Below are 56,320 nucleotides of genomic sequence, written 5' to 3'. Positions count from 1 at the left end.
GGCGCGGTCGCCTGGACCTTGCGCAGGATCAGCCCGCCGGTCCGGTCGAGGGTCCCGCTGGCGGAGAGGTTCGACCAGTCGTCGAGGCCGAGGCCGAGGCTCTCCACCGTCAGATCGACATCGAGCATGACGGGCAGCCCGGCGCCGCCTCTCGGCAGGCCGCGGGCGACGAATGCCTGACCGCCGCCCGAGAGCAGGAAGCCGTCGAGATCGAGCCGGCGCGCCTCCAGAGCGAGGCCCGCCCGCCAGGTCCGCAGGTCGAGTCGTCCAGTGCCGGCAAGGCGCAGGGCCGGCCCGCTCGGGTCGATGTCGAGGCCGACCTCGGTGAACCGGACCAGCGGTCCGCGCGCAGTGAACTTGCCTCCGAGGGCGAAGGGCAAATAGGCACCGGCCGCCTGCACCGGTGGGCCGACGACGATCCGTGCCGACCCCTCGGCTTCGGCGACCATGGCGCGGAATCCGGACTGCACGTCGGTGACGCCATCGGCAGGCTTGAGGATGAGGCGGGCATCGGCCTCGAAGCGGGGCTGCGTGTCGCCGCCGCCCGAAATCTTCACCGCGACGCCGCCATCGGCCGCCGCTTCCCCCGTCGCAACCCGGAAAGGCACGCCGCGGCTCGTTCCTTCGGCCCGCCACGGGCCGGAGAGCCGGGGCGCCGACACCCGCAGGGCCTCGGCATAGAACTGGTCGGTGCGGCCGGTGATCGGCACCTGGGTGGTGAGGAGGAGCTGCTGGATGCGCAGATCCTCGATGGCCAGATCCCGCCCGCTCAAGGCGGTGGACAGGTCCGCCGGCACAAGAACGGCTTCGCCCTCCGTCACCGGAAGCTTGACTTCGGCCCGGCCGATTCGCGTCTCGGTGAAGCGGAATTCGCCGGTGAGCAGCGGCGCCAGCGCCACCTCGGCCTTCACGAAACGGAGATCCAGGACGGGCTTGGCCGGATCGGTCCCGAGATGCAGGCGGTCCAGGCGCAGGCGTGGCGAGGGGAGGAGCCTGATCGCGATGCGCCCCTCGCTGCGCACGGACAGCCCGAGCGAGCGCCCGATGGTCCGGTCGATGAACGGGCGGTGCCCCTCCCACGCCACGAAGGGCGGGACGGCGAGCGCCGCGACGAGGATCAGGATGACGGCGCCCGCCAGCGCGGTCAGGATGTCACGCACCGTTGATGTTCCGCCTTAGCCCAGGGGTCCGGGCCATAGCATACCGCTTAGCGTTGCGCGCCATAACGGCAGCGTATGTACGTCTTTAGCGCGAACGGGGGGCGATGCCGGGGCTCGTGGGCACCGGCCGGAACAACTCGTTGCGCTGAATCTGCATCTGCGTCTGGTTGTTCTGGAATTGCTGCTGCTGCTCGATTCCGCGAATCTGGCTCTGGTTCGACAGGCGCTCGTTCGTAGTGTTGAGCGCATTCGGGTTGGGCGACGACTGGGCCAGGGCCGGGCACGCAGCGGCAACGGCCAGGAGGGCGAGGGGCAGTACTAAACCGGCGCGCATGACGTATTCCTCGAAAAATTAGACGTTTCGTGTTCGTGTTGAAGACGACGCGTGAGACGAAAAGCCGGTTCCCTACTGCTGCTCCGCGTCGCGCCGACCCTCGACGTCGTTCGCGTTTTGGTCCAGGGATGCGCCATGAGCAATCACCCCGATGCGGCGGGGGCGTCGCGGCCGATCCCGGCCTCCGGCCAGAACGACGCCGCCCCGACCTCCATCGCCGCCCGCGCCATGGCCTCCCTGAGGCCGCAGCGCTCGCCCTATCTCGAGGGGCTCAACGCTGAGCAGCGCCGCGCCGTCGAGGCGACGGAAGGGCCCGTCCTCGTGCTGGCCGGCGCCGGCACCGGCAAGACGCGGGTGCTCACCACGCGCATCGCCCACCTGATCACGACGGGCAAGGCGCGTCCGTTCGACATCCTGTCGGTGACCTTCACCAACAAGGCCGCCCGCGAGATGAAGCACCGCATCGGCAGCCTGATCGGGCCGGCCGGTGAAGGCATGCCGTGGCTCGGAACCTTCCACGCCATCGGCACCAAGATCCTGCGCCGGCACGCCGAACTCGTCGGGCTGCGCTCGGATTTCACCATCCTCGGCATGGACGATCAGCTCCGGCTGATGAAGCAGGTCATCGTCGACCAGAACATCGACGAGAAGCGCTGGCCGGCCCGCGCCCTGTCGTCGGTGATCGACGGCTGGAAGAATCGCGGCCTCACCCCCGAACAGGTACCGCCGGGTGAGGCCGGTGCCTTCGCCTTCGGCAAGGGCGGCGCGCTCTACACCGCGTATCAGGCCCGCCTGCTGACGCTCAATGCCGCCGATTTCGGCGATCTGCTGCTGCTCTGCCTCAAGCTGTGGCGCGAGAACCCGGACGTCCTGGAGAATTACCAGAGCCGCTTCCGCTACATCCTGGTGGACGAGTACCAGGACACCAACGTCGCCCAGTACCTCTGGCTGCGGCTGCTGGCGCAGGGCCACCGCAACGTCGCCTGCGTCGGCGACGACGACCAGTCGATCTATGGCTGGCGCGGCGCCGAGGTCGACAACATCCTGCGCTTCGAACACGATTTCCCCGGTGCCGTGGTGGTGCGGCTGGAGCGCAACTACCGCTCCACCGGCCATATCCTTGCTGCCGCCTCCGGCTTGATCGCCAAGAACGAGGGGCGCCTCGGCAAGACCCTGCGCACCGAGGACGTGCTCGGCGAAAAGGTGACGGTCTCCGGCGCCTGGGATTCGGAAGAGGAGGCGCGCCAGCTCGCCGAATCGATCGAATCGCTCCAGGCCAAGCAGCATCCGCTCTCCGAGATCGCCGTGCTGGTGCGCATCTCGGCGCAGATGCGCGAGATCGAGGACCGCTTCGTCCAGCTCGGCCTGCCCTACCGGGTGATCGGCGGCCCGCGCTTCTATGAGCGGGCCGAGATCCGCGATGCGCTGGCCTACCTGCGCGTCACCGCCAACCCGTCCGACGACCTCGCCTTCGAGCGGATCTTCAACACCCCGAAGCGCGGGCTCGGCGACGCCACCCTGCAGATCCTGCACGGCTATTCCCGCGCGCAGGCGGTGCCCCTGCTTCAGGCCGCGCGCCTGCTCACCGAGACCGACGATCTGAAGCCGCGCGCCCGCTCCGGCGTGCGCGCCCTGGTGGAGAGCTTTTCGCGGTGGGCGCGGCTGGTCGGCACCAAGCCGCATTCGGAGGTGGCGCAGACCATCCTGGAGGAGTCCGGCTACACCGAGATGTGGCAGAAGGATAAGTCCGCCGATGCCGCCGGGCGCCTCGAGAACCTCAAGGAATTCGTGCGCTCCATGGAGGAGTTTCCCGATCTCGCCGCCTTCCTCGAACACGTCTCCCTGGTGATGGAGGCGAGCGAGCAGGAGGGGGCCGATCGCGTCTCGCTGATGACATTGCACGCGGCCAAGGGGCTGGAATTCGACACGGTGTTCCTGCCCGGCTGGGAAGACGGCCTGTTTCCCAACCAGCGCGCCCTCGACGAGAGCGGCCGCGCCGGGCTGGAGGAGGAGCGCCGCCTCGCCCATGTCGGCCTCACCCGTGCCCGCAAGCGTGCCAAGCTGTCGTTTGCCGTCAACCGGCGCATCCACGGCCTATGGTCGTCCACCGTGCCGAGCCGCTTCATCGACGAGTTGCCGGACAGCAGCGTCGACGTGCTCGATGCACCCGCCCACTTCTCGGCCGGCGCCTCGCGGTTCGACCGCAACCCGACGCCGTTCGGCTCGTCCTACGGAACGCCGGGCTGGCAGCGTGCCCAGGCGAACACAGCGGGCAACGCCGGCAATTTCGGCTCCAGTGGCGGGGGCAATTTCGGCCGAAGCCCGGCCGCGCGCGGCGGCGGGCCGCGCCAGATCGAGGGCGAACTCGTCGCCAAGTCCACCGGCACGCCCTCGGCGTTCTCGGAGGGCATGCGGGTGTTCCACACCAAGTTCGGGCCGGGCAGTGTCGCCGGGGTCGACGGCAACAAGCTCACCGTCGATTTCGACAAGGCCGGCCGCAAGATGGTTCTCGACAGCTTCATCCAGGAAGCCTGAGACGGTTTACCAAGGATCCGTTCGCAAAGCCGTCTCGCTGAGCTTGCGCGGCGCCTGGGCAAGACCGAAATCCGCGCTCCCGAAGGGGTCGCCGAACGGATCGGTGGGATTTCGATTGAACCGTCAATCGGCGGCTGCGCTGTTTTCGCAACAGTCGCGAAGACTTTCGCTGTGGCCGTTCTGGTGCGCTGCAGCGCAAACTTTTTACATCATTGGCAAGAATACTGGTCGTCACGCTTCTGTCGCCTCGAACGCGGCATGGTGCATGCAACGGTGATTCGGCGATCACGACCAGGGTGTGATGTCATCCACAGGCATCACCGTATACGTCGGAACCGTACGCTTGCAGTCGGATTGGCTGTAAGCGGAGACTTGCGTCGAGATCGGAGCAGGGTGAGGGCGTTCAAGAGGTGAGTTGAGTTCGGTACGTCACGTTCAACAGGTGCAGGTTCAGATTGAGTCCGGTTGGCAAGTCCAGGTGGAGTATTGATCGATGAAAAGACGGCGCACACGACTTGAACTGGTGGAAGATCGCCCGGTCCGGCTGCACAGGACCCGCTTCGACGAGGAGCGAAACTTAAGTCCGATCCAGCCCCTCACCGACCGACAAGCGCAGTACCTCGACGCTCTCGCCCTTCACAAACAGGTCATCGTCCTCGGACCTGCCGGCACCGGCAAGACCTACATCGCCGGCACCCGCGCCGCGGACCAGCTCCGCCAGCGTCGGATCGGCAAGGTGATCATCACCCGGCCCAACGTGCCGTCGGGCCGCTCGCTCGGCTTCTTCCCCGGTACGCTTGAAGAGAAGATCGCCCCCTGGGTCGCGCCGCTCACCGAGACCATGAAGGAGCGCATGGGCGAGGCTGCGTTCGATATCGCCATCAAGACCGGCGATATCGAGGTGGTGCCCTTCGAGGTCATGCGCGGGCGCACCTTCAAGAACTGCCTCGTGATCCTCGACGAAGCGCAGAACACCACCACCGCCGAGATCAAGATGTTTCTCACGCGCATCGGAGACGATTGCCAGGTGATCATCAACGGCGACGTCTCACAGACCGATCTGCGTGAGACGTCCGGCCTGCGCACCGTGATCCATCTCATCAAAAGCCGGATGATGCCGATCCCGGTGGTTGAATTTACTCTCGACGACATCGTGCGCTCAGGAATTTGTGCTGAATGGGTGCGGGCTTTCGAGGAAACGAATCTCTGACTTGGGTGTTATCAGCGGCGGGTCCCTGCGGAGCCCGCCGCTCACTCCGGTGCGCGACATGCGTTTCCCGGGCCGCAATGCCCGGAGGACGAACCGGGCGCCGCGCTCGGACAAGCAAGAACAGGAGTGTTCACGTGAGGAAACTGACTTTCGCCATCGCCGTGCTCGCCTCGCTCGGCGGCGCCAGCCTCGCCACCACTGCCAATGCCGCCCCCGGCGCGCCGATGGGCGTGACCGCGTCTGAGACCGTCAGCACCGTGCAGATGAACCGCATGGAACGCCGCATGATGCACCGCCGTATGGAGCGTCGCATGATGCACCGTCGTATGGAGCGTCGCATGATGCACCGGCACATGGAGCGCCGCTCGATGCATCGCCGGATGATGCGCAACATGTGATCGATCGGTTCCCGATCGAACTAGAAAGGGTCCCTCGCGGGGCCCTTTTTTGTTGCGCGCGCCGCTGATCTGTCCTGCGCGTGGCCCAGGCGGCGACGGCGCCCGGCGGGTGTATGTCCGGGTTCAGTGGCCTCGTTGCCGGTACCCCTCACCTCCGGTGGCGGCCGAGCGATACGCAGGCCCTCAGGATGCTCGACACACCATGACGTTGCAAACCTGGTGGCTCTTCTTCACCGCTGTCTTCCTGCTCAGCGCTACGCCGGGGCCGAACATGCTCCATGTCCTCGGGCGCAGCGTACGGTTCGGCCTGCGGCACAGCTTTGCCACCATGGCCGGCTGCCTTACGGCCGTCATCCTGGTGCTGATCGCATCCGCCGCCGGCTTGAGCGCGGCTCTGCTGGCTTCGCCGATGCTGTTCGACGGGCTGCGTTATGCCGGCGTCGCCTATCTGGTCTGTCTCGGCATCGGCGCCTGGCGCGGGGACGACGAGCCGATCCGTGTGGCGGGCGGTCCCGCTCCGGCCCGGCCGCCGTCGCCGGTGCGACTGTTCCGCGACGGATTCCTGATCGGTGCGAGCAACCCCAAGCTGCTTCTGTTTGCCGCCGCCTTCTTCCCGCACTTCATCGACCAGGCCGCACCGCAGGCGCAGCAGCTCGCGATCCTCGTCGTGACCTTCGCGGCGGCCGAGCTGTTCTGGTACGCGGTCTATGCGCTAAGCGGTGCGCGGCTCGCCGCTTCGCTTACCCGTCCGGGCCTGAAGCGCCTGTTCGATCGGGCCACCGGCGCGATCTTCATCGGCTTCGGGGCGGTGCTGCTCGGCACCCGTCCATAGGATCGACCCCGGCGCCTCCGATGATCCGTGCGGATCAGGCGGCTTGGGCCGAGGCGGCGATCACTCCTTCGCGGCGACCGGGACCCGCGACGCAGAGGCGGCCGGCTTGGTCGGCAAAGGCTTGACGGAGGCAGCCGCCGTCCTCGCAACGGGCTTCGCCGCCTTCTCGTCGGTCGCCGCAGCGGCCTTCGCCGGCTGCGGCGCCACGTGGCCCGGTCCCGCATGCGCGAGCTTGGCGACCACGGGCTTGCCGGCCGCTGACTTGCCCGCCTCCGTCTTGCCGAGTGTCGACTTGATCGAGATCGGATCGGCGGCTGCGGCGGCAGGAATCGTCGTCGCATCGGTGGCCGGCGTCACCGGAGCCGATGGGCCGCCATTGCTGAACATATTGGCGAACAGCTTCTTGTAGGCGGCGGGGTCGCCCTCGGCGTCCGCCACCATCACGCGGGCGGGTTTGGAAACGTCCTTCGCCGGCTCGGCCGATGCCGGCTCGCTCTTCGCCATCAGGGTGCGCGAAGCGGCCCCCTTCTTCGCCAGGGCGGCAGCGGCCTTGGTCGGGATCGGGGCGTCGGCGGCGGCAAGCATCACCGGCCGGCCCTTGGCATCGACCTCGATCTCCTGGGCGCCGGCGGCGATGCTCTCCGGGCGGCTGACGTCGCCGAGATGGTGGCGCGCGTATTCCTTGGGGTCGTAGGGCTGTTCCACCTCGTCCGACTTGACCAGGCTGGCGAAGGCGGTGGCGTTGCTCGGCGGCTGCGGACGAAACACTGGGTTCTGGCTGCCATCCTCGTAGACGACCCGCGTGGCGGGCGTGCCCTTGGCGATGAGCTCGGCGACGTCGCGGTTGTCGCGATCCCGCTTCTCGGCCACCAGCGGATCGACCCGCGGGGTGCAGGCGCCTGCCGCGGCGTCGTTGCCACCGAAGACGTAGTGGGTGCCGCACAGGCCGACCTTCGGCTCCTCGCGCAGGGCCTCGAAGTAATCCGAGCCCTCCTTGAGGTTCTTCCAGAACGGCGCGTTGGGATCGTTGCGGAACTTGGCGACGTTCGCGGCCGTCATCCGGAACGGATAGGACTGGAATTGCAGCGCGCGCTGGCCGCCCGAGAACGAGTCTCGGGCCAGTGCGTAGATCTCACCCATCGACTCGTCGGTCATCGCGAAGCAGCCCGAGGACGAGCAGGTGCCGTGGACCATGATGTAGTTGCCGGTGCGCCCGTTAGCCCGGTCGTAGGCGTTCGGATAGCCGGTATCGAACGAGAGATAATACGAGGAATTCGGGTTCATCTGCCCCGGCGTCACCGTGTAGAAGCCCTCGGGGGCCTGACGGTCGCCGGTCTTGGTTTTGGGGCCGAGCTGGCCCGACCAGCGGCAGATCGGGAAGGTCTTCAAGAGCGCGTATTGGCCGCTCGCGCCACGCTTCCACACCTCCATCTCCGCTTCCTTCTTGTAGGCGCGGATCAGGATCGGGTCGCTCTGGGACATGCCCTTCTGCGCCATCAACGCGAGGGTCTTGGGCGAAACCGGCGCCAGAGCGCGCAGCGGTACTCCGCCGCCCGTGGTCCCGTCCTGGCAGGCGCCGAGGGCGGTCATGAGCGCGATGATGGATGCTGCCACGAGGGGGCGCAAAGCCATGGGGAACCCCGTCTACCAAGCCGTCCCGTCCCGGCACCGGAACCCCGGACGGGCGAGACCCAACTCCATAGCGCCGTTAAACTTACCTGGGTGTTACCGGCAAGCCCGCGAAGCCAGAACCCGGTGGGCCTGTGAATCCCGGTTATTTCGGGGCCGACGCGGGATCAGGGGTGGAACCTTTTCGGCTGGGCCGTCGAAACCCCGGCCGAGAGGCAATACCGGCCCGTATCAGGTGCGGCTTTCGGCCGGCTCTCGCTAGTTAAGCAATTGATCTAAATAAGAAAATCTGAAAGTACGACATGACCGGAGCGGTCATAGACACGCTTGGGATGTCTATGCGCCATAATGACGCATAGTCCTCCGTTCACAGCCGGCGGCCGATCTCCATGAACTTCGCCGCACGCCGGTCGCGAATCTCGTCCGGTCCGAGTCCGTCGAATTCCGCGAGCACCGCCGCCAGTGCCTGTCCCGCTGCGGCCGTGGCCGCCGCACGCCCGCGATGCGCCCCCCCGGTGGCCTCGGGCACGATGGTGTCGATGATGCCGAGCCGCAGCAGGTCCTGCGCGGTGATCTTCATGGCGGTGGCGGCATCCGCCGCCCGGCCCTGGTCGCGCCAGAGGATCGAGGCCGCGCCCTCCGGCGAGATCACTCCGTAGATCGCGTGCTCCATCATCAGCACGCGGTTGGCAGTGGCCAGCGCGATGGCACCGCCAGAGCCGCCCTCGCCGATGACGATGGCGACGTTGGGCACGCCCAAACCGAGACACGCCTCGGTGGAGCGGGCGATGGCTTCCGCCTGCCCGCGCTCCTCGGCCTCGATGCCGGGGAAGGCTCCGGCGGTATCGATGAACGCCAGCACCGGCAGGCCGAAGCGGTCCGCCATCTCCATCAGGCGCACCGCCTTGCGGTACCCCTCGGGCTTGGCCATCCCGAAATTGTGCCGCAGGCGCGTTTCGGTGGTGGAGCCCTTCTCCTGGCCGATGACGCAGACGGGACGGCCCTCGAAGCGCCCGAAGCCGGCGACGATGGCCGCGTCCTCGCCGAAGGTGCGGTCGCCGGCGAGCGGCGTGAACTCGGTGATGAGGTCGGCGCAATAGTCGATGAAGTGCGGACGCTGAGGGTGGCGGGCCACCTGCGTCTTCTGCCACGGGGTCAGCGACGCGTAGATGTCCGACAGGGCGGCGGCGGCCTTGGCCTCGAGCCGTCCGACCTCGTCGCTGATGGAGACCGCGCCGTCGCGGGCACCGACCGCCTTCAACTCTTCCACCTTCGCCTCGAGTTCTGCGACCGGCTTCTCGAAGTCCAGGTAGGAGCGCATCACCGTCATCGGTCACCAGATCCCTGTTCGTCGCCGTGGCCGGCCGCGGCCGATGGTGAGCGGCCCGCACGCAGCGGTCGGCCGGGCGGTGTTGGCGAAGGCGGCACGCCTGTCAACCATGCGACGGGATCGGATTGCCGTGGTGACCGTGTGCTTGCATGATGGTCACCCCGCGTCATGACCGTGTCGTCGTGCTGGTCGACGTTGCAGCGTCGGCCCCGATCCCGGCACGGATCTCACCGAAGGGCTTCAGCCGTGAGCGCATTTCCGTCGGGCGAGTCCCAGGTCCTCGTGCTCCAGGGCGGCGGTGCCCTCGGCTCCTATCAGGCCGGGGTCTTCGAGGCGCTGGCCGCGGACGGGATCGCCCTCGACTGGGTCGCCGGCATCTCCATCGGGGCGATCAATGCCGCCCTCATCGCCGGGAATGCCCCCGAGCACCGGGTCGCACGCCTCAAGGGGTTCTGGGAGCAGGTCTCCTCGGCGATCACCGGCACACCGTGGATGCCCGGCGAGGCGGCGCGGGCCAGCTTCAACGAAGCCAGCGCCAACTGGATCGCGCTGTTCGGCGTGTCGGGCTTCTTCGCCCCGCGCATGCCCCCGGCCCTGTTCCAACCGCCGGGTGCTCCGGGGGCGCTGAGTCTCTACGACACCAGCCAGCTCAAGGGCACGCTGGAGCGATTCGTCGACTTCGACCGGATCAACGATCACGGTATGCGGCTCAGCGTCGGCGCGGTGAACGTGCGCACCGGCAACTTCGCCTATTTCGACAACCGGCGCGAGCGGATCGGGCCGGAGCACATCATGGCCTCCGGCGCGCTGCCGCCGGGATTTCCGCCGGTCGAGATCGACGGCGAGCAATACTGGGACGGCGGCATCGTCTCGAACACTCCCCTGCAATACGTCCTCGACGAGGAGCGCCAGCGCGATCTCGTGATCTTCCAGGTTGACCTGTTCGCGGCGCGCGGGGCGATGCCGCGCACCCTGATCGAAGCGTCCGAGCGGGAGAAGGACATCCGGTTTTCGAGCCGGACCCGGCTCAACACCGACATGAACCTCGAAATTCGCAAGGCCAAGACGGCGGTCCGCAACCTGCTCGACAAGCTGCCGCCGGATTTGGCGGACGACGCCGACGTCGCCTACCTGCGGCAGGTCAGCCACGCCAACTTCACGACGGTGATGCAACTCGTCTACCGCGCGAAGACCTATGAAGGGAACGCGAAGGATTACGAGTTTTCGCGTGCGACCATGCTCGAGCATTGGGCGGCCGGTCACAACGACGTACGCCGGTCGCTCCGCCAGCGCGCCTGGATCGAGCGCTGCCCGAACGAGAGCGGCGTCGCGGTCTTCGACCTGACGCGGGACGCGCGCGACTGAAAGCGTCCGCCCGAAATGTGGATGCCGGTTCTCGACCCGTGCCGCTGCAGGACCGGGATCCCACCACGCCTCACCAGACCGGGAGACAAACCATGACCCGCGACGAGATCCTCGGTGTTCCCTCGATGCCCGCCTTCAGCCCGAGCTATCCGCGCGGGCCCTACCGGTTCCTGCGGCGCGAATACCTGATCGTCACCTACGAGACCGACCCCGATGCCCTGCGCCGGGCCCTGCCGGAACCGCTGGAGCCGCATCCCGACAACCTGGTCTTCTACGAATGGATGAAGATGCCGGATTCCTCCGGCTTCGGTGACTATGAGGAGAGCGGCAGCGGGATCATGGCGAGCTACCAGGGCGAGCCGTGCAACTTCTCGGTCCAGATGTATCTCGACGACGAGCCCCCGATCACCGCCGGCCGCGAGATCTGGGGCTTTCCAAAGAAATGGGGCGTACCCCGTCTGAAACTGACTAAGGATACGCTCACCGGCACCCTGCATTACGATGAGGAACGGGTGGCAATGGGCACCATGACCTACAAGCACAAGAGCCTCGAGAACGACCTCGATGCGGTGAAGCGCGGTCTGGGCAAGCTCAACGTGAACCTTAAGCTGCTGCCGGACGTGGATGGCGGACCCAAGGTGGCCCAGTTGGTCGGCTACCGCCTGGAGGACATCACCGTCCACGGCGCCTGGGACGGCGAAGCCCGGCTCCATCTGATCCCGCACGTCAATTGCCGTGTCGCCGACCTGCCGGTGCGCCGCATCGTTGGCGGCCGGCACATGGTCGTCGACTTCACGCTGCCGTTCGGGCAGGTGCTGCACGATTATCTCGCCTGATCGCCTGGAGGGAGAACACCATGATCCTCACATCGAAGACCGCCATCGTCACCGGCTCCACCAGCGGGATCGGCCTCGCCTACGCGCGCGCCTTCGCCAAGGAGGGCGCCAACGTCGTCATCAACGGCTTCGGCAAGCCCGAGGACATCGAGAAAGAGCGCACCGGCATCGAGGCGGAGTTCGGCGTCAAGGCGGCCTACTCGCCGGCCGACCTGACCAAGCCCGCCGAGATCGAGGGGCTGATCCGGCTGGCCGAGGAGACCTTTGGCTCGGTGGACGTGCTGGTGAACAATGCCGGCGTCCAATACGTGGCGCCGATCGAGAATTTCCCGCCGGAGAAGTGGGAGCAGATCATTGCGCTCAACCTGTCCTCGGCGTTCTACACCATGCGCTATGCTATCCCCGGCATGAAGGCGCGCAAATGGGGGCGGATCATCAACACCGCCTCGGCGCACTCGCTGGTCGCCTCGCCGTTCAAGTCGGCCTATGTGTCGGCCAAGCACGGCATCGCCGGACTGACCAAGACCGCAGCACTCGAACTCGCCACCCACGGCGTCACCGTGAACTGCATCTCGCCCGGCTACGTCTGGACGCCGCTGGTGGAGAGCCAGATCCCCGACACCATGAAGGCGCGCGGTATGACCAAGGAGCAGGTGATGAACGACGTGCTGCTGGCGGCCCAGCCGACCAAGCAGTTCGTCACCGTCGAGCAGGTGGCGGCGCTCGCAGTGTTCCTGTGTTCCGACGGCGCGAGTCAGATCACCGGAGCCAACATCCCGATGGATGGCGGCTGGACGGCGCAGTAGCGCGGATTAACCTTGCGCCGGGAGCCCGGCGCAAGGTCCGGTCGGCTCAGCGACGGCTGTGCAGCAGCAGGGCGAGACCGTAGCCGACGGCTCCGGCGATGAGCAGCGCCACGAAGGGGTTCTCCTCGACGCGGGCTTCCACCGCCCGGGTGCCGTCGCGCAGATAGGCGCCGCCCCGGTCCGAGACACGCTCGTAGGCGTCGCCGGCATAGTCGCTCACGTTGTCGGCGACATCGCGCAGGCCGTCCTTGGCCTGGCCGTAAGCCTCCTGGGCGCGGCCCTGTGCCTCGCGGAGGCGGCCCTCGGCGGAATCGCGGTGAGACCCGGCGAGGTCACCGACGGCGCCCTGCACACGGCCCCCGAGATCCTTGGCGGCGCCGACGATGCGATCCGTATCGACCATGGTGTGTCTCCTCGTGCTTTTCGACGCGGCTCTCGGTGCCTCCGGGGCCGGGGCGCCCCGCGTCGGACGATCACAGAACGCCCGAGATCGGATTGCGCACCGCGCCGTCGCGAATTTTACGGCGCTCACCGGTGCGACGGTAAACGCCCATGCCGGAGAAGCTGGCCGATGAGTGCGACGCATCCCGCCTCTAAAGCCGCACCGCCGGGCCGGCGTTTCGGCCGCCCGGGCCGGGCCTTGCGCGGGACCGGCGGGATGTGGAGGAACAGCACCGGCACGCCTTCGGCCAGCGCCCAGTAATAGCTCGCATTGCAGAGGTAGCGCCCCGCATCCTGCGAGCGGATCGCGGCGACGCCGTTCCGGCACAGGGCGGCGAGTGCCTTGGCGGCCACCGGTGCGCGCCGTTCGTCCGGACCGTCCGCGTCGAGGGTGAGGCCGGTGGCGATCCGCCCCGACGCATCGGGAAACAGCCGGCTGACTCGGTTGCGGGCGCGGACCTCGACCCGAACGCGCTTGGCGCGGCCGGCGACGCCGATCATCAGCACGGCCGCCGGTCCCTCGGCGAGGGCCGGGGTGAGCTCGTCGGCGATCGCCCGGTAGGCGGTGGTCAGGATGCGCACCCGGACCTGCCCGCCCGTGAGGGTTCGCAGGCGCGGCGAGGCGCCGAGCCGTCGCGCCAGCATCGCACTCGGATTGACCGGCACGCCCGGAAACGGGCCGAACCCGGTGATCAGGACGTGGCGCCCGCTCAAAGCCCGATCAGGGTGGCGATGGCCTCGGCGCCGGCGGCCGGCGAGGATTCGCCGCGCGCGACGGCGGCCTCGGCTTCCGCCGTCTGCCGTCGCACGTCCGCGGAGCCGACGAGGCGCTGGTGCAGCCGCTCGTGGACCAGCGCCCACATCCACTTCACGTCCTGGGCGCGGCGCTTCTTGGCGATCTCGCCGGTGGCGGTGAGCTTGTTGCGGTGGTCGACCACCCGGCCCCACAGGTCGTCGAGGCCCTTGTTGGCGAGGCCCGAGATCGTGACCACGGGGGGCGTCCAGGTGGAGCTCGGCGCAGACAGGATGTGGAGCGCGGCGCGGTATTCGGAGGCCGCCGCACTCGCGCGGCGCGCGCCCTCGCCATCATCGGCCTTGTTGACCGCGATCATGTCGGCGAGTTCGATGATGCCCTTCTTGATGCCCTGCAACTCGTCGCCGGCACCCGGCAGCATCAGCACGAGGAAGAAGTCGGTGAGGTCGGCAACCGCCGTCTCCGACTGGCCGACGCCCACCGTCTCGACGAGGATCACGTCGAAGCCAGCCGCCTCGCACAGCAGCATGGTCTCGCGGGTCTTGGCGGCGACGCCGCCCAGGGTTCCCGAGGAGGGGGAGGGGCGGATGAAGGCGTTGGGGTCGAGGGCGAGGCGCGCCATCCGGGTCTTGTCGCCGAGGATCGAGCCGCCGGTGCGGGTCGAGGACGGGTCGACCGCCAGCACCGCCACCTTATGCCCCGCCGCCGTCAGGTTGGCGCCGAGCGCGTCGATGGTGGTCGACTTGCCGACCCCCGGGACCCCGGTGATGCCGACCCGGATCGCGGTGCCGGTATGGGGCAGCACCGCGTCGATGAGGTCGCGGGCCACCGCGCGATGGTCGGCTCGCTTCGATTCGGCGAGCGTGATCGCCCGCGCCAGGGCCGCCCGGTCGCCGGCGAGCAGCCGTGTGCGCAGGGCGTCGACGTCGAGAGCCGGGGGAGAGGCGGGGGGCGAGGAAAGGGCCATGCCGACCTTCTTGCCGGGCCGGCCGGCTTTCGTCGAGGGGGGCACGCGCGATCTGTGCCGCATCCGCAACAGGGCCCGGCCTCCCCGCAATCAACAGGCCGATGCGCGCACAGGCGCCCTGCCATGGTCACGATCGTGGCCGACAGGATAGCACTCTTAAGGGCCGGGCCTCGCCGCCGGGCCACCCCATTCGAGGGCCGTCAGCCGACATGATCCGACCGTTGCCCCCGACACGCCGCGCTCTCGTCCGCTTCGCCGCCCTTGCGGGCGTCGCCGGTCTGACCCCGGGCCTCGCCGGCTGCGTCGCCGACGGGCTCGTGACCGGATCGGCCGTGCCCGAGCGCCAATCGGCCTTCGACGTCAGCCCGGTTCTCCTGGTGGCCACCACCCGCAAGCCGGTGGGCAACCCGCCCAAGAGCCCGTATTTCAGTTCGGACCGGGGGCGGGGGCTCAGCTTCGCCGAGGTTCGCCTGAGCGCGCCCGACCGCTCCCTGCTGGGCAAGGTCTCCTCCGCGATCAGCGACGATTGGGGCGTCGTCTCGGTGCCGAAGGTCGAGAGCGGCGCGGGGGCGGCGGCCGCCTTCGCCCAGGCCGCCTTCGGGCGCGACGTGCTGATCTATGTTCACGGCTACCGGGAGAGCTTCCAGTCGGCGGCCCTCAGCGCGGCCAAGCTCTCCGATGGCATCCGCTTCCGCGGGGCCTCGGCTTTGTTCACCTGGCCCTCGGCCGCCGCGACCTTCGATTATGGCTACGACCGCGAGAGCGCGCTGTGGTCGCGCGATGCCTTCGAGGATCTGCTGAAGGCGCTGGCGAATTCCCCGTCCGGCGGCCGCATCAACATCGTCGCCCATTCCATGGGGACGCTGCTGACCCTGGAGACCCTGCGCATGCTGCGGGCCGAGGCCGGCGAGGCGGCGATGGCCCGCATCGGCGCGGTGGTCCTCGCCGCCCCCGACATCGACATCGACCTGTTTACCAACGCGGTCGAGCGGATGGGGCCGGATGTGGCCAAGATCACCGTGATCTCGTCGACCAACGACCGGGCGCTCGAACTCTCGGGCGCCATCGCCGGCGGCGTGGTGCGGGCGGGTGCCGCCGACCGCGAGCGCCTGGAGGCGCTCGGCGTGCGGGTGGCCGACGCTTCCGATTACGGCGGCGGTCTGATCAACCACGATCTGTTCCTGTCGAATCCCGATGTGCAGGGCGTGGTCAAGCGCGCCATCAGCCGGGGTGGCGGGGGGGCGTGACATCGCCCTTGGCGCGGCGCTCGTTCCCCCCTACACGGGCGGCGGCCCCGGGCCATCAATGAAGGGATTCGCGATGTTCACACTCGAGATCGATGGCGTGGCCATCGCGGTCATCAACGGCACCGAGGAGATCGCGCGCGATCTCTTCACCTGCGATGGCTTCAAGGACGATATCCAGACCATGAAGAGCGACGGCAAGGTGCTGTGGAACGGCACCTCCGAGCTCAAGATCCGTGCGGCCTCCGAGGACGAGACCGAGATCTTCGAGGATGCGCTCGCCGAGGACGATTCCGAGGAGGACGAGCCCTTCGAGCCGGACGCCCACCACGCCAAGGCCTCCAATGACGACGAGGAGGAAGAGGGCGACGAGGAAGACGATGCCGACATCGTGTTCCTGGTGGACATCGACGAGGATGCCGGCCTCGATTCCTGAGAGTCCTTGTAAGGGGACTGATCGCCGGATCGGCGGGCGCGCCGTCAGGGCTGCGCCCGTCGATCGAGGCAGATGCGCTGACGCGGCCTATCGCGCCGGCCGGTTGGGGATCAATCCGGGCGGCAGGAAGCTCTCGCCTGTGGCGACGGCCGGCCTCCGCACCGCTGGCGCCGGGGCGGCCTTGAGAGCCTGCTTCGGTCCGATCGACCCCGTCGTCGCCACATCCGGAATTTGGGACGCCGGCATCGGGACCGCCGGACTGTCGATCCCGTAGATGTCGTCGCGGAAATGGGCGCGGCCGTCCGGCGTCGCGTAGCCGGTGAGATACACGAAGGTCACCGGAATCTGTTTCGGCAGCTTGATGTCGAGACGTTCGTTGGTGGCGATGCTGGTCTCGATCTCGATCGGGCCCCAGGTCGAGGTCGCGCCGTTGGGGCCGGGCGTTCCCTCCAGCAGCCAGCCGGCCAGCTCCTTCACCTGCGCCACGCGCACGCAGCCATGCGAGTGGAACCGGACCTCGCGGGCAAACAGCGATTTCGACGGCGTGTCGTGCATGTAGACCGCCTGTTTGTTTGGCATGTCGATGCGGACTTGCCCGAGCGAGTTCTCCAGGCCGGAATCCTGCCGCAGGGTGTAGTTGGCCGCCTTCTCGCTCGACCAGTCGATGGCGGTGGGGTCGACCTCGACGCCACCGGGGCCGAGGATGCGGATGCGCTCGCGGGCGAGATAACCGGGGTCCTTCCGCATCTTCGGGATGATCTCCTTCTTGATGATGGAGACCGGCAGGGTCCAGGTCGGGTTGAGGTTCACGTCGGTGATGCGGGCCTCGATGCGCGGGGTCGCCTTGTCGGGCTTGCCGACCACGGCGACGTAGCGGCGCACCACCACCCCGTGATCCACCGCCTCGACGGTGGCGGACGGGATGTTCACCACCACGTAGCGGTCGCCATACGCGAAGTTCGAGCCGATCTGCCGGGCGGCGGACGCGCTGAGCTGGCGCTGGCGCGTGGTGGCGGGGACGTTGAGCGCCGCGACCGTCTGGCGGCCGACGAGGCCGGTCTCCGGCAGGCCGTGGCGCGCCTGGAAGGATTTCACCGCAACGACCAGGGGGGCATCGAGCACGTCCGAGGCTGGCGTGTCGGCGGGCAAGTCGCCCACTAGCGCCAGATGCTTGCGCAGGGCCGGGATGGCGGGGTCGCGCCCGCCGGGCTTCACCGTCAGGGTGGCGGGCAAGGGCACCCAGCCGCCGGCATCGACCATCGCCTGGTAGCGATCGGCCATGCGCAGGGTGTCGAGGAAGGTGGCAGGGGACAGGGTCGGCACCGGATCGGTGGACACTCGCGCCACCACCAGCGGCGGCAATTCCCGCGATTTCTTCGGCGCCGCGTCCCCGACGGGGATCGGGACGATGGTCTGCACTGCGGGCGTCGCCGGGGGCGACGTCGCCAGGACGTCCGGTCGCGTAAGCGTCCGCGCCGGCGCTTCCTGGGTCGCCGGGGCCGATGCGGGCGCGGCTTGTGCCTTCGCCCCGTGAAGGGTGACGAGTAGGGCCAGCGGCGACAGGCTCGCACGCAGGCTGGAAACGACGGCACCGTGGCGCGAAAGCATCGCAAGCCTCTCGATCGGACTGTTTCCCCGACCATGCGGACCGATGGTTACCATTCTCCTCCCCGGCCCTGACGCGGCCGTCCGGTGCCCTACCTGATGCGCGAAAGCGCACGGCAAACGAGTGGGACAATGGAACAGCAGGGAACGGATTTGCATCCGGCAATTCGCGCGGGCCGGACGGCCATCGTCACGGGCGCGGCGAGCGGCATCGGCTTCGCGGCCGCCAAGCGCTTCGCCGCCGAAGGCATGGCCGTCTGGCTCGCCGATCTGCCCGGTGACGCCCTCGACACCGCCCGCGCGGCCGTCGCGGCCGCCGCGCCCGGCAAGGCCGCGATCCGCGCGCTCGCGACCGACGTCGGCAACCGCGCGGCGATGGACGCGCTTCGCGACGCGGCGAGCACTGACGGGCCCCCGGCCATCGTGATGCTGAATGCCGGCATCGAGGCCGGCGGTAGATTGTTCTCGGACGAGGCCACGTGGCGGCGCATCCTGGAGACCAACCTATGGGGCGTCGTCAACGGCATCCACGCCTTCGCGGACGGCATGGCGCAGGCGTCAGAGCCCGGCGCCTTCATCGTGACCGGCTCGAAGCAGGGCATCACCACGCCGCCGGGCAACACCCCCTACAACGCCTCGAAGGCAGCGGTGAAGGCCGTGACGGAAGCGCTCGCCCACGATCTGCGCGGGCGTGACGGTGGCAGGGTCAGCGCCCACCTCCTCATTCCCGGCTTCGTCTATACCGGCCTCACCAAAGCGCGCGGTATCGCGAAAAAGCCGGAAGGCGCCTGGACGCCGGACGAGACCATCGACTTCCTCATGGCCGGGATGGCGCGGGGCGACTTTTACATTCTGTGCCCCGACAACGAGACCACGCGGGCACAGGACGATAAGCGGATCGCGTGGGCCGCGGGCGACATCATCGCGAATCGCCCGGCCTTGTCGCGCTGGCACCCGGATCACGCGGACGCATTCCGGCGTTTCATGGAGACGCCATAATGCGTTCGGGTCATGCCCCGGGCGCGCGGGTTGGCGATCACAGCGCCTTCAGTGCCGGGATGGAGGGCGCGAAGAAGTATTCGCCGCCCTGCATCTGCACGAAGCTTCTCAGGCTGAGATCGGGCTTTTTGGCGAGATCTTTCGAGAACGGCGCCGCACCCCGGAACGGCCGGGAGGTCGACACCGATTGGCCGATAATCGGGTCGATCCCGCTAAGTTCTTGAGAGAAATCCGCCACATTCGCCCATTGCTGCTGAACGAACTCGAACTGGTTCTCGATCGAGGTCACGTAGCACTTGAACAGGAGCCCGCGGGTCTGCTTTCCGTTCGCCGACAGGCCGGACAGGGCCTCGTCTTCGGTCAGTTCCGGGCCGAAGGCGATGCCCCGGCGCATCATCCGGTGGCTCTGGGTGAAGGCTTCCGCTGCGGAGACCGTGGTCTCGTCGGGCGTAACGTCGTGCCTGACGTCGTCGCGCGGATAGGCCTTGCGGACATGCGCCGCCCAGGGACAGACGAGGCCCTGGCGGTCGTCGCCGAACTCGAACGCGTTGGCCCGCGGGGTGTTGTCGCCCACCGAGCGGTCGTCCTCCGTCGGAGCGTTGATGAGGGCGGCGCCGCTCTTCCAGCGTCCCACCATCTGGGCGCCCATGAGAACGGGGTCGGCCTGGTCCGCCCCGGTGGCGACGGCTGCCGAGGCGGCCTTGACCGAGGCGTTGAACTCCGGAACGAACTGGGCGAGGCGCCGGACCACGAGGTAGGCGCCGTGGTTCATGAACGGGATCGGTGGAGCCTTGTCCGGCCCCTTGATCTCGAAGCTGGGCGCACCCGGGTTCTGTCCCGGAAAGCCGAAGACGAACTCGCCTGGCCACAGCAGATCCTGGCCCAGAGCCGCCTGATTGTCCTGGCCACCCGCGACGGTGGGATGGAACGGGGTCGTCGCAGCAATGCGGCCGCGCACGCCCGGTTGCGACACGCCGTCCGCGTAGCCGAAATGCTCATGTCCAACCACCGGCTCGGGTCTCACCGTGCCGACCTCCTCCGAGAGCAGCCGCCATCCGTTGGTCTGGGCCGGCGCGAGCCGGAGGGAGATCACATCCACCACCTCCGCATGGGAGGCGCCCGTCACGATGAAGACGCCGTGGAGCGCCGCGTCGGGCTTCAGCGTCTTCCACTGCGCCTGGGGCGGATCGAGCAGCGTCGCTTGGCGACTGGCCATCCCGTTCTTGTAGGCCTCCGCTCCGGTCATCGCCGACACCTGGGGAACACCGAGCTTCTGCAGGCCCGAAAAGCTGAAGGCGATGTTCAGGCCGGGCGTCGGCACGAGTTGATCGTTGATCGCCTTCTGTGCCGCGATGGTGTCCCTGTCCTTCAGGCAGGTCTTCATGCTGGTGAGGTCGAGACTCTTCAGGAATGCCTTGAAGGACGCCGCATCCCTGATCGTGAAGAACATCAGATGTTCATGCCGCTTGGGCAGGCCGGTGAGGATGTCCCCCTGAATGTCGTCGACTGGAAACAGCGGCTCTGCGGTGATGTCGCGCGGCATGGAAATCTCCCTGTGAGACGATGAGGATCGTGTCGTGGTTCGGCGCGCGTTCTCCCCCATTTCGTGGGCGGTGCGAGCCTCGATGGGAAGTCTTCGGCAGTAAACATAAGTCTAAAGATTTGCTGTCGGTCGACAGCAAAATCCGAACAGTCGCTGTTATGTCGAAGCTCTATACGGATAGTATTCAGAAAAGAGTGGTTCTACGACAGTGCGGTCGAGAAATGCCCTGCTGTGATTCGCTCGGGCGTTGCGCAATTGATTCTTCGAATACTTATAAAACGACCGGCCGTCAACTGAGTGGTGATCTGGTGATTGATCGAAACTAATACGAACGTAATTTGTGTAGAATTTTACTTGAGGTTATCGATGGCGCGTCGAGACCGTCGTCCGGGCGATTCGGGCTGCGGTATCCGGCAGACCGGATTGTGATCGACCGCCAATCCGGCGTATCGGTTCGGATGGCTGCGCGCTTGCATGGTGTCGCCTGCAGGGTGCCGAAGTGGGTCGCCACGGCGTTCGGCATGATCCTCAGTTTGCAAAATACGGGAGCCGCTTTTGGCCACCATTATCCCCGTCGCCTCCTTCGACTGCGTCGTGTTCGGCGCCACCGGCGATCTGACCACGCGCAAGCTGCTGCCGGCGTTGTATTACCGGTTCAAGGATGGGCAGATTCCCGGCACCAGCCGGATCATCGGCGCCTCGCGCTCCGAGATGAGCACCGAGGCGTTCCGCGAGCGTGCCCGCGACGCGATCAAGCGTTTCGTGCCGGCCAACGACATTCTGGAGGATAAGCTCGCCGCGTTCCTCGACCATCTCGACTACGTGGCGGTGGACGGGGCCGGCAACGACGGCTGGGAAGATCTCGCCGCCAAGCTCGCCGAGCGGCCCGATCAGGTGCGGCCCTACTACCTCGCCACCTCGCCCGACCTCTACGGCGCCATCTGCCAGAACCTCGCCGCCCATGGCCTGATCGGCGAGAAATCCCGCGTCGTGCTGGAAAAGCCGATCGGCAAGGATCTGAAATCGGCCCGCGCCATCAACGACGCCGTCGGCAAGGTGTTTCCGGAAGAACAGATCTTCCGCATCGATCACTATCTCGGCAAGGAGACGGTGCAGAACCTGCTGGCCCTGCGCTTTGCCAACACGATCTTCGAACGCCTGTGGACCGCGGACGTCATCGACCACGTCCAGATCACCGTGGGCGAGACCGTCGGCGTCGAGGGCCGTGCCGGCTATTACGACACGTCGGGGGCGCTCCGCGACATGGTGCAGAACCACATGTTGCAGCTCCTCTGCCTGATGGCGATGGAGAGCCCGCTCTCGCTCGATGCCAACTCGGTGCGCGACGAGAAGCTGAAGGTGCTGCGTGCCCTGAAGCCGATCACGCCCCACGACGTGCAGACCGTCACCGTGCGCGGCCAGTACGCGGCCGGTGCCGTCGACGGCAAGCCGGTGGAGAGCTACCGCACCGATCTCGGCGCCGACGCGCAGAGCCGCACCGAGACCTTCGTGGCGCTCAAGCTCGAGGTGCAGTCCTGGCGCTGGGCTGGCGTGCCGTTCTACCTGCGCACCGGCAAGCGCCTGCCCGCGAAGCTCTCGGAGATCGTGGTGCAGTTCCGCGCCTCGCCCTTCTCGATCTTCCCGGCGGAATCGTTCGGCCGCGAGCCCAACCGCCTCGTCATTCGGCTTCAGCCGGAGGAGGGCATCAAGCTCGAGGTGATGACCAAGGACCCCGGTCCGGGCGGGATGCGCCTGCGGCCGACCAACCTCGACATCTCGTTCGAGGAGACCTTCAAGCAGCGCTATCCCGATGCCTACGAGCGCCTGCTGATGGACGTGGTGCGCGGCAACGCCACCCTGTTCATGCGTCGCGACGAGGTCGAGGTCGCCTGGGCCTGGGCGGATTCGCTGCTCAAGGCCTGGGCCGACCGGCCCGAGCCGCCGCGGTCCTACCCTGCGGGAAGCTGGGGTCCGACGGCGGCCATCGCCCTGATCGAGCGCGACGGCCGCACCTGGCACGAGGAGATGCACTGAACGACAAGGGGATGGCGCCGCTTTCGGGGGCGCAGTCTCTCGACACGCGTCCTGAGCACTCCTACAGCTTGCATTATAATTGATGCAGATCTCAGAACCGCGGATCGATGAACAAGATTGAGCCGGGCCTCGGCATCAACCGTCGCTACCTTCACGACGAGGTCGTCGACCGGATGCGCGATCTCATCCGCTCGGGCGATCTCGAGCCGCGCGCGCGAATCAACGAGAGCGAGCTGACCGAACGCTTCGGCATCTCGCGCACGCCCCTGCGCGAGGCGATCAAGATCCTGGCGACCGAAGGGCTGCTCGAATTGCTGCCCAACCGCGGCGCGCGGGTGGCGAGCCTGTCGCAATCCGAGATCGAGGAGATGATCGAGGTCATCGCCGGCCTCGAGGCGACCGCTGCCGATCTCGCCTGCCGGACGATCACCGATGAGGAGATCGCCGGGATCGAACGCGACCATCACGCCATGGTGGTGGCCTGGAAGGCGGGGGAGGAGGGGGCCTATTTCAGCCTCAACCGGTCGATCCACGAGGCGATCATGGCCGCCAGCCGCAACGCGACGCTAGGGGGCATCTATGCGAGCCTGTCGGGCCGCATCCAGCGCTCGCGCTACGCCGTCCACCAGACGACTGAGCAATGGGCCCAGGCGGTGTCGGAGCACGAGCGGATGATCGAACTCCTGCGTGCCCGCGATGGCGAGGCGCTCGCCGTGCTCATGCGCGCCCATATCCGGGCGAAGACCCCGGTCATCGCCGAGAATTTCGGCGCGACCAGCTGAGAGACCGATCCTCCGCGCCAGCGTGCGCGATGCGGGACAGTCGCATTCGGTCTTTCGCGCGACTGATCGGGAAATCCTGAACGCACGTCCGCCAGGTCCGTGTGGAGTCGAGTGGTCGGGACAGCCGTGATTCCGGAGAGGCGTTGAGGCCCGATCTGGAAATGCCATGAAGCCGCCGACACGCTCCCGGCAGCCCTGCCGTTCCGGCTTGCGCGTCGAGACCGACCTGACGGATGGTGATCGCCCCGCTGATGCCGCAACCGGCCTCATGCGGTCGCCCTCCGGTTTGGGGGATGGGTTAGGTCCTGACTGCGGTCTTCTTCGCACTGCGCGGCAGCATCTGGATCGGCCGCAATCGCCGCCCCCGGCACGATCCTCGTCCGATGCCTCGGATGCACCGCGTGACTTTCCGGCCTACCTCTGAGACTATCGACCAAGGTGAGCGGCTCGATAATGGGCTTGGTTGATTCGGGGTCCGTAACTCCCGTAGAATTCAAAAGCGTGGGGTGTGCTCCCCCACCTGTACTCATTTGTAGAAGAGTTCGGAACCTGACACAGCAAATCTAGACGGGTGATAATACGGCTTGAGAGCGTCGCTGCCTGATCTGCCTCTCTCGATCTGCCTATGCACTTCGAGATCGGATGCACTGTGAATTCATGGGTCTGCTCTAGAGATAAGCAATGCCGAGCGTAAATGACAATGGCCGCTTACACGCGAGCTTTATCGACTCAAGCGTCGGTGAGGACATTCTATTTTGGCCGTACTCAGGCGGCGCTCCTCGGGCGACTTTAACGAGGGCCATAGCGATAATTCAAAAAAAATATCTTCGGTAAAATCAATTCCTGCAATAGTTACTTCGCTCACTTGCCGGGAGGATCAACGTTCGATGCTTTGTGGAGCGATCCCGCCCTATGGATCAATTGGGATCCACGTCCCAATCCCGGTTTTTACGGAGCGACGGCCGCATCGAGAAGAAAAGAAATCACGATTTCTAATTTTGCTTTGAATCGCGGCACCTGGGTCACCGTTGCCACCATCGTGCATGAAATGGCTCACGTGAACGGCGCCCCGGGTGCACCCAGCATGGCCGCGGAAAACGCGTTGACCCCCTGCGGCTTGAAAGGCCTTGTCGACCCTGGCGCAATTGGGATGCGGCCACGCGCACAGTCAGAGTCAGGCAATCGCTATGCTTAAAGTCGTTAAATCACGGCTATGCCGCTGGTTGACCCGCATCGCACGTCCAAATCGGGATTCTGAAGCTTCCTGAAATCACCGCTCTCCCGCCTACTCAGCCACTCACAGAAGTATCGGTTGGAACCTATCACGCCGGGGCCATCTACAAAGGCTCCGGCTCACGTCTCAGGATAGGATCGTCCGGGGCTGAGCCTGCCGAACCGCATCCGATCGGACCCGTCTCAAGCCGCCCGGACGGTGGCGAGGAACTGCGCCACCTCCGCGGTGAGGTGCTGCGATTCCCGCGAGAGTTCGGAGGCCGAGGCCAGCACCTCGGCAGCGGCGGCCCCGGTCTCCTCGGCGGCGCTCGCGACACCGGAGACGTTGGCGGTGACCTCGCCGGTCCCGATGGCGGCCTGACTGACGTTGCGGACGATCTCCTGGGTCGCCGCGCCCTGTTCCTCCACGGCGGCGGCGATGGAGGTGGCGACGCCGCTGATCTCGCGGATGCGGGCGGTGATGCTCTCGATCGCCGTCACGGCCTGGCCGGTGGAGCCCTGGATCCGGCCGATCTGGCTGCCGATCTCGTCGGTGGCCCGCGCGGTCTGGTTGGCGAGTTCCTTCACCTCCGCGGCGACCACGGCAAACCCGCGACCCGCCTCGCCGGCCCGGGCCGCCTCGATGGTGGCGTTGAGCGCCAGCAGGTTGGTCTGGCCCGCGATGGTGGCGATCATCGCCACCACGTCGCCGATCTTGGCGGCAGCCTCGCTGAGGTCCTTCATCTGGGCGCCGGTGCGCGCGGCCTCGTCGACGGCGCGGTGCGCCAGGCTGGTAGAGCCGTCGACCTGCCGGCCGATCTCCTCCACCGACGAACCGAGCTCCTCGGCGGCCGCCGCCACCATGGTGACGTTGGTGCCCGCCTGTTCGGCCGCCGCCGCGACGGTGACGGATTGCCGGGCGGTTTCCGCAGCGGTGCCGGCCATGCTCTGCGATGTCGCGCGCAACTGGGTCGCGGCGGCCGATACGCGGCTGAGGATACCGCCGACCGCAGTCTCGAAGCCGTCGGCCAGGGCCAGAGCCGCCGCCTTGCGATGGGCTTCCGCTCCAGCGCGGGCGAGCGCGGTGTCGGCTTCCAACGCGCGGGTCCGTACGAGGGTGTCACGGAAGGTGTCGAGGGTCGCAGCCATCGCGCCGATCTCGTCCTGGCGCCCGACGCTGGGGATCACCGCTTCGGTATCGCCCGAGGCGAGGCGGCGCATGGCCGCCGTCATCCGCTCGATGGGACGAGACACGCCGAGGAACGCGAAGGCCATGGCGCCCAGCGCCATCGCCAAGGCGGCGGCCAGCATCACTTGCGTCGTGCGCACGGCCTGGCTCTGCTCCTCGCGTGCCGCCACCCCTGCGGCGGTTCCGGCCCGGGTGTTGAGCTCGACGATCTTGCGCAGGGCGCCCGTCACCGCGAGGTAATCGGTGTTCATCGGGCCGCGAAAGCGTGCGGAGATCGCGTCGCGCTCGGCCGGATCGATCTGGCGCAGGCCGTCCCAGCCGGCCCGAAGCATCCGCCACTTCCCGCCGAATTCGTCGAACAGGGCCTGTTCCTCGGGGGAGCTGATCAGCGGAACGTAGGCGGTCTTGGCCGTCTCGATGGCGCCGAACATCTCGTCGACGTTCTTGCCGCTCAAGGTCCGTTCCGCCTCGCTGTCCGCCATCAGGTAGCGGAACTGCCAGAGGCGCGCGCGCATCACCAGAGTGCTGAGCCCATGGGCGGAATCCACCGACGGCAGCGCATTGCCCGCCAGAAGTTCGATGCGATCACCGATGGCGTCGAGCTTGCGCAGCGATACCACGCCCTGGACGCTGGTGATGATCGCCAGCACGGCGAAGAGGCCGATGAGGGTTGCTTTGATCGAGGGACGCATGAGGATGTCCGGGCAGTGTTGGAAGGTTTATCAGCGGCCCGGTTACGATGGGTACGAAGGGTTAATTCTTTCCGATCTTAGGATTTTCGCGCTGATTATAAGGCGAATTTTCTCGGTTGCTGTCGGTCTTACGCTGCGGTGTTGATCGACCGGAGCGAGGCCACGAGATCGCAGAACCGGTCGCCCTGGACGATGACGTGTGCCCGCAACCGATCGGAGGCCGCTGCCTCGTCCCCCGCAATGATGGCCGCGACGATCGCCTCGTGTTCGGCCAAGGACTGTCCGAGGCGATTCCGGGCCCGAAGCTGCATCCGGCGGAACGGCGCGAGCCGGCGGTGGAGCTGGCGCGCCTGTTCCGACAGGAAGACGTTGCGGCAGGCCCGGTAGATCACCGTGTGGAAGAGGTAGTTCTCCTGGTAGTAGCGCTCCGGGTCCTCGGCTGCGGCAGCCACCGCGCAGGCAGCGAGCGCGTCCTTCAGGCTAGCCTCGTCCTCGGGGACCAGGCGCCGGGCCGCGAGCCGCCCGCACGACGCCTCGATCTCCGCCATCGTCTCGAACATCGCGATCAGCAATTGCGGATCGGGCGCGCTGACGATGGCGCCGCGCCGCGGTTTGATCTCCACGAGGCCGGTCATCGCGAGCTGCAGCAGCGCTTCGCGGATCGGGGTGCGCGACACACCGAAGCGCTCGGCCATCTCGGTCTCGTCGAGGCGGGCCCCGATGGCGAGGCGGCCGTCGACGATTTCGGTTTCGATCGTCTGTCGCAGGCGCCGCGACTGGGTCATGCCGTCCGATCCCGCAATCGCTTTAATCCTCCCATGCGCAAAAAATTTTCACGCCGCTTTCGGCGCATCCATTATTCAATCTGGTTGACAAAATATACAAGAGGCTGTTCGCTCTATAAATAGTTGGCATCGCAGTATAAATTGTGCGGTGCAAAACAACGGCGTCATTCAAGTCGCCGCCCAGGGAGAGAGACGCCATGACACTGACCCGCCGTGCCCTCGTCGCGTCCGGCCTCGCCGCGCCGGCCCTTCTCACATTCGGTTCGGGAGCCCGTGCCGCCACCACCCTGAAGATCTCGCACCAGTTCCCCGGCGGTACCATCGACGAGGGCGATTTTCGCGATCGGATGTGCCGCAAGTTCGCGGCGGCGCTCGCCGAGCGTTCGAAGGGCGCGCTGGAACTGCAGGTCTATCCGGGCTCGTCCCTGATGAAGACGAACGCCCAGTTCGGCGCGATCCGCAAGGGTGCGCTCGACATGACGCTGTACCCGAGCCCCTATGCCGGCGGCGAAGTGCCGGAGATGAATATCGGCCTGATGCCGGGCCTCGTCACCTCCTATGCGCAGGCCGGCGCCTGGAAGGCGGCACCGGTGGGCCGCAAGCTCACCGAGATCCTCGATTCCAAGGGCGTGGTCATCGTTTCCTGGGTCTGGCAGGCGGGTGGAGTTGCGAGCCGGGACCGGCCGCTCTTCGCGCCGGCCGATGCCAAGGGCCTCAAGGTCCGGGGCGGCTCGCGCGAAATGGACCTGATGATGAAGGCAGCCGGTGCCGCCACGCTCTCGATCCCCTCCAACGAATCCTACGCCGCCATGCAGACCGGGGCGTGCGATGCGGTGATCACCTCCTCCACCAGCCTGATCTCGTTCCGGCTCGAAGAGCTTTCGAAGTCGCTGACCTCGGGGCGTGAGCACACCTACTGGCTGATGCTCGAGCCGATCATGATGTCCAAGATCGTGTTCGCCGGCCTGCCGAAGGATCAGCAGGATCTGATCATGAGCGTCGGCGCCGAACTCGAGACGTTCGGCCAGCAGGGCGCCAAGGAAGACGATACCCGCGTCGAGCAGGTGTTCGCCAAGGCCGGCGCCAAGGTCCAGGCGCTCGACGAGAAGACGCTCGGCCAATGGCGCGACATCGCCCGCGACACCGCCTGGAAGGATTTCGCGGCGAAGTCCACCGGCTGCGCCGAACTCCTCAAGTTGGCGGAGCAGGTTTCGTGAGCCACGCCTTCGATGCGGCGTCCGCCGCTTCCGAAACCGCCCGGACCGCGCCGGAGCCGCGCGTGCCGGGGCTCCTCGGCGCGGTGGACCGCACCATGAAGGCGATCAACCGGGTCATCATGGTCTTCGGCGGCCTCGCCCTCGTCGGCGCCTGCCTCGTCCTCAGCTACAGCGTCGTCGTCCGCTACTGGCTCAAGGAGCCCACCGAGTGGCAGGACGAGATGGCGGTGTTCCTCATCGTCGGCGCGACCTTCTTCTCCGCCGCCGCGGTCCAGGCCAAGCGCGGCCACGTGGCCATCGAGGCGCTGAGCGGGCTGCTTTCGCCCCGCGTCAACCGCGCCCGGCTGCTGTTCGCCGACATCGTCAGCGTGATCTTCGTGACCTTCTTTGCCTGGAAGAGCTGGACGCTGTTCCACGAGGCTTGGGTCGACGGTCAGGTCTCTCAATCGACCTGGGGCCCGCCCCTGTGGATTCCCTACGCGCTGATGGCCACCGGCATGAGCTTCCTCGCCCTGCAATTCGTCCTGCAGATCGTGGAGGCCTTCAATTACGGACCCCGCTCCGCCGGTTGGGCCGATCCGAAGGTCGGCCTCGGCGCCGCCACTGCTGACCTGAAGTCCGGAGCCCATCGATGAGCACCGCCGCCATCGGCTTTCTCTATGCGGGCGCCACGCTCAGCGCCATGCTGGCCGGCATCCCCATCGCCTTCGCGCTCGGCTTCGTCGCCCTGGCGTTCATGTACTTCTTCATGCCGGCGGCCTCCCTCGATACGGTGGCGCAGAACGTCTACGAGGAGATGGCCTCCATCACCCTGCTGTCGATCCCGCTCTTCATCCTGAAGGGCGCGGCGATCGGCCGGAGCCGTGCGGGTCAGGACCTCTACTCGGCCATGCATGCCTGGATGCACCGCATTCCCGGCGGTCTCGGCATCGCCAACGTGTTCGCCTGTGCGCTGTTCGCCGCCATGGCGGGGTCGAGCCCGGCCACCTGCTCGGCCATCGGTTCGGCCGGCATCCCGGAGATGCGCAAGCGCGGCTACTCGCCGGGCTTTGCCGCCGGCATCATCGCGGCGGGGGGCACCCTCGGCATCCTGTTGCCGCCCTCGATCACCATGATCCTCTATGCGGTGGCGGCCGAGCAGTCCCTGGGGCGCTTGTTCCTCGCCGGCATCGGGCCGGGGCTGCTGCTGGTCGGCCTGTTCGCGACCTGGTCGGTCTATCGCTTCCGCTCGGAATACGCGGCCGCGAAGGTGGCCTACGAGCGCCACGGCACCCCATCGGCGATCCTGGCCGAAGATAGCTACAGCATGCGCCAGCGCTTCTCGACGCTGCCGCGGGTTCTCCCCTTCGTCATCCTGCTCACCGGCGTGATGGTGGCGCTCTACGGCGGCTATTCCACCCCGTCCGAGACCGCTGGCCTCGGCGGGCTGCTGGCGCTCGGTCTCATCGCCATCATCTACGGGGTCTGGCGCCCGCGCGACGTGAACCCGATCCTCGCCGCGACCCTGCGGGAATCGACCATGCTGATGCTGATCATCGGCATGTCGCTGCTCTATGCCTACGTGATGAGCTACCTGCACATCTCGCAATCGGCGGCGGCCGCCATCGTGGCGATGCAACTCTCGCCCTGGGTGCTGTTGGTGACGATCCTCGGCCTGGTGATCGTACTCGGCTTCTTCCTGCCGCCGGTGTCGATCATCCTGATGACGGCGCCGATCATCCTGCCGCCGCTGAAGACCGCCGGATTCGACCTCGTCTGGTTCGGCGTGGTGATGACCATCACCATGGAGATGGGGCTGATCCACCCGCCTGTCGGCCTCAACATCTTCGTCATCAAGAACATCGCCCCCGACATCCCGCTGAAGGACATCATCTGGGGCACCTTGCCCTTCGTGATCCTGATGGCCGTGGCGATCCTGATCCTGTGCCTCGTCCCCGGCATCGCCCTGTGGCTGCCGAACTGGCTGCTGCCGTCGACGCGGTAGAGGGCCGCTACCACGCGTTCACAGGTTTGCCGGCATTCTCCCGCCGGCATGCCGCGTGAGCGCCGCGATCCGGTCCTCGATCGCCGGAGGGGTCGCGAACGCCTGGAAGAACCCCGCGCGCGGGTTGTCGACGCACATCTCCATCACCCCTGACGACGCATCGCCCAGGTGCCCGCAACAGCGGCGGCGTTCGGAGCCCGCTCGACACCCGCCTTGGCCCGCACGAGCATCACCGCCGGGGTCGCCGCGCCGCGCGTCTTCATGAGAGTGGTCTCATCCTCCTCGAAGGTCATGATGGCCTTCCGCGTCGCGTCGAAGACCCGCACGCCGCGCTCGTAATCCCAGGCGTAGGCGTCTGCGAGGCGCGACAATCGCGCGGCGCAGGTCGCTGCCGGCTCCACCGACCATCCGCCGATGGTGCGCGTGTCGGTGAGCGTCAGCCGGCAACCCGGCTGGCCGTCGTCGGGGACGGCGCGCCAGTCGCCGAGGCTGTCGCGCATCGCCTCCGGCAAGGGCTCGGCCCGGACCGATCCGCAGGCGAATGTCGCGACGAGCAGGAGGAAGACCAGACGCCGCATCGCTCAGTTCAGCTTCACCAATTCGACGCGCCGGTTCTTGGCGCGTCCCGCCTCGTCGTCGTTGCTCGCGTTCGGCGCCACCATGCCGATGCCCGCAGCCTTGAGGCGCTTGGCATCGACGCCGTAGCTCGCCGCGAGCGTCTTGATCACCGCGTCGGCCCGGCGGCGCGAGAGATCGACGTTGTGCTCGTAGGCGCCTTGGTTGTCGGTGTGCCCGACGGCGATCACCGCAAGCTTCGGGTTCGCCTTCATCAGCCCGGCGATCTCCTGCAGCGTCGGCGCCGAATCCGGCTTCACGTCGGTCTTGGCCGTATCGAACAGGATCCCGGAGAGCGCGACCTTGCCGGTGGCACCGATGCTCTTGGCCATCGCCTCGGCGTCGACCGTGGTCATCTTCCGCTCGCGCCGCTTGGGTTCGAGCAGATGAACCACGGCGATGGTGCGTCAGGTCAGGGCCATGCAGTAGGAGCCGCCGTCGACCTGGAAGGTCTGGACCGCCAGATAGGTGTCGCCGTCCGGATCGGTGCGTTTGCCGGTGAAGTAGCGCTGATCGCTGATCGTGCTCGAGACCGCGCAGGCGCCGTTGGAGAATGCCGGATCCTTGATGTCGGCGTCGTGGAAGAAATACATCAACAGGCTCGACGTGCCGCCGCCGCCGTAGGACGAGCGTGTGTGGTCGCCGCCGCAGCCCTCCGCCTTGCAGGAGAACAGGACCGCACCCCCGCCGGCTTCGATCTCGTCCTGATAATTGCGCATCACCTCGAAGGGGAGCGATCCGCGGGGATCAGATAGACGAGGCGGGTCAGTACGCCTTCCAGCTCTTTTTCCTGTTTCGGCAAGACCGGCTGATTGGTCATCACATCGTGCTGATCGGTCGGTTCAAGATTCGCGAGTGAAACCTTGAAGTCGGTATAAGAAAATTTGGTGTAGCTCACGATGAAGGAACCATCGTAACGCTTGAGCGCCGGGCTGTCCTTCGATCCCGGGATATCCTTCGTAGGAACCGTCGCATCGGCGAGACTAAGCGCGGGCCACAATGCGGCGCAGGTGGCCATGATCAATAAAAACGGACGCATTCCCGCCCCCGATCACGGTCCGAATCAGATGGACCCGCCGACGCATAAGTCCTCGTACGGCCAAGGTGTAGCGGAGTTTGGTCGCGCTGTGCCGGTGCTCCGATGGAAGTCCGATCCGCAAGCCGCCCCGCGCGATCGTCGCCACGCGGCGTCGAAATCTCGACGGGGTGGTGCCCAGGCCTGAACGTCCGAGATGGGTGGTTTCGAGACGGCCCGCTCTTGGTGAGCCGATTCTGCCGGCGGACATCCGGCCGTATTCAGGGCGCATAACGAGTGAAAACTAAATCCTCCGACTTCGGCAGTCGATCATGGCATGCAAAGCACGTATTGATCAGATCGACGCTCGGATTGACCCTGCCGTTCTCGAACTGGCCGTAGCCCCACCCGCCTGACGCGGCATATTTCGTCGAATCCTTCACATCGATCTGAACATTCGTCGGATCACCCGCAACGAATGATTGCTGCTGGCCGAATATCGCGTTGTTCTCGGCTGACGGAACGTACTTCCAAGCCAGCCTGGCGATGATCGATCCGTCAGGGAACGGCCTTGTCGCGCTTCGATAAGCCTTCATGGCGATGTCGTTACCGAGAATCACACGAATGTCGTTGAGGGCGCCAGCCTCATGGGCGACGCCGATCACCTGCCAGTCGCGATAGCCGGGTGGCAGTCCGACGTCGTAGACCGGTGAAGTATTGCTTGCATCGTTTCCGTCTGCAATTGCAATCAGGCCAGTCATCAGAAAAGCCGACGCGAGAGCGGTCCCCCGAATATACCATACGGACATGTCATCCCTCCCCTGCCGTCTTACTACTTATAAGTTTCGGGGAGAAGGCTACGGCTGTCGGCGGAAATTGCAAATCCGGAGCAAGTTTTCATCTGCCCGTGGATTTGATTAGATGTCACGGCCTGCGCGATACTGTGCAGTCGGCCTGAGTGCGAAAGTAGAAACGGCGGCCGCTCAGGGGCGACCGAAACCACAGTCTGAGGGGTCGAGAAGGGTCGAAACTGGGCTCCCTCATGGGGCCCAGCGTCAGATTTCTTCACCTCGCGCCATGTCCGCGATCCTTGGATCACGCCAACACCTCTATTCTCCGCGTGGAGTCGCAGTGGCGTCCCGCGGGTCGGCATCCCACTCGCGCGAAAACCCCCTTCAGCGGCCCTGCCAAGCCGGCGCGCGCTTGGCGAGGAATGCCTCCATGCCTTCGCGAAAATCGGCGCTGGTGTAGCACATCCGGATCAGGTCATCGCCGGGGCGCTCACCCTCGGCCTCGTCCATGCCCTGGAGCCGGCGCAGGCCTTCCTTGGTGGCGCGCAGGGTGAGGGGGGCGTGGCCGGCGACCAGGGTGGCGAGTTCGGCGGCGCGCTGCTCCAGTGCCGCGGCATCCTCCACCATCTCGGTCACGAGGCCGATGGCGAGCGCCTCCTCTCCGCCGATGAGCCGGGCGGTGAAGATCATGTCCTTGACGCGGGCCGGGCCGATCAGGGCCGATAGCCGCTGCAGGTTGCCCAGCGAAAGGCAGTTGCCGAGCGTCCGAGCGATGGGGAAGCCGAACCGCGCATCGCGCGTGGCGATGCGCAGGTCGCAGGCCGCCGCGATGGCGGCGCCGCCTCCGGTACAGGCCCCGGCCACCGCCGCGATGGTCGGCACCCTGAGCCGCTCCAACGCGCCCATCACCCGGTCCATGAAGCGCTCGTAGTCGAGGGCGTCCTGTGCCGTGGAGAAAGCGCGGAACTGGGCGATATCGGTGCCGGCTGCGAACGCCTTCTCGCCGGCTCCGGTGATCACCAACGCCTTGACGCTCTCGTCCGACTCGATGCGCCCGCACAGGTCGATCAGCCCCTGATACATGGCGAAGGTCAGTGCGTTGCGCGCCTGCGGCCGGTTGAGGACGATACGGGCGACGCCCGCCGCATCGATCGCGAACAGGATCTCGTCGGTGGTGCTCATGGCAGGGTCCGTGGCGTGCGGTGGCGTTGGGATACGGGTCTGCCCATCCGCGCCGTCTGGATCAAGCCGCGACGTCGCGTGGAACGCGCCCGCCGACGCTTCCGTTGATGTCGAAATCGGACGTAACGCGGGGGCACGCCCCTTCAGGGAGACGAGACCCGATGCGCGGATGCATGCGACACACGGCTGGCCTCGCCGCCGGGCTTTTGGTGGCGACCAGTGCGGGATCGGCCGAGGCCGGATGCCTCCGGCAGGTGATCAACCGAACCGATCACGTGGTGGTGGCGAGCCAGGATGGCGGTCCCGGCTTCACCGTGCGGCCGCACCACGCCCACCCGATCCGCTACCTCCGGTCGGGCCAGGTCGACATCGCGGTCTATTGCCGGGCGCCTCTCGACGAGTCCGGGCTCGCCCAGCAGCAGCCGGCTTTCCGGGCCTCCTACGCAACGGTCGCCGTGCTTGATCGCTGCTACGTCGACATCGATGGCGGCGGCACCCAGCCCGTCGCCCTCAACAATCCGCGCCAGGGCGACATCGTCGTGGCGCCCTATGAGCTGGCCTGCCCGCCGCTGCGATAGCGGGGGCTCAGAACAGCGATGGCACGAACATCTCCGGCGGCACCGGCTGGCGGGCGTAATCGTCATGGCGCTCGCGGTCGGGCAGGTGGACCGGGGGATGCTCGACATCGCCGTAGGGGATTTGCGTCAGCAGGTGGCTGATGCAGTTGAGCCGGGCCTTCTTCTTGTCGACGGCCTCCACCACCCACCACGGTGCCTCGGGGATATGGGTGCGCGCCAGCATCTCTTCCTTGGCCCGGGTGTAGTCCTCCCACAGGCGGCGGGATTGCACGTCCATCGGCGAGAGTTTCCACTGCTTGAGCGGATCGTGGATGCGCATGTTGAAGCGCAGTTCCTGCTCCTCGTCGGTGATCGAGAACCAGTATTTCAGCACGATGACACCCGAGCGGACGAGCATCCGCTCGAATTCCGGCACGGAGCGGTAGAACTCCTCCACTTCGTCGGGGGAGCAGAAGCCCATTACCCGCTCGACGCCGGCCCGGTTGTACCAGGAGCGGTCGAACAGCACGATCTCGCCGCCGGCCGGCAGGTGCGCCACGTAGCGCTGGAAATACCATTGCGTGCGCTCGCGCTCGCTCGGCGCCGGCAGGGCGGCGACGCGGCAGACCCGCGGGTTGAGGCGCTGGGTGATGCGCTTGATGGCGCCGCCCTTTCCGGCGGAATCGCGGCCTTCGAAGATCACGACCACGCGCAGCTTCTGGCTCTGCACCCAGTCCTGCAGGCGCACCAGCTCGTGCTGGAGCCGGAACAGCTCGCGAAAGTACTGCTTGCGGTCCATGGTCGGGCGACGCGGGCCACCACCGACCGAATCGGCCAGGAGTTCGAGGCGTTCCTCGTCGAGCTCCATCTCGAGCTCCTCGTCGAAATCGTCCGCGACTTCCCGGCGGATCGCCTCGATGTCGAAGGCTCCTGCCGCCCGCTGCCCGTGATCCATCCGCCGCCCCATCGTCGAAAAATATGAGGGCCGTTAGATCAGGCTCGTGTGACAGTCCTGATACGGACGCCGCGCGTCATGACAGTGTCGTCCGCACTTGCGATGTCCCAGGGCGCGATGCCGGACTTTTGCCGGCAATGAACACCGCCGGAAATCCATGTTGCGCCTTCTCACCGACGAAGCCGCCCTGCCGGGTCTGCTCTTCGCCCTGCGCTTCGACGCCGAGGGGGTGGCGACGCCGATCGCATTCGCAGCCGATCTGCCCGCGCGTGAGGCCGGCGGCGATGGCTACGTCTGGCTGCATGTGGATCTCATCGATGCCCGGCTCGCGGATCTGATCGAGTCCGGGCGGCTCGGGCCGCCGCGTCTGACCGCCGCCATTTTCGCGCGCGACGAGCACCAGCGCGTGGTGGTCGAGGGCGAATGGCTCGGCGTGGTGATCGCCGACCGCGAGCGCGCTTTCGACGGCGAGATCGGCGAGGAGCCGACCGGCCGCCTGCATTGCGTGCTCGGGCCGGGCTTCCTGGTGAGCGGCCGGCGCCATGCCACCGCCGGGGCCGAGGCCGCCCGCGACGCGGTGCTCGCCGGGGCCCGCGCCGCCTCGCCGGCCCGGCTCCTCGAACGCTTCGTCGAAGGCGTGGTGGCCTCGCTGGCGGCCTCCGCCAAGCGCTTCTCCGATGAACTCGACGCCATCGAGGACCGTGTCCTCGACGAGACCCGATCCGACGATCCTCGGCCGCTCGCGCCGATCCGCCGGCAGGCCGTGCGCCAGCACCGCCAACTCTCCGGCCTCGCCGCGGTGTTCCATCGCCTGGAAGCCGAGACCGACGAGGATGACGACGCGCTGCCGGAGGCGGTGGTGACCATGGCCGCCCGCGTGGTCCAGCGCCTCGATTCGCTCCACCGCGACATGCATGTCCTGTCGGAGCGGACCCGCACCTTGCAGGACGAGATCGCGGGACGGACGGCGGCGGAGACCAACCGCCAGCTCTTCACCCTGTCGGTGCTCACCGCCCTGTTCCTGCCGCCGACCCTCGTCACCGGCGTGTTCGGCATGAACACCAAGGGCCTGTTCCTCGGCGAGTTCGAAGACGGCTCCGCCATCGCGCTCGGGATTGGTGCGCTCACGTCGCTGGCGGTCTATGGGGTGATCCGTCGCCTCGGCCTCGTGACGCGCCGGGCTTAAACAGGCGGCCGCGAAAAGCCGCGTCCCGCCCCACAACCGTCATCGAAGCGTCACGCCCCGTCGCGAACGGTGCGCCCGACTTATCCCTGGAGCCTTCCCCGCATGGACTTCTTCCGCCGCTTCACCGTCCTGATGTGCGCGCCGAACTTCGATCCGGACGATCTCGAAGGCGTACGCGTCCAGCAGATCCTCACCTCCATCGAAAAGCTCGGCTTCGAGGTGGTGCGGGCGCGGCGCGTCGAGGATGCGGCCATCGCGGTCCAGACCGATGCCGCCATCGGCTGCATGGTGGTGGATTGGGGCAAGCGCGGCCTCGACGGCAAGGCGGCGGCGCTGATCAACCTCATGAGGAAGCGCGGGCTGGAAATGCCCATCGTAATCATGGTCCGCCGCAAGCGCCTGGAGGACATTCCCGTCGAGGTGCTCGACTTCATCGACGGCTACATCTTCCTGGCGGAGGAAACCCCGGATTACATCGCCCGCGGCCTCGTCAGCCGCGTGAAGCAATATGCCGAGACCCTGAAGACGCCGTTCTTCGGCGCGCTGGTGGATTACGCCGAGCAGGGCAACCAGCTCTGGACCTGTCCCGGCCACAACGGCGGCATCTTCTACAACCGCTCGCCCATCGGGCGCATCTTCGTCGAGCATCTCGGCGAGGCGGTGTTTCGCGACGATCTCGACAACTCGGTTCTCGATCTCGGCGATCTCCTCGTCCACGAAGGGCCGGCGCTGCAGGCGCAGAAGGAGGCGGCCGTCATCTTCGGCGCCGAAAAGACCTACTTCGTCCTCAACGGCACCTCGGCGTCGAACAAGATCGTGCTCTCGGCGCTGGTGGCCGAGGGCGACCTCGTGTTGTTCGACCGCAACAACCACAAGGCGGCCCATCACGGCGCGCTGTTCCTCGGCGGCGCGGTGCCGGTCTTCCTGGAGACCGACCGCAACTGCTTCGGCCTGATCGGGCCGATGTACCACGAGGCCCTCGACGAGACCCTGATCCGCGAAAAGATCCGCACCAACCCGTTGATCAAGGATCCCGACGCGTGGAAGCGCGAGCGCCCGTTCCGCGTCGCGGTGGTCGAGCAATGCACCTATGACGGCACGATCTACAGCGCGCAGATGATCCTCGATAAGATCGGGCACCTCTGCGACTACATCCTGTTCGACGAAGCCTGGGCCGGCTTCATGAAGTTCCACCCGCTCTTCGCCGGTCGCTTCGCCATGGGGCTGAAGGGGCTGGACGAGACCTCGCCGGGCATCATCGCCACCCAATCGACCCACAAGCAGCTCGCGAGCTTCAGCCAGGCCTCGCAGATCCACACCAAGGACAGCCACATCCGTGGCCAGACCCGACGCATCGAGCACCGGCGCTTCAACGAGACCTTCCTGGTCCACGCCTCGACCTCGCCGTTCTACCCGCTCTTCGCGTCGCTGGACGTCGGCGCGCAGATGATGAAGGGCCGCTCGGGCGTCGTGCTCTGGGACGACACCATCCGGCTCGGCATCGAATGGCGCAAGAAGGTCCGGGCCATCCGCCGCGAGTTCGAGGAGAAGGAGGGCGATCCCCAGAAGCGCTGGTTCTTCGACCCCTTCGTGCCGGACGTGGTGAAGGGCCCCGACGGCAAGGTTCCGTGGGAGAGCATCTCCACCGATGAACTCGCCAGCGACGCCAAGTATTGGGAACTGGCTCCGGGCGCCGCCTGGCACGGCTTCACCCATGTGGCGCCGAACTACGCCATGACCGACCCCAACAAGCTCACCGTGCTCACCCCCGGTTTCGACCGGCGAACGGGGGAGTATGCCGAGCACGGCGTGCCGGCCCCCATCGTCGCCCAGTACCTGCGCGAGAACCGCATCGTACCGGAGAAGAACGACCTCAACTCGCTGCTCTTCCTGCTGACGCCGGGCGTCGAATCCTCGAAGGCCGGCACGCTGATCTCCGGCCTCGTCGCCTTCAAGCGGCTGCACGACGAGAACGTGCCGCTCGAGGACGCGATGCCCGAATTCGTCCGGCGCCGGCCCAACCGCTACAAGGGCGTGCGCCTGCGCGACCTCTGCGCCGACTTCCACGCCTTCCACCGCGAGGCCGGGACGAGCACGCTCCAGCGCAAGCAATTCGAGCCGGGACACCTGCCCGAGATGGTGATGACTCCGAAGGAAGCGGTGCAGCAGCTCACCCGCAACAACGTCGATTATGTGCCGATTGCGGAAGCGGAGGGCCGTGTGGCGACGACCTTGCTTCTGGTCTACCCGCCGGGCATCGGCACGGTGCTGCCGGGCGAGCGGCTGGATGAGCGGGCCAAACCCATGCTGGACTATTTCAAGATGTTTGAACGCTCGGCGAACTTGTTTCCCGGCTTCGAGGCCGAGATCCAGGGCGTGTTTCGCGACGTCGACCCGGATGGCACCATCCGCTTCTATACCTACGTCATGCGCGAGCCCCACTGATGCCGGGCGAAGGGCTGCCCACCGCCAGCGATCCGGAACTCGTCATCCGGCCCTCGTCGGATGCCGACGTACCGGACATGGTGGACATCTATGCCCACCACATCCGGCGCGGCGTCGGCGATGTCGGCGATTTCGAGGAGGACCCGCTCCATCCGGACGACCTCAAGAAGCGCCGCAAGGCCATGCGCAAGAAGCGTCTGCCGCATCTGGTGGCCGACCGTGACGGGGTCGTGGCCGGCTATGCCTATGCAGTGCCGTTCCGGAAGCGCCCGGCCTATCGCTACACCCTCAAGCACTCGATCTACGTGCACCACCAGCACCTGCATGCGGGCATCGGCCGGCGCCTGCTTCCGGCGCTGATCGAGGCCTGCGCCGCCGGCGGCTACCGCCAGATGATCGGCTATATCGACGCGCAGAACGAGGCGTCCCTGCGCCTCCACGAGGCCTGCGGCTTCGTCCGTGTCGGCCTGCTGCCGGCGGTGGGCTACAAGTTCGGCCGCTGGAGCGACAGCGTCATGGTCCAATGCGCCCTCGGCACCGGCGCCGACGACCAGCCCGGCACCTGGAACCGTCCGGTCGAGGCGGTGGTGGCCGAGCATGACTGGATCGGAAAGTGATCGGATCGTCCGCTGGGAGCCCCATCCAGTCGCTCAGGATGAAGCGATCGGTGGGGTGACGAAGTGATCAGGCGAAAGCCTTCACTCGCCCCATCGTCTCGAGGAATCCGAGCAGGGCGACGCTTTTGCTGTGCAGTGAAAGATCGACTTCGCGATGGGCGGCCGATCGATCTCTCATCCAAGGTTACTGCTGCGCGCGGTTGATCAGCGCCTGTAACGCTTTGGCCACCGCCTCGGTGACGTTCTTGCGATACTTGCGATGAACCAACTGGCCGTTGTGGTAGATGTCGTGCTCCACATAGAGCTTCTCGCCATCCCAGCGGACGACGTTGTCGGTCTCTGTGGTCTCCTCGACGCCGAGATCCTCGCGGAAGGTGACGCCCCCGGCTTGCGCAAACATGGTGTGTCCCCGTGATCGAAACGACTGGCCGACTTGGATTTGCAGTGTAAGCACCCCGCGCCGGTGATGCTACCCGCGCAGGGGCCTCAACGCACCGTCACCTGATCTTTGATGCGCTCATAAGTGGACCGGCTCAGCACGCGCTTCGATAGGAGTTCCCCCACGGAGGTGTAGGGCCGCTTCTGGACGATGGCGCGCCCGATCATCCCACCGCCGCGCAACCCGTTGAGATCGGCGAGGCTCGCGTTGTTGAGGTCGACGCTGCCGAGCGCCCGCGGACCGGCGGAATCGATCGCATCGGCGACCGCCTCGTCGCCGGACGGCTCCGCCGCCATCGGCGGGACCGCGGAGAGATTGGGCGGGACTTCGGACAGCGTGGGGGAGGGCGGCTGCACCGGCTGCGGCCGGATCACGACGGGACCCGGTGCCGGTGTGCCGTTCTGGGCGGGGACCTGGACAGGCGCCGGAACGGCCGCCTGCGTTCCCGCCATGCCGGTGGACGGGACCGGGTCGGCCGGCCGGATCACCCGGGGCGTCGGCGCCGGTCTGGGCGCGGCCGGCGCCGTTGCGACGCGCGGTTCGGCAACGCCGCCCATCGACGGCCACAGCCGCTGGACGAGGCCGGCGAGCACCGCCGCCACCACGACGAGGCCGGCGACCCGCAGGAAGGTAGAACCGCTCAGCATCGACCGCGGCCTCACGCACGAGAACTGTCCGCATGCTTAACATGGGAAACAAAGCAGAGTCTCCCCGGGCGAGTCGCTGTCCCCGGTACCGCGCCGGACCAGGTCGCCGCACCGCCTGCGACACGGGAAACGGTCTTCGCGGGATCGACGGGACCGCGCGCGCTCGGCATGGTCCGCGCCGATGTCCGTGTCCTCCTCCCCCTCCCGAGCCGATGTTCCGCCGCGCGGGATTCTGGCCGAGCGCCTCGGCGCCCTGCGCCACCTGCCCGCCCTGTTCCGCATGGTCTATGCGGCGAGCCCGCGCCTGCTCGTCGTGAGCCTGGGCTTGCGCCTCGTGCGGGCGAGCCTGCCGGTGCTGATGCTCTATCTCGGCAAGCTCATCCTCGACGCCATCGTGGCCGAGCATGCGCGGAGCCATTCCGACGGCCTCGGCCTCGCCGGCTGGTTGGCCGATCCGGCCCTGACCCGGCTCATCGGCCTCGTCGCCGCCGAACTGGCGCTGGCCATCCTCGCCGACCTTCTGGGACGGGCCAGTACCCTCGTCGACGGGATCGTGGCCGATCTCTACGGCAATACCGCCACCTTGGCGCTCATGCGCCACGCCGCTGAACTCGACCTCGAACAGTTCGAGGACGCGGCCCAGCAGGATCGGCTGGAGCGGGCCCGGCGTCAGGTCACCGGCCGCTCGAACCTGCTGCTTCAGTTGTTCGGCCAGGGGCAGGACCTCGTCACGCTGGTGTCCTTCGCCGCCGGGCTCGTGGCCTATGCGCCGTGGCTGATCCTGCTGCTCGCCTGTGCACTGGTCCCGGCGTTCCTCAACGAGACCTACTTCAACCGCCAGGGCTACCGGCTCGCCTGGACCCGCACCCCGGAGCGGCGCCAGATCGACTATTTGCGCTACCTCGGTGCCAGCGTGGAATCGGCCAAGGAGGTCAAGCTGTTCGGGTTGAACGGCTACATCGCCGACCGCTACGCGGCGCTCGCCGACAAGCTCGTGGCCGACAACCGGGCGCTGGCCCTGCGCCGGGCCGGCTGGGGCGGGGCCTTCGCCGCTCTCGGCACGCTCGCCTATTACGCCGCCTACGCCACCATCGTCTGGCGCACCGTGGCCGGGCAATTCTCCATCGGCGATCTCGCCTTCCTGGCCGGCTCGTTCCAGCGCCTGCGCGGCCTGATCGAGGGCCTGCTGCTCGGCTTCTCGCAGATCGCGTCGCAGGCGCAGTATCTCGACGACCTGTTCTCGTTCTTCGCGGTGGTGCCCACCATCCGCTCGCCCGCCGACCCTGTGGCGTTCCCGCACCCCATCGCCACCGGCATCGTGTTCGAGGCGGTGGGCTTTCGCTACCCCGGCACGGAGACCTGGGCGGTGCGCGGATTGAGTTTCACCCTCGCGGCCGGCGAGGTGCTGGCGCTGGTGGGCGAGAACGGTGCCGGCAAGACCACCATCGTCAAGCTCCTCACCCGCCTCTATGACCCCACCGAAGGCCGCATCCTTCTCGACGGCCGGCCCCTCGCCGCTTACGACCTCGACGCGTTGCGCGCCCGGATCGGGGTGATCTTCCAGGATTTCGTGCGCTTCAGCTTCACCGCGGCCGAGAACGTCGCGGTGGGCCGGATCGCCGAGCGCGACGATTCCGACCGCATCGCCCGTGCGGCCGGGCGCAGCCTCGCCGACGCGGTGATCGGGCGCCTGCCCCTCGGCTACGACCAGCCGCTCGGCAAGCGTTTCGAGGACGGCGTCGACCTTTCGGGTGGCGAGTGGCAGAAGATCGCGCTCAGCCGGGCCTATATGCGTGAGGCCGAAATCCTGATCCTCGACGAGCCCACTGCCGCTTTGGACGCCCGGGCGGAGTTCGAGGTGTTCCAGCGCTTTCGCGAGCTGAGCCACGGCCGCACCGCGGTGCTGATCTCGCACCGCTTCTCCACCGTGCGCATGGCCGACCGCATTCTTGTTCTGGAGGGCGGACGGGTCCTCGAATCCGGTACCCATGCCGAACTCCAGGCGCTCGGCGGACGCTACTCCGAATTGTTCGAGCTGCAGGCAGCCGGCTACCGCTAAACCGGCGCCTCAGGCGCGCAGGCTCTCGAGATGGGCGCGATAATCCGGTGCGAGGCGCAAGCCCAGCGGCGTCTGCATCGCGGGTGGCGGGCTCCGTACGCATTCTGCGAGGAACGACAGGGTGTCTTCGATCACCGCTTCGGTGAACGGCTTGGCGATCACACCGATCGCTCCACCGAACTCGTTCGTGAACTGACGCGCATTGGCGGTGATGAACACCATCGCGGGGCCGCCGGTGTCGCGAAGGGCCCTGACGATATCGAGACCGGACGAGCCGTCCCGCAATTGGAGATCGACGAAGACGAGATCGGGCTGGGTGCGATGGGCCATCGCGATGGCTTCCTCGGCGGTCGCTGCACCCCCGACCACGATATGCCCAGCATCCTCCAACAGGAGTTCGAGCTGCATGAGAATGAGTGCTTCGTCTTCCGCAATCAAGATCCGGAGGGGTTCACTCACGTCTGCTCCCTGCTGTCCGCCGTCTCGCGTGGCAGACGAATGTCGATCATCGTGCCGGGACCGGCCGGTGACCAAGCGATGCTAGCACTCAATTGGCGTGCCAGGCTTTCGATCAACCGTTTCCCGAAGGAGCGGCCGCCGACCACATCTCTCGGCATCCCAACGCCGTTGTCGATGATCTTGATCCCGAAATGACGCCCATCCGGTCGCACCGTGATCGAGAGCCGACCCGTCCGTTCGTCGGGAAAGGCGTGTTTGAGCGCATTGGTGAGAAGCTCGTTCATCATCAGTGCGATCGCCGGCGCCTTTTCCACCGGCACTTCCACCGCTTCCAGGTCGAAATGCAGGCTGATCCCGGTGCGGCCCGAGCCGCGCAGGAGGTCGGTGCCGAGTTCCCGCGCGAATTCCGCCACGTCGAACCGCTCCACGTCGTTGGACTGGTAGAGCCGCTTGTGGACCGTGCCGAGCGCCTCGACGCGGCTCAGCATCGATTTCATCACCGCGCGCGCGGTCGGATCGGTGATGCTCCGGGTCTGCATGGTGAGCAGCGAGGCGATCATCTGGAGGTTGTTCTTCACCCGGTGATCGACTTCGTGGACCAGCATCGTCTTGGCCGCCAGCGCGCTCGTCAGCTCCCGCGTGCGCAGGGCGACCTCACGCTCGAAGTGCTCCTTCTCACCCTGCGTCCGCATCTGCGCATCGACGCGGTCGGTCACGTCGAGCTGGGAGGCGAAGAAGTAGACGAGCTGGCCGTCCTCGTTGATGACCGGGCTCATGTAGAGCGCGTTCCAGAACTGGGTTCCGTCCTTGCGATAGTTCAGGAGGTCGATGGCGATGTCGCGCCGACCGGCCACTGCTTCGCGGATCTGCTGGATGGAGTTGGGGTCGGTGTCCGGGCCCTGCAGGAATCGGCAATTGCGCCCCATGATCTCGTCGCGCTCATAGCCGCTCAGGCGCAGGAAGGCATCGTTGACGAACACGATGGCGTTGTCCTCCCGCCGCGGATCGGTGACGATCATCGCCATGCGGGTCGCGCGGATCGCTGCGGCGAAGGGATCGCCCTTGCCGTGCTCGACCATCAGGTCGTCCGTGAGATGCCAAGCGTCTTCCCGTTCCATCGTCCGCGTGCTTTCGTGTCCTGGTCTGAGCCTGGCTTGGGCGTTCGGCATGGGCGTGAAAAGGCAGTCAGACGGGGTGCCACCCCCTCATGATCGATCCCGCCTGGTGATGCGCATGATCGATCCCGCCTGGTGATGCGGAAGCAGGCCTGCCCGGCCTTCTGAACGTGCGTTAGACCGTTGGTGAGAACCGGAAAGGGCCGTTCAACCTTTGCCGCAGATTGCTCAACGGAGTCGCGCCCGGGAAGTTCACGCCAAACCGACGCGAGTGGCAAATTGTCTTGCCGGTTGGCTATCTTGCCGGTCTTGGCCGCTGGATGTCTTGGCCGCTCGATGTCATGGCCTCGGAGTTCCTGACCGTCGAACCGATCTCTGCCCGCCGAGCCGCCTCCGACCGCGGCCCGGATGCAACACGTCCGCGTGCTCGCGCGCCCTGGCGGAATTCGGCCGGAACGGCCAAGCTCCATTCGTGTTACGCTTGGCGGGTAGGGGCTGGGCAATTGGATATGACGATGTCTCAGCGTTTCGGATGGTCGCGCGGCCTGGTCGCCCTGCTGATCGCGGGCCAACTCGGGGCCTGTGGCTCGACCCCGCGCGTGCCTTACACGGCAAGCGAGGCCGCGGCGGCCACCGTGCCTGGGATGGATCTGTCGATTCGCGCCTACGCGGATGCGTCCGAGAAGACCTTCACCGAGATGTCGGCGCGCCCCGAGAACAAGAAGGTGCCGTTCGCCTATCTCGCCCTGTCGGGCGGCGGCGGCGACGGGGCCTACGGCGCAGGAATCCTCAACGGCTGGACGGATTCGGGCAAGCGGCCCGAATTCTCCCTGGTGTCCGGTGTCTCCACCGGCGCGCTGATCGCGCCCTTCGCCTTCGTCGGCCCCGAATATGATAATATCCTCAAGGACATCTACACGAGCGGCGTCGCCTCCACCCTGGTGCAATCGCCGAGCGTCACCAACGTGCTGTTCGGCTCCGGCTTGTTCGGCGACGGGCGCCTGCGCGACCTGGTGCGCCGCTACGTGACGCCGGACCTGCTGGTGGCGGTGGCCGCCCAGCACGCCAAGGGCCGCCGTCTCCTCGTGGTGACCACCAACCTCGATTCCCAACGCGCCGTGATCTGGAACATGGGTGCGATCGCCACGAATGGCGGCCCCACCGCACTCGACCTGTTCGCCGACGTGCTGACCGCCTCGGCCAGCATCCCGGCGGTGTTCCCGCCGCAATTGGTTGACGTGCAGGCGGAGGGCCGCTCCTTCCAGGAGATGCACGTGGACGGCTCGGTGGTGACCCCGGTATTCACCCTGCCGCAATCGTTCCTGCTGCGTGACGGGCGGTTCAAGGCCGGGTCCAAGTCCGACATCTACGTCATCATCAACGGCCGTCTCGAGCCGGAATTCGATCTCGCCCAGAACAACACCCTCTCCATCGTCGAGCGGTCGTTCACAACGGCGAGCCGCGCCCGCAGCCGGGCGACCCTGGCCTCCACCTATGCCTTCACGCGCAGCAACGGTATCGGCTTCAACCTGACCTATATCGACGAATCGAGCCCCAACACCACGGCGGCGCGCGGGTTCGATACCGGATACATGCGCAAGCTCTACGAGGCCGGCTACGAGGCGGGGCATACCGGTACGTTCTGGCGCAAGAGCGTTCCGACCGCGCCGCTGCTCAAGGCGATGACCGAGGCGCGCTAAGGGCGCGCAAAGCCGTCAGTCGCGGCAGCCGTTCTGCCGTTCCTCACGAGTGATCTCCTCCACCTTGCGTCGGTCGCGGGCGGAGAGCGGGACATCGCGGATGTCGTCGAACCGGCACGCGGCATTGCCGAAAGCCGCGATCCCGCGCGGTGTGCGGAAGCAATAGCCCGCTTCGGCATAGACGGCATTGCGTTCGCCCCACAGCGCGTCGCACGGGAATGCCGCATGGGCCGGCGCGCCGAGGAGGAGCGACGGCAAAAGGCTCAGCGAGAGGTGAACGCGGTGGCGCATGGCAGGATTCCGGTGGCAGGAGCCCGGTGGCTGGCGCCGGTCCTGTAGCGAGATCGCGCCGCAGCCCAGGCGGGGCGGTTGGTTTGGCAGGCAGCTTGGGCATCAATGGAAGGACGCCCGGTCCGTCCTGCACGCAGGCAGGCGGACCGGGCGGGGTGTCGGGCGCGCGGATCAGGGCGCCTTCTTGGTTTCCATGCAGATGCCCAGATCGGTGAAGGCCTGTTTCATCGGGCCGAGGGCGAACGGCACGTCCACGCCGTTGGCCTGGATCGCCACGGCCTTGCCGGTGGTGAGGCTGGTGACGGCCTCCCGGGTGTTAGGCACGTCGATGGTCACGGTGTGGGCCGTATCGGTCTTCGCGGCGAAGCTCATCGCCTCTCCGCCATCGATCTTCCAAGAGCCCTTCACGTCGACGCCCTTCTCGAACGGAAATTTCGACGAGTTGGCGATCAAAGCCACGCTGGAGCCGACAGCCACGACGCCGAGTCCCAGGGGTTCGTTCTGGGCGAGACAGCCGACGAAGTCGGCACCGGTGCCGATCGTCATGACCTTGTAGCCGCCGGTGGCCGCCATGGCCGGGGCGGGTGCCGGCGTGACCGGTGCCGGCGTCGCGGGCGCAGCAGCCATCGGAGCGGCGACCTTGGTGGCGTTGCAGCGCCGCAGGGACTCGTATCCTTCGGCGAAGTTGCCGATCTCGAAATCGGCCTCGCCATTGTCGAACGTGAGAATGAGCTTCTTGGCCGCCATCAGGTTCGGCACGATGCTGTCCGGGAACGTGCCGGTCAGGGTCTGTCCGTCACCGACCCAGGCCGAATTGGCGGCATAGCGCTTCTTGTCCAGCGTGAGCGGAACCTTCATCTTCTCGTTCTTGTCCCACTCCCACTTCTCGTAGACCAGAACCAGGGCGGTTTCCGAGCCGTTCAGTGCGAAGATGATGCCATTGACGGCGTTGTTGTCGTCCTTGTCCTTGTAGGTGTGGCTCATCAGGCAGGCGCTCGGGCCGGTATCGCCCACCGTGCGTTCGATCTCCCAGCCCTTGACCATCTCGAACCCGGTCCGCTCGGCCGCCTGCAGAGGGCCGGCCACCAGAACCGGCGCCAGAGCGGCGACCAAAGCTGCCGAAAGGAAATGAATTTTCATGATGATCCTCCTGTGCATCGGCGATGCACGACGTTTGTTTTGATTTGTGGTTTTACTACTGAACAGCGCTTGGAAAATTCGGAGACAGATGGCTCTGTGCTGATTCAATTGCGGAATGACCGGGTCAAATCGGGTCAAATGGCGCGTCGCCCGATTTGAATGATGAAGTCATCAATGCAACCGGCATCCCGTATGGCGCGCACCCGTATGCGCAGCAAGGGCCTACAGCCAAGCTCAGTGGTAAATAGCTCGGCGACCTTAAGAATTATCGTTAGGCGGGTCCCCAGGGTGGCGAACGCCGCGGAGTACAGCCTGCAGATTGTCGGCAGTCCGGAATCTGCTAGAGCCATGTCCGTCGCGACGGAACGACGACAAGAATTTACGGTCGCGCAGGGTCTTCGACTGAGCCGCGCCCACCTCTCGCGGAAGCGCTCCGGGCGGCTGCACTTGGTGGTTCGTTCGTGAAGCCGGCGATCCTCGCTGCGTTGAAGCGGGCCACCGAGCCTTTGAAACCGGGAGACTGGCGTTGCATAAGACCGATCCGGCCGGAATCCACTCCCTGTCCTTGCGAGTTTACTACGAGGACACCGATTTCTCCGGCTTCGTCTATCATGCGAGCTACCTGCGCTTCATGGAGCGCGGACGCACCGAACTCCTGCGCGGCTTGGCGGGCGACCAGTCGGATCTGCACCGGGAAGCGGGCGGACTGCATTTCGTCGTGCGCCGAATGGTGATCGACTACGCCAAACCGGCGCGGATGGACGATCTCCTCGACGTGCGGACCTGGACCTCCGAAATGAAGGGCGCCTCGATGCATCTCGCCCAGGAGGTCCGGCGGGCCGACACCCTGTTGGTGAAGGCCGACGTCGTCGTCGCCTGCGTGCGCGACGGCCGGGCGATCCGCCTGCCGGACGGGCTGCGGGCGGCGCTCATGCCTGGATAGTCGGGAAAATCCGAGCTCGGTACTTACGCGCTGCATCCGATGTCGACTCAACCGCGTCCTCGCAGTCGATCATCATCGTCTTCTAAAGCAGAGGTTCGCGGATCAAGTGTCAGCGAACCTCTGCCCCAGTTTGTCCTCGCGGCTTAGGTGTACGACGCACCGGCAATGCTACGGTCGATATCCCAATGCGTTCGGACCGCCAGTCGAGGGTTGTCGTATCCGCAATAAGACGCTCTCTTCATGTTTCGTTGCTTTGATGCGGAGCGTCGTCGCAAATTCGATTGCGGGGACTACCACGCCAGGTTCTCACGTGAAGATCGCAGTCGTCGCACACCTCAAATACCCGATCGCCGAGCCCTACGCGGGTGGCCTCGAGATGCACACCCATCTCCTCGTCCAGACGCTGAAGCGTCGCGGACATGCGGTCACGTTGTTCGCGAGCGCCGGTTCCGATCCTGACCTCGACCCGGTCGCCCTGTGCGACCCGACCGGCATCGCCCTGGATGGCGACGCCGACCACGAGGTCGCCATCCACGACGTCGAACGTGCGGCCTACCTGGCGATGATGGATCTGATCCGTGCCGGGGACTTCGATTGCGTGCACAACAACGCCTTGGACGACCTGCCGCTGCGGGCGAGCGCTGGGATGACCGTGCCGTGGGTCACGGTCCTGCATACGCCGCCTTTCGATTCGCTTGTCGAAGGGGTGAAGGCTGCGGCGCCCGGGATGACGTTTCTGGCGGTGTCGTCATCGCTGGCGCAGACATGGTCCGAGATCGTGCCCCACGCGCAGGTGGTCGGCAACGGTATCGATCTCGCGATCTTCGCCTACAAGGCCGCGCCCGAAGCCCCATTCCATGCGATCTGGTCGGGCCGCATCGTCCCGGAGAAGGGACTGCACCTTGCCATCGACGCGGCACGTGCCGCGGGCCTGCCCCTGCACTTTGCCGGACCGAAACTCGACCCGGCGTATTGGGCGGCCGAGATCGCACCACGCCTCGGGTCGGACCTGATCGACCTCGGACACCTCTCGCATCGTGACCTTGCCCGTCAAATCGGTCAGGCACGGGTGGCAATCGTCTCGCCGCGTTGGGAGGAGGCGTTCGGTCTCGTGGCCGCCGAGGCGCTCGCCTGCGGCACACCGGTCGCCGCCTTCCGCCGCGGCGCGATGGCCCACGTCCTCGACGTCAGCTGCGGACGGCTTGCCGAACCCGACGATGCCGACGCCCTCGGTGCCGCGATCCGCGAGGCCGCAAGCCTGTCGCGCCGCGCCTGCCGAGATCGGGCGGAGACACTCTTCGATGCGGAGGCGATGACCGACCGATACCTGGAAGTCTATCGCCACGTCATTCAGACCCACGCCCAGCCTCTGGGCCGTCGCCCCAAGATACCGTCTGACGCGAGAGAGGCCGACTTTGCGGCTTAGCCCTGCTGCGGGTCGGTGATGCCCGTAATCATGTCCGGATCGATACGAACGAAACGACCCGCAACTCCACCCATCACAGCGACTCAGGGCTGAATACCAACCTTCACATTTCACCACTCGGAAGCGCTTCAGGCGACCGCGCGGCCCGTGCGCGGCGGCGCGCGCGCTGTCCCGCACCGACGCGATCGGAATCCGCGGGTCAGATCTTGCGCACCTCGCCGAGGAAGACCTTCACGGCCGCTGCGACCGTCTCGATCTCGCGGTTGAGGTCGGCTGTGGCCCGCAGCATGTTCTGCGCGGATCCGGCGGATTCATCGGCGCTCGCCGCCACAGCCCTGACGCTGGTACTCACGGTGTCGGTGCGGACCGAGGCCTCGTCGATGCTGCGGCGAATCTCGGTGGAGGTCGCCGATTGCTCCTCCACCGCCGACCCCACGGAGATCGCGCTTTCGTCGATGCGGGCGATGATCGCGGCGATGCGCTCGATGGTGGTGGCGGTGGTGGTGGTGGCGGTCTGGATCATCGCGACCTGGCGCGAGACATCCTCGGTTGCCCGGGCGGTCTGGGCGGCGAGTTCCTTCACTTCGCTGGCGACGACGGCAAAGCCGCGTCCGGAGGCACCGGCCCGGGCCGCCTCGATGGTGGCGTTCAGGGCCAGGAGATTGGTCTGACTCGCGATCTGGCCGATCATCCCGACGACCTGGCCGATATGATTGGAGTTTTCGCTGAGCGCACGCACGCTCTCCACCGCCTGGCGGGCTTCCTCGACCGCCTCGCTGGTCACTGCGCGCGAGCGGTTCATCTGCTGCGTGATCTCGGCATTGGCGGAATTCAACTCCTCCACCGCCCGGGCGACGGTTTTGACATTGGTCGAGGTGCCGCCGGCCCCGGTGGAGGCTGTGGCAGCCGCCTCGGAAGTCTCGCCCGTCTTCTCCAGAACCTGGTTGGCCGAATCACGCATGGTGTTGGTCGCGCTGCCGGCGGCATCGAGGGCGGTCTGGATCGAGGCATCGAAGGCCGAGATCGCATCGGTGAACGGCGTCACGTCCGCCCAGGACAGCACGGCCGCGATGTAGGTTCCCCCCGACATCACCGCAGAGACGTGCAGATCGAGGGTCTTGGGTCCGAGGCGGATCTTGGTGCGCCAGGGCAGGCGCGTGGGATCGGCGACGATGCTGCGCTGGTGGTTGGGGTTCTTGTGGAACACATCCATCGATGTCCCGACCATCTGATCGGGATTCACCTCCCGGGGCAGGTATTGCCGCAGCGCGTGCATCGTCTCGACGCTGCGCCGGTTGGCATAGGTGATGTTCGCGCTGACGGGGTCGAGCACGAGGACGTTGACCGGAAGCGCGTTGATCACCGCTTCGATGTCGGTCTTGGACTCGATGCTGGAATCGCTCTTGGGGGCGCTTCGAAATGCACTGAGCAGAGATCTTTGGGGGTTCATGACCGCACCCTATCAGTTCAAACTTAGTCAAATCATCATGCTATTTAAGGATTAAAAAATAATTAAAGTAAAAACAAGCTCAACTCATCCTGTGCCACTATTGCCTCCGCATTCGCGGGCGCGACGGCCGAACGCGGCGGCACGGCGAACCGCGATCACAACACAATATTAACCCTGTCGCGCGCTTAACTGCGTGCGAAGCGCTCCAGTGCGGTGCACAAGACCGGCCCATACTTTCGACAGATTCACGGGTCATTGAGCCTTGAAATCACTCAGGGTTCCGGTCGAAGCGCGAGGGTCGGGCCGCCGGTCCCGCGGCGGCTTCCCGCAGGGTTTTTCGAGGATCGTGTCATGAACCCAGCCGATGCCATGCAGGCGCTACCAGCGCCGGATATGACCCTGCTCGGCCTGTTCCTGCAGGCCCATTTCGTGGTCAAGGTCGTGATGCTGGGGCTGCTTGGCGCCTCGGTGTGGTGCTGGTCGATCATCGTCGACAAGACTTTGCTGTTCCGCCGCACCAAGGCCGAGATGGACGCTTTCGAGGAGGCGTTCTGGTCCGGCCGTTCGCTCGAGGAACTCTACCGCTCGTTCAACGACCGTCCGGCCAGCGGGCTCGGCGCCCTGTTCGTGGCCGCCATGCGCGAGTGGAAGCGTTCGTTCGAGGGAACGGGCCGCCAGATCCAGAGCCTGTCGCAACGCATCGACAAGACCCTCGACGTGACCATCCAGCGCGAGGTCGAGCGTCTCGAATCGCGGCTGCTGTTTCTCGCCTCCATCGGCTCCGCCGGCCCCTATATCGGCCTGTTCGGCACCGTGTGGGGCATCATGACCGCCTTCACCTCGATCGCGGCCTCCAAGAACACCTCGCTCGCCGTGGTCGCTCCCGGCATCGCCGAGGCGTTGTTCGCCACCGCCATCGGCCTGTTCGCGGCGATTCCGGCGGTGCTCGCCTACAACAAGCTTCAGGCGACCGTGGCCAAGCAGCAATCGCGCCTCGAAGGCTTCGCCGACGAGTTCTCCGCCATCCTGTCGCGCCAGATCGACGAGCGGCTCTCGCTCGTCGCCTGATCCACCCCCTTCAACCCTGAGGATCGATCATGGGCATGGCCCACGGAGCAGCGCAGGGTGGTGGCAGGCGGCGGCGCGGACGCCGGCACGCCGCCATCAACGAGATCAACATGACGCCGTTCATCGACGTCGTGCTGGTGCTGCTGATCGTTTTCATGGTGGCCGCACCGATGATGACGGTGGGCGTGCCCCTCGATCTGCCGCAATCCAAGGCGAGCCCGCTCAACTCCGACACCAAGCCGGTGACGCTCTCGATCCGCCAGACCGGCCAGGTTTTTCTCGGTGAGGACGAGCTCACCGACGACACCATCGTGGGCAAGCTTACCGAGACGTCGAAATCCGGTTTCGAAGAGCGCGTGTTCGTGCGCGGCGACAAGCGGGTCGATTACGGCCGCGTCGCCCAGGTGATGGCGATCGTGACCGGCGGCGGCTTCAGGAAGGTCGCCCTCGTCACAGAGCCCGATCAGAAGTAGCGGACGCGAGACCGTGAAGCTTCCCTTCAAGCGCCAGGAACCGGGTGTCTGGGTCTCGGCCGGCGTGCATGTCGGGCTCCTGACGGTCGCCCTGCTGTCGGTGGCGGCTCCGGCCCTGCCCGACGCGCAGGAGGGCGTACCGGTCGAGGTGATGACCGAGCAGCAGTTTTCAGAGCTGACCAAGGGCGAGCGCAACGCCGACACGCCGCAGGCCAAGCCCTCGCGCGCCGACCGCGTCGCCGACAAGGTGGAGGAGCGCGAGCCGGAGAACGCCAAGGTCGACGCCCCCGCCCCCCCGAAGCGCCCCGCCGACATGAAGGTCGCGAGCGCCGAGGAGATGCCGCTCCGCTCGAATGATTCCGACCCCGAGAAGGACGCGCGGGAAGAGGCGGCCAAGGCTGAGGCCGCCAAGGAAGCCAAGGCTGCGGAGGCGAAGGCGACTCAAGCCAAAGTCGCAGAGGCGAAGGCCGCTGAAGCGAAGGCCGCTGCCGCAGAGGCGAAAGCCGCCGCAGCCGCGGAGGCCAAGGCCGAGGCAGTCGCCAAGAAGGCGGAGGCCGTCAAGCGCGATCAACTCGCCCAGCTCATCGAGAAGGAAGAGGCGCTGGCCGAAGCCAAGGCCGAGGCCGCCGCGAAGGCGGATGCGGCGAAAGCCAAGGCGAAGGCGGACGCAAAGGCCAAGGCCGATGCGGAGGCCAAGGCCGAGAAGGCCGAAGCCGAGGCGAAAGCCAAAGCGGACGCCAAGGCCAAGGCGGAGGCCGAACACCAGAAGGAGGTCGCCGAGGCCAAGGTGGAAGCCGAGGCCGAAGCGAAAGCCAAGGCGGATGCGGCCGCCAAAGCCAAGGCCGACGCCGCTGCGAAGGCCAAAGCCAAGGCGGTGGCCGATGCCAAGGCGAAAGCCGATGGCGAGGCCAAGGCCAAGAAGCAGGCCGAAATCGCGGATAAATTCAGCGCCGGCGACATCCGGCAGTTGCTCGCCTCGAAAGCGCCTTCGCAATCCACCGGCGCCACCGGCCGCGAGGTCCAGCGCACGGCATCCCTCGGCGCGGCGACAGGCAACGCTCAGCGGCTGTCGCCATCCTTGCGCGATGCGCTGGTCGGCATGTTGCAGCAGCAGATCGAGCGCTGCTACTCCGCGCCCCCCGGCGCGGCGCAGGGCGTGGTACTGCCGATGCTCGACATCCACCTGAACCAGGACGGCACGCTCACCAGCGAACCGCGTATCATGCGCGGCGGCGGCAATGCGGTCGATCGCTCCATCGCGGAGGCGGCGCTGCGCGCCGTCCGCCGCTGTGCGCCCTACAAGATTCCGGCGCAATACGCGCCGTATTACAACGACTGGAAAGCCATCAACGCGGAGTTCGAGTTTTCGCGCGTCTGAGTCTTCCCTCGGACCGTCGCGTTGCACGCCTCCCCCGTTCCCGGAACCGATCATGCCTCATCGCTCGACCTCGCGGCGCCCCTCCGTGCGACGCGCTTCGCCCCTCGTCCGAACCTTCGCCACGCTCACCCTGGCGATGACCCTGGCGGTGCCGGGCCTCGCCCTGTTCGGACCGAGCCCGGCACGGGCGCAGCTCAACCTGCGCATCGGTGGTGGCACGTTCCAGCCGATGCCGATCGCGATCGCCGACTTCTCGGGTGATGCGAGCCTCGGGCTGCTGGTGTCCAGCGTGGTGACCAACAACCTGCGCCGCTCCGGCTACTTCACGCCGGTGGAGAAGGCGAAGTTCCCCGAGAGCCCGGGCTTCGACGCGGTTCCGGCCTTCGACAAGTGGAAGGCCGCCGGCGTCCAGGGCCTGGTGACCGGCCGGGTCGGCCGCGACGCCTCCGGCAAGCTCAAGGTCGAGTTCCGCCTGTGGGACGTCACCTCGGGCCAGCAGATGACCGGCCAGCAATACGGCACCGATCCGGCCAATGCCCGGCGCACCGGCCACCTGATCTCGGACGCGGTCTACACCAAGATCACCGGGCTCGGGCCGTGGTTCGACAGCCGCATCGCCTTCGTCGACGAATCCGGGTCCAAGGAGAACCGCCGCAAGCGCCTGATGGTGATGGACCAGGACGGCGCCAATGTCCGCGCGCTCACCAATGGCGAGAATTCCATCGTCGCCCCGCGCTATTCGCCGGCGACGCAGGACATCGCCTTCATGACCCAGGCCACGGGCCAGAAGCCGCGCGTCCAGGTCATCAACCTGGAGACCGGCTCGCGCCAGGCGGTCGGCCATTTCGACACGATGAGCACCAGCCCGCGCTTCTCGCCCGACGGCCGGCGCATCGTCATGAGCGTGCAGGAAGGCGGCAACGCCGATATCGTGGTGATGGATCTCGGCTCGAAGTCGCAGACGCCGATCACGAACGGCAACGCCATCGACACCTCGCCGACCTATTCGCCGGACGGCGGCCAGATCGTGTTCGAATCGGATCGCGGCGGCTCGCAGCAGATCTACGTGATGGGCGCATCGGGTTCCAACCCGACCCGCATCTCCTTCGGTGAAGGCTCGGCCTCGCAGCCGGCCTGGTCGCCGCGCGGCGACCTCATCGCCTTCACGCGCCAGCGCAAGGGTGGCTTCGCCATCTGCGTGATGAAGCCCGACGGTTCGGGCGAGCGCGTGCTGACGGAGGGCTTCCACAACGAGGGCCCGACCTTCGCCCCCAACGGCCAGTACGTGCTGTTCTTCCGCGATCCGGGCGGCCAGGGCGGTGGCAAGCTCTACATGGTCGACATCACCGGCAAGGTGGAACAGCCGGTGCCGACCCCGTCCTACGCCTCGGACCCGACCTGGTCGCCGTTGCTGTCGGGCAAGTAGGAGCGGCGTTTTCCTCCCCGTCCACTCGGGGAGGCAAGACAATGCCCCGACGGCGGGCCCCCATCTCCAAGACTGGAAAGCCCCGTTCGCGCGGGGCTTTTCTCGAAAATCGCCTCCCTCTGTCGGGGCGAGCCCTCAGGCCGAGACTTCGCGGAGAGGCATGCCATTGAGGCGATCCGCGAACATGTAGCGATTGCGGCCTCGGCGCTTGGCCGCGTAGAGCGCCGCGTCGGCGGCCCTGAACAGGGTCTCGCGCTTCCCGGCGCCGAGCGCGATTCCGACGCTGATCGTGATGACCCCCGATCCATCGGGTCTGGACGGATGTGGGATCCCGAGCGCCTCGACGGCCGTCACCAGAGTATTGGCGAGGCGTGCCCCGCCGAGCCCATCGAGATTGCGTGCGACCAGCGTGAATTCCTCGCCACCGAAACGGGCGACGAAATGATCGGTGCCGCGTGTCGCGCCCGATAGCGCCGCGGCGATGGCACGAAGGCAATCGTCTCCGGCCGGGTGCCCGAGGGCATCGTTGAACAGCTTGAAGTGATCGACGTCGATCATCAGGACGGCGAGTGAGGTGGTGCTGGAAATCTGGACAGGAGGCTAAGCTATCCCCGACGTGAGGGA

At 66.7% G+C, this 56,320-nt stretch carries 53 protein-coding genes and 1 pseudogene (1 of these 54 cut by a window edge); 28 read left to right on the top strand and 26 right to left on the bottom strand.

From position 1 onward, the window contains the following. Both G3T14_RS13800 and G3T14_RS13795 read right to left on the bottom strand, forming a co-directional pair. On the bottom strand, positions 1-1,160 hold the 5' end (the start) of the coding sequence (locus G3T14_RS13800) for an AsmA family protein (protein ID WP_163643118.1). It extends 2,365 nt beyond the left edge of the window; 1,160 of the gene's 3,525 nt are visible here — the first part of the coding sequence; its start codon is at positions 1,158-1,160; its stop codon lies off the left edge, out of view. An 85-nt stretch (positions 1,161-1,245) separates the two neighbouring features. Further along, positions 1,246-1,494: a hypothetical protein gene (locus tag G3T14_RS13795; protein ID WP_163643117.1), complete on the bottom strand. Its 249-nt coding sequence runs from the start codon at positions 1,492-1,494 to the stop codon at positions 1,246-1,248. A 135-nt stretch (positions 1,495-1,629) separates the two neighbouring features. Between G3T14_RS13795 and G3T14_RS13790 the strand changes: the two genes are divergently transcribed. The 4 genes from G3T14_RS13790 to G3T14_RS13775 all read left to right on the top strand — a co-directional run bounded on the left by G3T14_RS13790 (position 1,630) and on the right by G3T14_RS13775 (position 6,469). Further along, positions 1,630-4,029 (top strand): UvrD-helicase domain-containing protein, encoded by a 2,400-nt coding sequence (locus G3T14_RS13790; RefSeq protein WP_163643116.1) that lies wholly within the window; start codon positions 1,630-1,632, stop codon positions 4,027-4,029. Positions 4,030-4,522: 493 nt separating this feature from the next. After that, on the top strand, positions 4,523-5,239 hold the full coding sequence (locus tag G3T14_RS13785) for a PhoH family protein (RefSeq protein WP_163643115.1): 717 nt from the start codon (positions 4,523-4,525) through the stop codon (positions 5,237-5,239). Between the two features lie 134 nt (positions 5,240-5,373). Continuing rightward, entirely contained in the window at positions 5,374-5,637 is a 264-nt protein-coding gene (locus G3T14_RS13780) for a hypothetical protein (protein ID WP_163643114.1), read from the top strand. A gap of 202 nt (positions 5,638-5,839) precedes the next feature. Next, the gene (locus G3T14_RS13775; RefSeq protein WP_163643113.1) at positions 5,840-6,469 is read left to right on the top strand and encodes a LysE family translocator; all 630 of its coding nucleotides are present in this window, start codon (positions 5,840-5,842) and stop codon (positions 6,467-6,469) included. 60 nt (positions 6,470-6,529) lie between these two features. On the opposite strand, the gene G3T14_RS13770 is transcribed toward G3T14_RS13775, so the two are convergent. Then, positions 6,530-8,101, bottom strand: coding sequence for a murein L,D-transpeptidase family protein (locus G3T14_RS13770; protein WP_163643112.1), 1,572 nt, complete (start codon positions 8,099-8,101; stop codon positions 6,530-6,532). 364 nt (positions 8,102-8,465) lie between these two features. Beyond that, a complete protein-coding gene (locus G3T14_RS13765; RefSeq protein ID WP_204262856.1) occupies positions 8,466-9,419 on the bottom strand; it encodes an acetyl-CoA carboxylase carboxyltransferase subunit alpha in 954 nt (317 codons plus the stop codon). A gap of 255 nt (positions 9,420-9,674) precedes the next feature. Here G3T14_RS13765 and G3T14_RS13760 point away from each other — a divergent pair, with 255 nt between their 5' ends. The 3 genes from G3T14_RS13760 to G3T14_RS13750 all read left to right on the top strand — a co-directional run bounded on the left by G3T14_RS13760 (position 9,675) and on the right by G3T14_RS13750 (position 12,435). Further along, complete coding sequence (locus G3T14_RS13760) at positions 9,675-10,793, top strand: patatin-like phospholipase family protein (protein ID WP_348645270.1); 1,119 nt, start codon at positions 9,675-9,677, stop codon at positions 10,791-10,793. A gap of 92 nt (positions 10,794-10,885) precedes the next feature. Next, entirely contained in the window at positions 10,886-11,629 is a 744-nt protein-coding gene (locus G3T14_RS13755) for an acetoacetate decarboxylase (protein ID WP_163643109.1), read from the top strand. Positions 11,630-11,649: 20 nt separating this feature from the next. Then, complete coding sequence (locus G3T14_RS13750) at positions 11,650-12,435, top strand: 3-hydroxybutyrate dehydrogenase (protein WP_163643108.1); 786 nt, start codon at positions 11,650-11,652, stop codon at positions 12,433-12,435. Positions 12,436-12,481: 46 nt separating this feature from the next. Here G3T14_RS13750 and G3T14_RS13745 read toward each other — a convergent pair whose 3' ends face one another. From G3T14_RS13745 to meaB, 3 genes are all read right to left on the bottom strand, one after another. Next, positions 12,482-12,838, bottom strand: a complete 357-nt coding sequence (locus G3T14_RS13745; protein ID WP_163643107.1) for a CsbD family protein — start codon at positions 12,836-12,838, stop codon at positions 12,482-12,484. 125 nt (positions 12,839-12,963) lie between these two features. Continuing rightward, positions 12,964-13,590, bottom strand: a complete 627-nt coding sequence (locus G3T14_RS13740; RefSeq protein WP_163643106.1) for a peptidase C15 — start codon at positions 13,588-13,590, stop codon at positions 12,964-12,966. Beyond that, on the bottom strand, positions 13,587-14,597 hold the full coding sequence (meaB, locus tag G3T14_RS13735) for a methylmalonyl Co-A mutase-associated GTPase MeaB (RefSeq protein ID WP_163643139.1): 1,011 nt from the start codon (positions 14,595-14,597) through the stop codon (positions 13,587-13,589). The genes G3T14_RS13740 and meaB overlap by 4 nt, the downstream gene beginning before the upstream one ends. Before the next feature lie 212 nt (positions 14,598-14,809). Here meaB and G3T14_RS13730 point away from each other — a divergent pair, with 212 nt between their 5' ends. Continuing rightward, positions 14,810-15,844 carry an alpha/beta fold hydrolase gene (locus tag G3T14_RS13730; protein ID WP_163643138.1) on the top strand — a complete coding sequence of 345 codons (1,035 nt, stop codon included), beginning with the start codon at positions 14,810-14,812 and terminating at the stop codon, positions 15,842-15,844. A 73-nt stretch (positions 15,845-15,917) separates the two neighbouring features. Continuing rightward, positions 15,918-16,277 (top strand): hypothetical protein, encoded by a 360-nt coding sequence (locus tag G3T14_RS13725; RefSeq protein WP_163643105.1) that lies wholly within the window; start codon positions 15,918-15,920, stop codon positions 16,275-16,277. A gap of 87 nt (positions 16,278-16,364) precedes the next feature. Here the strand turns inward: G3T14_RS13725 and G3T14_RS13720 are convergent, their stop codons facing one another. Further along, entirely contained in the window at positions 16,365-17,885 is a 1,521-nt protein-coding gene (locus G3T14_RS13720; protein ID WP_163643104.1) for a L,D-transpeptidase family protein, read from the bottom strand. A 129-nt stretch (positions 17,886-18,014) separates the two neighbouring features. Here G3T14_RS13720 and G3T14_RS13715 point away from each other — a divergent pair, with 129 nt between their 5' ends. Then, the gene (locus G3T14_RS13715) at positions 18,015-18,881 is read left to right on the top strand and encodes an SDR family NAD(P)-dependent oxidoreductase (protein WP_163643103.1); all 867 of its coding nucleotides are present in this window, start codon (positions 18,015-18,017) and stop codon (positions 18,879-18,881) included. 37 nt (positions 18,882-18,918) lie between these two features. On the opposite strand, the gene G3T14_RS13710 is transcribed toward G3T14_RS13715, so the two are convergent. Then, complete coding sequence (locus tag G3T14_RS13710; RefSeq protein ID WP_163643102.1) at positions 18,919-20,424, bottom strand: Dyp-type peroxidase; 1,506 nt, start codon at positions 20,422-20,424, stop codon at positions 18,919-18,921. A gap of 555 nt (positions 20,425-20,979) precedes the next feature. Here G3T14_RS13710 and zwf point away from each other — a divergent pair. The 3 genes and pseudogenes from zwf to G3T14_RS25065 all read left to right on the top strand — a co-directional run. Next, positions 20,980-22,458, top strand: a complete 1,479-nt coding sequence (zwf, locus tag G3T14_RS13705; RefSeq protein ID WP_163643101.1) for a glucose-6-phosphate dehydrogenase — start codon at positions 20,980-20,982, stop codon at positions 22,456-22,458. Between the two features lie 107 nt (positions 22,459-22,565). Next, entirely contained in the window at positions 22,566-23,240 is a 675-nt protein-coding gene (locus G3T14_RS13700; protein ID WP_163643100.1) for a GntR family transcriptional regulator, read from the top strand. A 166-nt stretch (positions 23,241-23,406) separates the two neighbouring features. Continuing rightward, positions 23,407-23,539, top strand: a pseudogene (locus tag G3T14_RS25065) (IS5/IS1182 family transposase); the annotation flags it as partial. A 1,117-nt stretch (positions 23,540-24,656) separates the two neighbouring features. Here the strand turns inward: G3T14_RS25065 and G3T14_RS13695 are convergent. Then, positions 24,657-26,333, bottom strand: coding sequence for a methyl-accepting chemotaxis protein (locus tag G3T14_RS13695; protein WP_163643099.1), 1,677 nt, complete (start codon positions 26,331-26,333; stop codon positions 24,657-24,659). 128 nt (positions 26,334-26,461) lie between these two features. Continuing rightward, entirely contained in the window at positions 26,462-27,118 is a 657-nt protein-coding gene (locus tag G3T14_RS13690) for a GntR family transcriptional regulator (protein ID WP_163643098.1), read from the bottom strand. 197 nt (positions 27,119-27,315) lie between these two features. Here G3T14_RS13690 and dctP point away from each other — a divergent pair, with 197 nt between their 5' ends. From dctP to G3T14_RS13675, 3 genes are read left to right on the top strand one after another with little or no spacing between them, the layout of a single operon-like run. Beyond that, complete coding sequence (gene dctP, locus G3T14_RS13685; RefSeq protein WP_163643097.1) at positions 27,316-28,335, top strand: TRAP transporter substrate-binding protein DctP; 1,020 nt, start codon at positions 27,316-27,318, stop codon at positions 28,333-28,335. Beyond that, a complete protein-coding gene (locus G3T14_RS13680) occupies positions 28,332-28,970 on the top strand; it encodes a TRAP transporter small permease (RefSeq protein WP_163643096.1) in 639 nt (212 codons plus the stop codon). Before dctP ends, G3T14_RS13680 begins: the two co-directional genes overlap by 4 nt. Beyond that, a complete protein-coding gene (locus tag G3T14_RS13675) occupies positions 28,967-30,319 on the top strand; it encodes a TRAP transporter large permease (RefSeq protein ID WP_163643095.1) in 1,353 nt (450 codons plus the stop codon). The genes G3T14_RS13680 and G3T14_RS13675 overlap by 4 nt, the downstream gene beginning before the upstream one ends. 143 nt (positions 30,320-30,462) lie before the next feature. Here the strand turns inward: G3T14_RS13675 and G3T14_RS13665 are convergent, their stop codons facing one another. The 6 genes from G3T14_RS13665 to G3T14_RS13645 all read right to left on the bottom strand — a co-directional run bounded on the left by G3T14_RS13665 (position 30,463) and on the right by G3T14_RS13645 (position 33,922). Next, positions 30,463-30,897, bottom strand: a complete 435-nt coding sequence (locus G3T14_RS13665; protein ID WP_163643094.1) for an AprI/Inh family metalloprotease inhibitor — start codon at positions 30,895-30,897, stop codon at positions 30,463-30,465. Positions 30,898-30,900: 3 nt separating this feature from the next. Continuing rightward, the gene (locus tag G3T14_RS25055) at positions 30,901-31,290 is read right to left on the bottom strand and encodes an OmpA family protein (RefSeq protein ID WP_246733335.1); all 390 of its coding nucleotides are present in this window, start codon (positions 31,288-31,290) and stop codon (positions 30,901-30,903) included. 51 nt (positions 31,291-31,341) lie between these two features. Further along, a complete protein-coding gene (locus G3T14_RS25050; RefSeq protein WP_246733334.1) occupies positions 31,342-31,653 on the bottom strand; it encodes a hypothetical protein in 312 nt (103 codons plus the stop codon). Next, positions 31,653-31,952 carry a hypothetical protein gene (locus tag G3T14_RS13655; RefSeq protein ID WP_163643093.1) on the bottom strand — a complete coding sequence of 100 codons (300 nt, stop codon included), beginning with the start codon at positions 31,950-31,952 and terminating at the stop codon, positions 31,653-31,655. The genes G3T14_RS25050 and G3T14_RS13655 overlap by 1 nt, the downstream gene beginning before the upstream one ends. A gap of 278 nt (positions 31,953-32,230) precedes the next feature. Beyond that, positions 32,231-32,758: a cytochrome P460 family protein gene (locus tag G3T14_RS13650; protein WP_348645269.1), complete on the bottom strand. Its 528-nt coding sequence runs from the start codon at positions 32,756-32,758 to the stop codon at positions 32,231-32,233. A gap of 366 nt (positions 32,759-33,124) precedes the next feature. Then, positions 33,125-33,922, bottom strand: a complete 798-nt coding sequence (locus tag G3T14_RS13645; RefSeq protein WP_163643092.1) for an enoyl-CoA hydratase/isomerase family protein — start codon at positions 33,920-33,922, stop codon at positions 33,125-33,127. Positions 33,923-34,095: 173 nt separating this feature from the next. Here G3T14_RS13645 and G3T14_RS13640 point away from each other — a divergent pair, with 173 nt between their 5' ends. Further along, positions 34,096-34,500 carry a hypothetical protein gene (locus tag G3T14_RS13640; RefSeq protein WP_246733333.1) on the top strand — a complete coding sequence of 135 codons (405 nt, stop codon included), beginning with the start codon at positions 34,096-34,098 and terminating at the stop codon, positions 34,498-34,500. Positions 34,501-34,507: 7 nt separating this feature from the next. Here G3T14_RS13640 and ppk2 read toward each other — a convergent pair whose 3' ends face one another. Further along, entirely contained in the window at positions 34,508-35,434 is a 927-nt protein-coding gene (ppk2, locus tag G3T14_RS13635; RefSeq protein WP_163643090.1) for a polyphosphate kinase 2, read from the bottom strand. A 157-nt stretch (positions 35,435-35,591) separates the two neighbouring features. Between ppk2 and G3T14_RS13630 the strand changes: the two genes are divergently transcribed. The 3 genes from G3T14_RS13630 (at position 35,592) to G3T14_RS13620 (ending at position 39,682) form a co-directional block, all read left to right on the top strand. Beyond that, complete coding sequence (locus tag G3T14_RS13630; protein WP_163643089.1) at positions 35,592-36,620, top strand: CorA family divalent cation transporter; 1,029 nt, start codon at positions 35,592-35,594, stop codon at positions 36,618-36,620. 102 nt (positions 36,621-36,722) lie between these two features. Further along, positions 36,723-39,065 carry an Orn/Lys/Arg decarboxylase N-terminal domain-containing protein gene (locus G3T14_RS13625; protein WP_163643088.1) on the top strand — a complete coding sequence of 781 codons (2,343 nt, stop codon included), beginning with the start codon at positions 36,723-36,725 and terminating at the stop codon, positions 39,063-39,065. Then, complete coding sequence (locus tag G3T14_RS13620) at positions 39,065-39,682, top strand: GNAT family N-acetyltransferase (protein WP_163643087.1); 618 nt, start codon at positions 39,065-39,067, stop codon at positions 39,680-39,682. The genes G3T14_RS13625 and G3T14_RS13620 overlap by 1 nt, the downstream gene beginning before the upstream one ends. Before the next feature lie 184 nt (positions 39,683-39,866). Here G3T14_RS13620 and G3T14_RS13615 read toward each other — a convergent pair whose 3' ends face one another. Together G3T14_RS13615 and G3T14_RS25045 are read right to left on the bottom strand one after the other, a co-directional pair. Next, a complete protein-coding gene (locus G3T14_RS13615) occupies positions 39,867-40,082 on the bottom strand; it encodes a hypothetical protein (protein WP_163643086.1) in 216 nt (71 codons plus the stop codon). Between the two features lie 86 nt (positions 40,083-40,168). Further along, on the bottom strand, positions 40,169-40,768 hold the full coding sequence (locus tag G3T14_RS25045; protein ID WP_246733332.1) for a helix-hairpin-helix domain-containing protein: 600 nt from the start codon (positions 40,766-40,768) through the stop codon (positions 40,169-40,171). A gap of 187 nt (positions 40,769-40,955) precedes the next feature. Here G3T14_RS25045 and G3T14_RS13605 point away from each other — a divergent pair, with 187 nt between their 5' ends. Then, positions 40,956-42,827: an ABC transporter ATP-binding protein gene (locus G3T14_RS13605; RefSeq protein ID WP_348645268.1), complete on the top strand. Its 1,872-nt coding sequence runs from the start codon at positions 40,956-40,958 to the stop codon at positions 42,825-42,827. A gap of 9 nt (positions 42,828-42,836) precedes the next feature. Here G3T14_RS13605 and G3T14_RS13600 read toward each other — a convergent pair whose 3' ends face one another. Together G3T14_RS13600 and G3T14_RS13595 are read right to left on the bottom strand one after the other, a co-directional pair. Continuing rightward, positions 42,837-43,286 carry a response regulator gene (locus G3T14_RS13600; protein WP_163643084.1) on the bottom strand — a complete coding sequence of 150 codons (450 nt, stop codon included), beginning with the start codon at positions 43,284-43,286 and terminating at the stop codon, positions 42,837-42,839. Then, positions 43,283-44,404, bottom strand: coding sequence for a histidine kinase dimerization/phosphoacceptor domain -containing protein (locus G3T14_RS13595; protein ID WP_163643083.1), 1,122 nt, complete (start codon positions 44,402-44,404; stop codon positions 43,283-43,285). Before G3T14_RS13595 ends, G3T14_RS13600 begins: the two co-directional genes overlap by 4 nt. A 512-nt stretch (positions 44,405-44,916) precedes the next feature. Between G3T14_RS13595 and G3T14_RS13590 the strand changes: the two genes are divergently transcribed. Then, positions 44,917-46,101, top strand: coding sequence for a patatin-like phospholipase family protein (locus G3T14_RS13590; RefSeq protein WP_163643082.1), 1,185 nt, complete (start codon positions 44,917-44,919; stop codon positions 46,099-46,101). A 15-nt stretch (positions 46,102-46,116) separates the two neighbouring features. Here the strand turns inward: G3T14_RS13590 and G3T14_RS13585 are convergent, their stop codons facing one another. Both G3T14_RS13585 and G3T14_RS24725 read right to left on the bottom strand, forming a co-directional pair. Beyond that, entirely contained in the window at positions 46,117-46,392 is a 276-nt protein-coding gene (locus G3T14_RS13585; protein WP_163643081.1) for a YARHG domain-containing protein, read from the bottom strand. Positions 46,393-46,563: 171 nt separating this feature from the next. Then, positions 46,564-47,532 carry a hypothetical protein gene (locus G3T14_RS24725; protein WP_204262853.1) on the bottom strand — a complete coding sequence of 323 codons (969 nt, stop codon included), beginning with the start codon at positions 47,530-47,532 and terminating at the stop codon, positions 46,564-46,566. Positions 47,533-48,058: 526 nt separating this feature from the next. Between G3T14_RS24725 and ybgC the strand changes: the two genes are divergently transcribed. Both ybgC and G3T14_RS13570 read left to right on the top strand, forming a co-directional pair. Next, entirely contained in the window at positions 48,059-48,475 is a 417-nt protein-coding gene (gene ybgC, locus G3T14_RS13575) for a tol-pal system-associated acyl-CoA thioesterase (protein ID WP_246733331.1), read from the top strand. 310 nt (positions 48,476-48,785) lie between these two features. After that, on the top strand, positions 48,786-49,901 hold the full coding sequence (locus G3T14_RS13570) for a glycosyltransferase family 4 protein (protein WP_163643080.1): 1,116 nt from the start codon (positions 48,786-48,788) through the stop codon (positions 49,899-49,901). A 199-nt stretch (positions 49,902-50,100) separates the two neighbouring features. Here the strand turns inward: G3T14_RS13570 and G3T14_RS13565 are convergent, their stop codons facing one another. Next, a complete protein-coding gene (locus tag G3T14_RS13565) occupies positions 50,101-51,351 on the bottom strand; it encodes a methyl-accepting chemotaxis protein (protein ID WP_163643079.1) in 1,251 nt (416 codons plus the stop codon). 351 nt (positions 51,352-51,702) lie between these two features. Here G3T14_RS13565 and tolQ point away from each other — a divergent pair, with 351 nt between their 5' ends. The 4 genes from tolQ to tolB all read left to right on the top strand — a co-directional run bounded on the left by tolQ (position 51,703) and on the right by tolB (position 55,696). Beyond that, positions 51,703-52,419 (top strand): protein TolQ, encoded by a 717-nt coding sequence (gene tolQ, locus G3T14_RS13560; RefSeq protein WP_163643078.1) that lies wholly within the window; start codon positions 51,703-51,705, stop codon positions 52,417-52,419. Between the two features lie 29 nt (positions 52,420-52,448). Beyond that, complete coding sequence (locus G3T14_RS13555) at positions 52,449-52,892, top strand: ExbD/TolR family protein (protein ID WP_163643077.1); 444 nt, start codon at positions 52,449-52,451, stop codon at positions 52,890-52,892. 13 nt (positions 52,893-52,905) lie between these two features. Then, the gene (gene tolA, locus G3T14_RS13550) at positions 52,906-54,270 is read left to right on the top strand and encodes a cell envelope integrity protein TolA (RefSeq protein ID WP_163643076.1); all 1,365 of its coding nucleotides are present in this window, start codon (positions 52,906-52,908) and stop codon (positions 54,268-54,270) included. Between the two features lie 136 nt (positions 54,271-54,406). Continuing rightward, positions 54,407-55,696 carry a Tol-Pal system beta propeller repeat protein TolB gene (gene tolB / locus G3T14_RS13545; RefSeq protein WP_163643134.1) on the top strand — a complete coding sequence of 430 codons (1,290 nt, stop codon included), beginning with the start codon at positions 54,407-54,409 and terminating at the stop codon, positions 55,694-55,696. 135 nt (positions 55,697-55,831) lie between these two features. On the opposite strand, the gene G3T14_RS13540 is transcribed toward tolB, so the two are convergent. After that, positions 55,832-56,284: a GGDEF domain-containing protein gene (locus tag G3T14_RS13540; protein WP_348645271.1), complete on the bottom strand. Its 453-nt coding sequence runs from the start codon at positions 56,282-56,284 to the stop codon at positions 55,832-55,834. Positions 56,285-56,320 lie beyond the last annotated feature (36 nt).

Source organism: Methylobacterium sp. BTF04, from assembly GCF_010692745.1.
In the GTDB taxonomy this organism is placed as follows: Bacteria; Pseudomonadota; Alphaproteobacteria; order Rhizobiales; family Beijerinckiaceae; genus Methylobacterium.
This window is presented reverse-complemented; position numbering and strand designations above follow the sequence as displayed.

Excerpts from the sequence above, each read along its gene's own strand:
- G3T14_RS13630 (WP_163643089.1), top strand. The coding sequence starts at position 35,592 with ATGTTGCGCCTTCTCACCGACGAAGCCGCCCTGCCGGGTCTGCTCTTC.
- G3T14_RS13770 (WP_163643112.1), bottom strand. The coding sequence starts at position 8,101 with ATGGCTTTGCGCCCCCTCGTGGCAGCATCCATCATCGCGCTCATGACC.
- tolB (WP_163643134.1), top strand. The coding sequence starts at position 54,407 with ATGACCCTGGCGGTGCCGGGCCTCGCCCTGTTCGGACCGAGCCCGGCA.
- G3T14_RS13700 (WP_163643100.1), top strand. The coding sequence starts at position 22,566 with ATGAACAAGATTGAGCCGGGCCTCGGCATCAACCGTCGCTACCTTCAC.
- G3T14_RS13590 (WP_163643082.1), top strand. The coding sequence starts at position 44,917 with ATGTCTCAGCGTTTCGGATGGTCGCGCGGCCTGGTCGCCCTGCTGATC.
- G3T14_RS13790 (WP_163643116.1), top strand. The coding sequence starts at position 1,630 with ATGAGCAATCACCCCGATGCGGCGGGGGCGTCGCGGCCGATCCCGGCC.
- G3T14_RS13595 (WP_163643083.1), bottom strand. The coding sequence starts at position 44,404 with ATGGAACGGGAAGACGCTTGGCATCTCACGGACGACCTGATGGTCGAG.
- G3T14_RS13565 (WP_163643079.1), bottom strand. The coding sequence starts at position 51,351 with ATGAACCCCCAAAGATCTCTGCTCAGTGCATTTCGAAGCGCCCCCAAG.
- G3T14_RS13675 (WP_163643095.1), top strand. The coding sequence starts at position 28,967 with ATGAGCACCGCCGCCATCGGCTTTCTCTATGCGGGCGCCACGCTCAGC.
- G3T14_RS13585 (WP_163643081.1), bottom strand. The coding sequence starts at position 46,392 with ATGCGCCACCGCGTTCACCTCTCGCTGAGCCTTTTGCCGTCGCTCCTC.
- G3T14_RS13795 (WP_163643117.1), bottom strand. The coding sequence starts at position 1,494 with ATGCGCGCCGGTTTAGTACTGCCCCTCGCCCTCCTGGCCGTTGCCGCT.
- G3T14_RS13750 (WP_163643108.1), top strand. The coding sequence starts at position 11,650 with ATGATCCTCACATCGAAGACCGCCATCGTCACCGGCTCCACCAGCGGG.
- tolQ (WP_163643078.1), top strand. The coding sequence starts at position 51,703 with ATGAACCCAGCCGATGCCATGCAGGCGCTACCAGCGCCGGATATGACC.
- G3T14_RS13690 (WP_163643098.1), bottom strand. The coding sequence starts at position 27,118 with ATGACCCAGTCGCGGCGCCTGCGACAGACGATCGAAACCGAAATCGTC.
- G3T14_RS13650 (WP_348645269.1), bottom strand. The coding sequence starts at position 32,758 with ATGTCCGTATGGTATATTCGGGGGACCGCTCTCGCGTCGGCTTTTCTG.
- G3T14_RS13665 (WP_163643094.1), bottom strand. The coding sequence starts at position 30,897 with ATGCGGCGTCTGGTCTTCCTCCTGCTCGTCGCGACATTCGCCTGCGGA.
- meaB (WP_163643139.1), bottom strand. The coding sequence starts at position 14,597 with ATGGCCCTTTCCTCGCCCCCCGCCTCTCCCCCGGCTCTCGACGTCGAC.
- G3T14_RS13615 (WP_163643086.1), bottom strand. The coding sequence starts at position 40,082 with ATGTTTGCGCAAGCCGGGGGCGTCACCTTCCGCGAGGATCTCGGCGTC.
- G3T14_RS13785 (WP_163643115.1), top strand. The coding sequence starts at position 4,523 with ATGAAAAGACGGCGCACACGACTTGAACTGGTGGAAGATCGCCCGGTC.
- G3T14_RS25055 (WP_246733335.1), bottom strand. The coding sequence starts at position 31,290 with ATGACCACGGTCGACGCCGAGGCGATGGCCAAGAGCATCGGTGCCACC.
- G3T14_RS13710 (WP_163643102.1), bottom strand. The coding sequence starts at position 20,424 with ATGCCGCGCGACATCACCGCAGAGCCGCTGTTTCCAGTCGACGACATT.
- G3T14_RS13725 (WP_163643105.1), top strand. The coding sequence starts at position 15,918 with ATGTTCACACTCGAGATCGATGGCGTGGCCATCGCGGTCATCAACGGC.
- G3T14_RS13640 (WP_246733333.1), top strand. The coding sequence starts at position 34,096 with ATGCGACACACGGCTGGCCTCGCCGCCGGGCTTTTGGTGGCGACCAGT.
- G3T14_RS13655 (WP_163643093.1), bottom strand. The coding sequence starts at position 31,952 with ATGGCCACCTGCGCCGCATTGTGGCCCGCGCTTAGTCTCGCCGATGCG.
- G3T14_RS13620 (WP_163643087.1), top strand. The coding sequence starts at position 39,065 with ATGCCGGGCGAAGGGCTGCCCACCGCCAGCGATCCGGAACTCGTCATC.
- G3T14_RS13555 (WP_163643077.1), top strand. The coding sequence starts at position 52,449 with ATGGGCATGGCCCACGGAGCAGCGCAGGGTGGTGGCAGGCGGCGGCGC.
- G3T14_RS13720 (WP_163643104.1), bottom strand. The coding sequence starts at position 17,885 with ATGCTTTCGCGCCACGGTGCCGTCGTTTCCAGCCTGCGTGCGAGCCTG.
- G3T14_RS13645 (WP_163643092.1), bottom strand. The coding sequence starts at position 33,922 with ATGAGCACCACCGACGAGATCCTGTTCGCGATCGATGCGGCGGGCGTC.
- G3T14_RS13745 (WP_163643107.1), bottom strand. The coding sequence starts at position 12,838 with ATGGTCGATACGGATCGCATCGTCGGCGCCGCCAAGGATCTCGGGGGC.
- G3T14_RS13695 (WP_163643099.1), bottom strand. The coding sequence starts at position 26,333 with ATGCGTCCCTCGATCAAAGCAACCCTCATCGGCCTCTTCGCCGTGCTG.
- G3T14_RS25045 (WP_246733332.1), bottom strand. The coding sequence starts at position 40,768 with ATGCTGAGCGGTTCTACCTTCCTGCGGGTCGCCGGCCTCGTCGTGGTG.
- ppk2 (WP_163643090.1), bottom strand. The coding sequence starts at position 35,434 with ATGGATCACGGGCAGCGGGCGGCAGGAGCCTTCGACATCGAGGCGATC.
- G3T14_RS13765 (WP_204262856.1), bottom strand. The coding sequence starts at position 9,419 with ATGCGCTCCTACCTGGACTTCGAGAAGCCGGTCGCAGAACTCGAGGCG.
- G3T14_RS13775 (WP_163643113.1), top strand. The coding sequence starts at position 5,840 with ATGACGTTGCAAACCTGGTGGCTCTTCTTCACCGCTGTCTTCCTGCTC.
- G3T14_RS24725 (WP_204262853.1), bottom strand. The coding sequence starts at position 47,532 with ATGAAAATTCATTTCCTTTCGGCAGCTTTGGTCGCCGCTCTGGCGCCG.
- G3T14_RS13755 (WP_163643109.1), top strand. The coding sequence starts at position 10,886 with ATGACCCGCGACGAGATCCTCGGTGTTCCCTCGATGCCCGCCTTCAGC.
- G3T14_RS13625 (WP_163643088.1), top strand. The coding sequence starts at position 36,723 with ATGGACTTCTTCCGCCGCTTCACCGTCCTGATGTGCGCGCCGAACTTC.
- G3T14_RS25050 (WP_246733334.1), bottom strand. The coding sequence starts at position 31,653 with ATGCGCAATTATCAGGACGAGATCGAAGCCGGCGGGGGTGCGGTCCTG.
- dctP (WP_163643097.1), top strand. The coding sequence starts at position 27,316 with ATGACACTGACCCGCCGTGCCCTCGTCGCGTCCGGCCTCGCCGCGCCG.
- G3T14_RS13715 (WP_163643103.1), top strand. The coding sequence starts at position 18,015 with ATGGAACAGCAGGGAACGGATTTGCATCCGGCAATTCGCGCGGGCCGG.